Source organism: Xenorhabdus kozodoii (genome assembly GCF_002632875.1).
GTDB lineage: Bacteria > Pseudomonadota > Gammaproteobacteria > Enterobacterales > Enterobacteriaceae > Xenorhabdus > Xenorhabdus kozodoii.
On sequence record NZ_NJCX01000006.1, the window covers coordinates 12663 to 70333 of the forward strand.

Annotated in this window: 43 protein-coding genes, 1 tRNA gene, 1 pseudogene and 1 CRISPR repeat array (1 of these 46 only partly in view); of the genes and pseudogenes, 26 read left to right on the forward strand and 19 right to left on the reverse strand. The window is 43.3% G+C overall.

Translation table 11 applies throughout. The features are described 5' to 3' along the window. Nucleotides 1-94 precede the first annotated feature (94 nt). Nucleotides 95-1405 carry a TonB-dependent receptor gene (locus Xkoz_RS05035; protein WP_244183399.1) on the reverse strand — a complete coding sequence of 437 codons (1311 nt, stop codon included), beginning with the start codon at nt 1403-1405 and terminating at the stop codon, nt 95-97. A gap of 779 nt (nt 1406-2184) precedes the next feature. Between Xkoz_RS05035 and Xkoz_RS22560 the strand changes: the two are divergent. Beyond that, a pseudogene (locus Xkoz_RS22560) lies at nt 2185-2571 on the forward strand (helix-turn-helix transcriptional regulator); the annotation flags it as partial. Between the two features lie 119 nt (nt 2572-2690). Further along, nucleotides 2691-3268: a CRISPR direct-repeat array (repeat unit 29 nt; unit sequence CGGTTTATCCCCGTAAGCACGGGGAACAC). Nucleotides 3269-3634: 366 nt separating this feature from the next. On the opposite strand, the gene dsbB reads toward Xkoz_RS22560, so the two are convergent. Next, entirely contained in the window at nt 3635-4153 is a 519-nt protein-coding gene (gene dsbB / locus Xkoz_RS05050) for a disulfide bond formation protein DsbB (RefSeq protein WP_099141133.1), read from the reverse strand. 173 nt (nt 4154-4326) lie between these two features. Then, nucleotides 4327-5871 (reverse strand): sodium/proton antiporter NhaB, encoded by a 1545-nt coding sequence (gene nhaB, locus Xkoz_RS05055; protein ID WP_099141134.1) that lies wholly within the window; start codon nt 5869-5871, stop codon nt 4327-4329. 269 nt (nt 5872-6140) lie between these two features. Here nhaB and fadR point away from each other — a divergent pair, with 269 nt between their 5' ends. The 3 genes from fadR to dadX all read left to right on the forward strand — a co-directional run bounded on the left by fadR (nt 6141) and on the right by dadX (nt 9839). Next, nucleotides 6141-6860, forward strand: coding sequence for a fatty acid metabolism transcriptional regulator FadR (fadR, locus tag Xkoz_RS05060; protein ID WP_099141135.1), 720 nt, complete (start codon nt 6141-6143; stop codon nt 6858-6860). Between the two features lie 582 nt (nt 6861-7442). After that, on the forward strand, nt 7443-8744 hold the full coding sequence (locus tag Xkoz_RS05065) for a D-amino acid dehydrogenase (RefSeq protein ID WP_099141136.1): 1302 nt from the start codon (nt 7443-7445) through the stop codon (nt 8742-8744). Between the two features lie 27 nt (nt 8745-8771). Further along, the gene (dadX, locus tag Xkoz_RS05070) at nt 8772-9839 is read left to right on the forward strand and encodes a catabolic alanine racemase DadX (protein ID WP_099141137.1); all 1068 of its coding nucleotides are present in this window, start codon (nt 8772-8774) and stop codon (nt 9837-9839) included. A 70-nt stretch (nt 9840-9909) separates the two neighbouring features. On the opposite strand, the gene Xkoz_RS05075 is transcribed toward dadX, so the two are convergent. Both Xkoz_RS05075 and gapA read right to left on the reverse strand, forming a co-directional pair. Continuing rightward, complete coding sequence (locus Xkoz_RS05075) at nt 9910-10788, reverse strand: D-hexose-6-phosphate mutarotase (RefSeq protein ID WP_099141138.1); 879 nt, start codon at nt 10786-10788, stop codon at nt 9910-9912. A gap of 128 nt (nt 10789-10916) precedes the next feature. Further along, nucleotides 10917-11912, reverse strand: coding sequence for a glyceraldehyde-3-phosphate dehydrogenase (gapA, locus tag Xkoz_RS05080; RefSeq protein WP_099141139.1), 996 nt, complete (start codon nt 11910-11912; stop codon nt 10917-10919). 342 nt (nt 11913-12254) lie between these two features. Here gapA and msrB point away from each other — a divergent pair, with 342 nt between their 5' ends. Then, entirely contained in the window at nt 12255-12668 is a 414-nt protein-coding gene (msrB, locus tag Xkoz_RS05085) for a peptide-methionine (R)-S-oxide reductase MsrB (RefSeq protein WP_099141140.1), read from the forward strand. Between the two features lie 154 nt (nt 12669-12822). After that, nucleotides 12823-13104: a YeaC family protein gene (locus Xkoz_RS05090; RefSeq protein ID WP_099141141.1), complete on the forward strand. Its 282-nt coding sequence runs from the start codon at nt 12823-12825 to the stop codon at nt 13102-13104. A gap of 139 nt (nt 13105-13243) precedes the next feature. Here Xkoz_RS05090 and pncA read toward each other — a convergent pair whose 3' ends face one another. The 3 genes from pncA to sppA form a co-directional block, all read right to left on the reverse strand. Next, a complete protein-coding gene (gene pncA, locus Xkoz_RS05095; RefSeq protein WP_099141266.1) occupies nt 13244-13879 on the reverse strand; it encodes a bifunctional nicotinamidase/pyrazinamidase in 636 nt (211 codons plus the stop codon). Between the two features lie 24 nt (nt 13880-13903). Then, nucleotides 13904-14923, reverse strand: coding sequence for an asparaginase (gene ansA, locus Xkoz_RS05100; protein WP_099141142.1), 1020 nt, complete (start codon nt 14921-14923; stop codon nt 13904-13906). Between the two features lie 109 nt (nt 14924-15032). Continuing rightward, nucleotides 15033-16910 carry a signal peptide peptidase SppA gene (gene sppA, locus Xkoz_RS05105; protein WP_099141143.1) on the reverse strand — a complete coding sequence of 626 codons (1878 nt, stop codon included), beginning with the start codon at nt 16908-16910 and terminating at the stop codon, nt 15033-15035. Nucleotides 16911-17077: 167 nt separating this feature from the next. Between sppA and Xkoz_RS05110 the strand changes: the two genes are divergently transcribed. The 3 genes from Xkoz_RS05110 to Xkoz_RS05120 are packed head-to-tail and all read left to right on the forward strand — an operon-like array spanning nt 17078 to nt 20655. Further along, nucleotides 17078-17629 (forward strand): NAD(P)H nitroreductase, encoded by a 552-nt coding sequence (locus Xkoz_RS05110; protein ID WP_099141144.1) that lies wholly within the window; start codon nt 17078-17080, stop codon nt 17627-17629. Between the two features lie 31 nt (nt 17630-17660). Beyond that, nucleotides 17661-18704 (forward strand): selenide, water dikinase SelD, encoded by a 1044-nt coding sequence (selD, locus tag Xkoz_RS05115; protein ID WP_099141145.1) that lies wholly within the window; start codon nt 17661-17663, stop codon nt 18702-18704. 4 nt (nt 18705-18708) lie between these two features. After that, entirely contained in the window at nt 18709-20655 is a 1947-nt protein-coding gene (locus Xkoz_RS05120; RefSeq protein ID WP_099141146.1) for a DNA topoisomerase III, read from the forward strand. A 55-nt stretch (nt 20656-20710) separates the two neighbouring features. Here the strand turns inward: Xkoz_RS05120 and xthA are convergent, their stop codons facing one another. Then, on the reverse strand, nt 20711-21517 hold the full coding sequence (xthA, locus tag Xkoz_RS05125; RefSeq protein ID WP_099141147.1) for an exodeoxyribonuclease III: 807 nt from the start codon (nt 21515-21517) through the stop codon (nt 20711-20713). 652 nt (nt 21518-22169) lie between these two features. Between xthA and Xkoz_RS05130 the strand changes: the two genes are divergently transcribed. After that, nucleotides 22170-23033: a helix-turn-helix domain-containing protein gene (locus tag Xkoz_RS05130; protein WP_099141148.1), complete on the forward strand. Its 864-nt coding sequence runs from the start codon at nt 22170-22172 to the stop codon at nt 23031-23033. Nucleotides 23034-23533: 500 nt separating this feature from the next. Here Xkoz_RS05130 and Xkoz_RS05140 read toward each other — a convergent pair. The 3 genes from Xkoz_RS05140 to Xkoz_RS05150 form a co-directional block, all read right to left on the reverse strand. Then, a tRNA-Tyr gene (locus Xkoz_RS05140) sits at nt 23534-23618 on the reverse strand. Nucleotides 23619-23855: 237 nt separating this feature from the next. Continuing rightward, on the reverse strand, nt 23856-24704 hold the full coding sequence (purU, locus tag Xkoz_RS05145) for a formyltetrahydrofolate deformylase (RefSeq protein WP_099141150.1): 849 nt from the start codon (nt 24702-24704) through the stop codon (nt 23856-23858). Nucleotides 24705-24768: 64 nt separating this feature from the next. Next, on the reverse strand, nt 24769-25230 hold the full coding sequence (locus Xkoz_RS05150) for a YchJ family protein (protein WP_208615207.1): 462 nt from the start codon (nt 25228-25230) through the stop codon (nt 24769-24771). A gap of 339 nt (nt 25231-25569) precedes the next feature. Here Xkoz_RS05150 and galU point away from each other — a divergent pair, with 339 nt between their 5' ends. The 3 genes from galU to Xkoz_RS05165 are packed head-to-tail and all read left to right on the forward strand — an operon-like array spanning nt 25570 to nt 28874. Next, complete coding sequence (gene galU, locus Xkoz_RS05155; protein ID WP_099141152.1) at nt 25570-26487, forward strand: UTP--glucose-1-phosphate uridylyltransferase GalU; 918 nt, start codon at nt 25570-25572, stop codon at nt 26485-26487. A gap of 24 nt (nt 26488-26511) precedes the next feature. Beyond that, nucleotides 26512-27855 (forward strand): UDP-glucose dehydrogenase family protein, encoded by a 1344-nt coding sequence (locus Xkoz_RS05160; RefSeq protein ID WP_099141153.1) that lies wholly within the window; start codon nt 26512-26514, stop codon nt 27853-27855. Between the two features lie 8 nt (nt 27856-27863). Beyond that, nucleotides 27864-28874 (forward strand): NAD-dependent epimerase, encoded by a 1011-nt coding sequence (locus Xkoz_RS05165; RefSeq protein ID WP_099141154.1) that lies wholly within the window; start codon nt 27864-27866, stop codon nt 28872-28874. A 234-nt stretch (nt 28875-29108) separates the two neighbouring features. Here Xkoz_RS05165 and Xkoz_RS05170 read toward each other — a convergent pair whose 3' ends face one another. Continuing rightward, a complete protein-coding gene (locus Xkoz_RS05170) occupies nt 29109-29510 on the reverse strand; it encodes an H-NS family histone-like protein (RefSeq protein ID WP_099141155.1) in 402 nt (133 codons plus the stop codon). 647 nt (nt 29511-30157) lie between these two features. Between Xkoz_RS05170 and Xkoz_RS05175 the strand changes: the two genes are divergently transcribed. Further along, nucleotides 30158-30754 (forward strand): thymidine kinase, encoded by a 597-nt coding sequence (locus tag Xkoz_RS05175; RefSeq protein ID WP_099141156.1) that lies wholly within the window; start codon nt 30158-30160, stop codon nt 30752-30754. 129 nt (nt 30755-30883) lie between these two features. On the opposite strand, the gene adhE is transcribed toward Xkoz_RS05175, so the two are convergent. Continuing rightward, on the reverse strand, nt 30884-33550 hold the full coding sequence (gene adhE / locus Xkoz_RS05180) for a bifunctional acetaldehyde-CoA/alcohol dehydrogenase (RefSeq protein ID WP_099141157.1): 2667 nt from the start codon (nt 33548-33550) through the stop codon (nt 30884-30886). A 1084-nt stretch (nt 33551-34634) separates the two neighbouring features. Between adhE and Xkoz_RS05190 the strand changes: the two genes are divergently transcribed. The 6 genes from Xkoz_RS05190 to oppF all read left to right on the forward strand — a co-directional run bounded on the left by Xkoz_RS05190 (nt 34635) and on the right by oppF (nt 41972). Continuing rightward, complete coding sequence (locus tag Xkoz_RS05190; protein WP_099141159.1) at nt 34635-36275, forward strand: ABC transporter substrate-binding protein; 1641 nt, start codon at nt 34635-34637, stop codon at nt 36273-36275. A gap of 122 nt (nt 36276-36397) precedes the next feature. Beyond that, nucleotides 36398-38041, forward strand: a complete 1644-nt coding sequence (oppA, locus tag Xkoz_RS05195) for an oligopeptide ABC transporter substrate-binding protein OppA (protein ID WP_099141160.1) — start codon at nt 36398-36400, stop codon at nt 38039-38041. Nucleotides 38042-38122: 81 nt separating this feature from the next. Next, nucleotides 38123-39043, forward strand: coding sequence for an oligopeptide ABC transporter permease OppB (oppB, locus tag Xkoz_RS05200; RefSeq protein WP_099141161.1), 921 nt, complete (start codon nt 38123-38125; stop codon nt 39041-39043). A 14-nt stretch (nt 39044-39057) separates the two neighbouring features. Continuing rightward, nucleotides 39058-39966: an oligopeptide ABC transporter permease OppC gene (gene oppC / locus Xkoz_RS05205; RefSeq protein WP_099141162.1), complete on the forward strand. Its 909-nt coding sequence runs from the start codon at nt 39058-39060 to the stop codon at nt 39964-39966. 9 nt (nt 39967-39975) lie between these two features. Next, nucleotides 39976-40974 (forward strand): ABC transporter ATP-binding protein, encoded by a 999-nt coding sequence (oppD, locus tag Xkoz_RS05210; RefSeq protein ID WP_099141163.1) that lies wholly within the window; start codon nt 39976-39978, stop codon nt 40972-40974. Next, on the forward strand, nt 40971-41972 hold the full coding sequence (gene oppF / locus Xkoz_RS05215) for a murein tripeptide/oligopeptide ABC transporter ATP binding protein OppF (protein WP_099141164.1): 1002 nt from the start codon (nt 40971-40973) through the stop codon (nt 41970-41972). The genes oppD and oppF overlap by 4 nt, the downstream gene beginning before the upstream one ends. Nucleotides 41973-42175: 203 nt before the next feature. Here oppF and Xkoz_RS05220 read toward each other — a convergent pair whose 3' ends face one another. Together Xkoz_RS05220 and cls are read right to left on the reverse strand one after the other, a co-directional pair. After that, nucleotides 42176-42505 carry an HI1450 family dsDNA-mimic protein gene (locus Xkoz_RS05220; RefSeq protein ID WP_167386563.1) on the reverse strand — a complete coding sequence of 110 codons (330 nt, stop codon included), beginning with the start codon at nt 42503-42505 and terminating at the stop codon, nt 42176-42178. Nucleotides 42506-42654: 149 nt separating this feature from the next. Next, nucleotides 42655-44115, reverse strand: coding sequence for a cardiolipin synthase (gene cls / locus Xkoz_RS05225; protein WP_099141166.1), 1461 nt, complete (start codon nt 44113-44115; stop codon nt 42655-42657). Nucleotides 44116-44478: 363 nt separating this feature from the next. Here cls and Xkoz_RS05230 point away from each other — a divergent pair, with 363 nt between their 5' ends. From Xkoz_RS05230 to tonB, 4 genes are all read left to right on the forward strand, one after another. Beyond that, nucleotides 44479-44658 (forward strand): YciY family protein, encoded by a 180-nt coding sequence (locus Xkoz_RS05230; RefSeq protein ID WP_099141167.1) that lies wholly within the window; start codon nt 44479-44481, stop codon nt 44656-44658. Nucleotides 44659-45536: 878 nt separating this feature from the next. Next, entirely contained in the window at nt 45537-46619 is a 1083-nt protein-coding gene (locus Xkoz_RS05235) for a hypothetical protein (protein ID WP_099141168.1), read from the forward strand. A 167-nt stretch (nt 46620-46786) separates the two neighbouring features. Further along, nucleotides 46787-51847, forward strand: a complete 5061-nt coding sequence (locus tag Xkoz_RS05240; RefSeq protein WP_099141169.1) for an RHS repeat domain-containing protein — start codon at nt 46787-46789, stop codon at nt 51845-51847. 223 nt (nt 51848-52070) lie between these two features. Next, nucleotides 52071-52751, forward strand: coding sequence for a TonB system transport protein TonB (gene tonB / locus Xkoz_RS05245; RefSeq protein WP_244183400.1), 681 nt, complete (start codon nt 52071-52073; stop codon nt 52749-52751). Between the two features lie 169 nt (nt 52752-52920). Here tonB and yciA read toward each other — a convergent pair whose 3' ends face one another. Together yciA and Xkoz_RS05255 are read right to left on the reverse strand one after the other, a co-directional pair. Then, nucleotides 52921-53358 (reverse strand): acyl-CoA thioester hydrolase YciA, encoded by a 438-nt coding sequence (yciA, locus tag Xkoz_RS05250; protein ID WP_099141267.1) that lies wholly within the window; start codon nt 53356-53358, stop codon nt 52921-52923. Nucleotides 53359-53435: 77 nt separating this feature from the next. After that, nucleotides 53436-53972, reverse strand: coding sequence for a septation protein A (locus Xkoz_RS05255; RefSeq protein ID WP_099141171.1), 537 nt, complete (start codon nt 53970-53972; stop codon nt 53436-53438). 225 nt (nt 53973-54197) lie between these two features. Here Xkoz_RS05255 and Xkoz_RS05260 point away from each other — a divergent pair, with 225 nt between their 5' ends. Next, on the forward strand, nt 54198-55904 hold the full coding sequence (locus tag Xkoz_RS05260) for a SulP family inorganic anion transporter (protein WP_099141172.1): 1707 nt from the start codon (nt 54198-54200) through the stop codon (nt 55902-55904). Nucleotides 55905-55971: 67 nt separating this feature from the next. On the opposite strand, the gene Xkoz_RS05265 is transcribed toward Xkoz_RS05260, so the two are convergent. Continuing rightward, complete coding sequence (locus Xkoz_RS05265) at nt 55972-56730, reverse strand: YciC family protein (protein ID WP_099141173.1); 759 nt, start codon at nt 56728-56730, stop codon at nt 55972-55974. A gap of 488 nt (nt 56731-57218) precedes the next feature. Between Xkoz_RS05265 and ompW the strand changes: the two genes are divergently transcribed. Then, nucleotides 57219-57671: the 5' portion of an outer membrane protein OmpW gene (gene ompW / locus Xkoz_RS05270; protein WP_099141174.1), read on the forward strand. It continues 189 nt past the right edge of the window; only the first 453 of its 642 coding nucleotides appear in the window; the start codon lies at nt 57219-57221; its stop codon lies off the right edge, out of view.

A 57671-nucleotide genomic window follows, 5' to 3' on the forward strand; every position in this document is an offset into this window, starting at 1 on the left:
CTGAACACATTAATGTTGCTATCCGAGTATACCCCCGAGGAACTGACCCTCTTAGCCGCAAGAGCATTGGGTCAGCTCGGAGATGTGTAGATACCTATGCTTTGGTGGCAGAGAGATAAAAGCGGCTATCAGGTGTCAATTGCCAGCCCAGGGCTGCCTTAGGGATAAATTCGTTGCTGGAAACTTGGTTATCAAAAGCACCAATCTGCATGATGTCAGATCCTAAATAGTCGATCTGAGATTTTTCATGAGATAAACGACCACCAAGGGTAAGATCCCATTGAGACGTAATGGGCAATTTAACTTCGCCAAATAGGGCGAGCGATTTTCCTTTGATTTTGTTACGTGCACCATTATAGCTAGTATGATGCGTGTTAGTTTCATCTGAGAACCAACCACCAAGAACACTGGTCATCCTATTTAAATAGTTGGAATTTAAACGCAACTCTTGGGTTGTGGCATGATGTTTCTCTTTCCATTTACCCCCGATAAAGTCACGAAAAATGTCGCGATCTTGATAAGCAGTAACACTGGTCAGTACGTTGTTACCAAAATCATATTCAGCCTTGAGTGCATAGCTGTCTACGCGCCGTGTTAAATCTGGGATAGAACCATTATATTCTTTCCGACGGAACTGTTCGTCGGTTAAGTAAATCTCTTTGTGTGAGTTGAGATCTTCATGAGCAAAGCTCAGTTCAGCACTGAAAGGGGAATCTTCCGGCGCAAATGCCAGTTTTCCTTTACCGAGCCAGGTCTTGCTGGAGTCAATATTTTTAGCGCCACGATTTGGATCATCAAGTTGTCCTGGTTCTTTTACCCAGCGTAGGCTCATGCTGCCATAGAGAATATCTTCAACCAGAGGCATTGAACCGCTGAAAGAACCTCCCTGTTTAAACTTAGAATAGTTACCAGAAAGGTTAAGCCAAGGGCCTTCTTTAGGAGAACGAGTGATGATATTGATAACACCAGCTTGGGCATTCCCACCATATAAGGTGCTCTGGGGACCACGTAATAATTCTACACGTTCGACATTGATCAGTTCTTGTGTCAGAAACTGGTGATCCTGAGGAACGCCATCAACATAAATACGAATGGAAGGGGAATAGTAATCAGGTGAACTGATACCCCGAATTGTGGTTGCCGAGTAGGCGCGGTTACCGCGGGTGCGGATTTGTAAGCCAGGGAAAGCACGTTCAAGATCCTGCACTTGGGTGATACCCGCTTGCTCAAGTTCCTCGCCAGTTTTTACCAAAATGCTGCCGTTAACTTTATTTAATGCTTCTGCCCGTTTGTTAGCTGTCACAATCAAAACATCCTCTGTGGCTTCGGGTGAATGCTCCGCCCAGACCACAACAGGTGAAAGCAGGCAACATAAGACAGACGCTTTAGCATATTTTTTTTTCATAAATACTCTTTATGCCTTTCCAAGTTATATTTTAAAAAGGTCAAATGTGGTAAATCCGAAAACATATCTAGTGAAATTAACGGGAATAGCAAAGGAGAGCTAACGGGATAGGGACAAAAGTAGCGCGATACGTACTATTGATAATGATTCTCATTAATGGTAAATTGCGTGATATTCACATTGGTATATAAATATATAAAATAAAAGAATAATGCCTTTAACGCGCACAACATGCTGTTTTTATTTTGGAAAGCGTTTTTTTGAAATGGTTGGCGTCTGGTGCTGATTTTACAGGGGATTTCATGAAGACGATCTATAGCGAGACATTGGGGATTTTCGCGACGGACCATTGCAATAATAGGCGTTCATCCGTAGAGGAAAATAATACAAGGCCTTCATTGCTGACAGAGGAGTTATCCGATGGGATTCACATCAACCGTATCTATCTTGAATTAAGTAAGGATTTTACAGAATATTGTGAAGGGCCACCAACAGTGTCAATCGCCTTTATTCTCAGCGGGAAGGGAAAAATGGCTATTGAGAATGGCAAGGTTTTAGATATTAATCCGGGAACGATGATATTTTTTTATTCGCCTACGAAGACGCGTGGTATGAATTTCTTTGGTTGCGGAACCTGGCGAATTCTTGATATCCGTTTCTCTCTGAACGAAATTGAAGCTCAGGAGTTGCCATCTTTTGCCAAATTAACGGCGGGTTTTGAAAAAAATGCGAGTTATAGCGATGCCTTAATGATGTCTAGCCCTATCTATCCCCCCTTTATGCAGATAGTTAATCAAATAGAAGAATGTCAATTAACTGGCAGTGTCAGAAAGGTTTATTTAAAAGCCAAGGCATTAGAAATTCTTGCTTGTGTGACTGCCCAAATTTACGATTGCCAATTTAATGTGATTAGCGGTTTGCAGCGGCGTGCTGTCTATAATGCGATAAAAATAATTAATAGCGATTATCATTATCCTTGGACGATAAAATCGTTATCAAGAGCCGTGGGTTTGAATGAGCGTAAATTAAAAGAGGGATTCCGTGCGGTTGTTTTCCGTACTTTCCACCAGTATCTGGAAAACGTCCGTATGACCACAGCAGAAGATTTGTTGAAGAAAGGAATGAGTGTCATTGAGGTCGCAGCCGCAGTGGGTTATTCCAGCCCAAGTCATTTTTCTAAACGTTTTCGGCAACATTACTTAATCAACCCTAAAACATGGCAAGCAAAATATGCTGTGAATCACACGTTACGGAAAGACAATATCACAACGGAAAAGGAATTACAGGAAATATCCCCGTAAGCACGGGGAACACTGGCGCAGCCGTATCGGGACGGGGAAAGGCACCGGTTTATCCCCGTAAGCACGGGGAACACGGGTCTAAACAGTAGGTAGTGTGCTGTTCCGACGGTTTATCCCCGTAAGCACGGGGAACACCAGCAGTATGGACGTTAAGCACAAAACCGATGCGGTTTATCCCCGTAAGCACGGGGAACACTTCGAGACTCTCCAATGTAGGGCGCAATGTATCGGTTTATCCCCGTAAGCACGGGGAACACCTGTGTTAAAATAAACACAAAACGTTTTAATTCGGTTTATCCCCGTAAGCACGGGGAACACCACATCGATAGACAGTTGCACAGAACTGTTTTCGGTTTATCCCCGTAAGCACGGGGAACACGGATTGCTCAACGCGCTGGATCATCATGGTATCGGTTTATCCCCGTAAGCACGGGGAACACGCTCAGACACCTGATTCACGACGTTGAAGTGGCGGTTTATCCCCGTAAGCACGGGGAACACCTCAATCGTACCGGTCAGAATGCGGTTTCTGGCGGTTTATCCCCGTAAGCACGGGGAACACTCTAACGTTATCCGTTTGTTTTATAACAAATTTTTCAAGCGTAAAAATTCTACCATTTTTTCAGCCTATAATTCAGTAAAATTTTTGCTTTTATTTTTCCCGATTCTTCCTCTGCAATACAGATCGCATTTCATCCATATTTTTAATTTTCATCTATCAAATTGTGAAATCTCCATCATGGTAATCTCAATCATTACTTGCTGGCGTTTGATGATCGTCAGACAACATAAAAGGCAGGAATAGGAATCGAACAAATAGAATTGAGAAAATTGCTCTGATAAGGCTGAATTAGAAAGGTATTAAAGGAGCCTTTATGACCCCTTTAGGGCAAACGTTAATACTCTCTGTAAAAAGGGTCTTTCTTACTCAGGCTCTATGCTGGGTTTTAACAACCTGACTCACCAGCACCAATATGCCCACCAGTAAATAGACCGCAAAAATACCAATCAACCATTGTGGCATATCCAGCGTTAAAAACGCCCACTGTTTCATCGAACAATCACCAAACGCCTGAAACACCGAAGGTAGCCAATCGTTCAACGGTAACCAAGAGGGGAACTGGACAAAAAACTCACATGTATTAAACGGGGAAGGGTATAACTGCATCATGGTGTGATCCCATGCCAGTTGTAAACCTTGCCATGCGCTGTAAATCCACAGCAAGATCGCCAACCAGCGCAAAGGCGTTTTAGGCGCAATTGCCCCTAGCAGCGCAGCCCCTAAAATACCAAACAGTGCAGCACGCTCGTAAATGCACATGACACAGGGCTGTAACTGCATGACATGTTGGAAATAGAGCGCGGTTACTTCCAGAATAAGAGCGGTCAACGCCATCAATAACCATGCGCCTCGCCCTTGGGAACGCTGTTTTAAGAATTGAAACATTTTCTTTTCTTCCCATCTTTTCAAGATAAACAATTGGCTTATTGTGCCGTTTCATTAACGATAAAAAAATAAAATTAAAATCAACTGAGCCATTTTTTCCGAGAAGTGATTAATAAAAGCCGGATAGTATGTAAAACCACACTATCCGGTAGGTCGATCATCTCAGTTAATAATTATAGTGGGGTGATTAAACCGAGTTTGACGAAATATTCAGTGGCTGGTACTAACCAGAATTCCACACATAACAGCCCCACCAGTGTCATCACAACCGTATAAGGCAGAGCCATCATGACCATACGACCATAAGAGAGACGGATCAACGGGGACAGGGCGGAAGTCAGTAGGAATAGGAATGCGGCCTGCCCATTAGGAGTTGCTACAGACGGCAGATTCGTCCCTGTGTTGATAGCAACAGCCAAATATTCATATTGTTGCTGTGAAATCAAACCGCTCTTTAGGGCAATCAACGCTTCATTAATATAAACCGTACCGACGAAGACGTTGTCAGAAACTGTGGAGAGTAAGCCGTTGAATAAATAGAACAAGGAAAGCTGTGAAGCAGGTGAAGATTGCAAAACAAATTGAATAAATGGGGTGAATAATTGCTGATCAACAATTACGGCAACCACAGAGAAGAACACGGTTAGCAATGCAGTAAACGGTAAGGCTTCCTCAAATGCTTTACCCAGCGCGTGTTCTTCAGTGACGCCGCAGAATGCCGTCGCCAAAATAATGACTGATAGGCCAATCAAACCCACTTCGGCCAAATGAAAAGCCAGTGCCACAATCAGCCAAATTCCGATCAATGCCTGAACAAAAAGCTGAGCTTTTTCTTGGCGAGTGCGTTTTTCGCTGGCCTTTTGGTTATAATTTTCCAGGACAGAACGCACACGCTCAGGCAACTCAGCGCCATAACCAAACAGTTTAAAATGCTCGACCAGCAAACAGATCAGTAAGCCACAAATAAACACCGGAATGGTGACTGGCGACATTCGAAGAAAAAATGTGGCAAAGTCCCAGCCGACGTGTTTGGCAATAATCAGGTTTTGCGGTTCACCAACCATAGTCATCACGCCACCCAAAGCGGTACCAACTCCCGCATGCATCATCAGGCTGCGCAGAAATGCACGGAACTGTTCCAGCGTCTGTCTTTTATCTTCACTGTCAATGAACTTATCATCATTCAGTTCAGCGCTGTCATTGTGGGAAAGAAATTGGTGATAGATAGCATAAAACCCGACTGAAACACTGATAACTACTGCAATTACGGTCAGGGCATCAAGGAAAGCGGATAAGAAAGCACTCGCCAGACAGAATGCCAGTGCCAGCATTTTTTTGGAACGGATATTTAACAGCAGTTTTGTGAAAACAAACAGCAATAATTGTTTCATAAAGTAAATGCCTGCAACCATGAAAATCAACAGTAAAATGACTTCCAAATTGTTGGCAATTTCATGGCCTATTTGCTTTGGTGAAGTCATTCCAATGATGACGGCTTCAATGGCGAGTATCCCCCCAGGTTGCAGAGGGTAGCATTTTAATGCCATTGCCAGTGTGAAGATAAACTCAATAACGAGCATCCAACCAGCAACAAAGGGGCTAACAAAGAAATAGACCAGTGGATTAACGATCAGAAAAACAATGATAGCGAGTTTGTACCAATCCGGCGAGTTGCCGAGAAAGTTTTTCATCACTGCACGTCGGATACTGATTTCCATTATTATTAACATTCCTCTTTGTAAATAGGTGAAAAAAATCTAAGTCGCTATAAATCCAAACAACATATCGAAACATGTTGGTATAGTACGCTCAACCTGATAGCAATTTAAGGGCATTAGCTCATAATTAATCCACGAATAATTGCATTTTTATGAGCCCTTTCACCCTTTCACGGTTTATCGAGCAGGCAACTATGTCGCACAGGCACATTCTGGTATGATCAAGAGCTATTATTAGCCAAGAAAACTGCTTTGGAATAATTAAAATTATGGTAATTAAGGCTCAAAGTCCTGCGAGTTTCGCGGAAGAGTATATCATTGAAAGTATTTGGAATAATCGCTTTCCTCCCGGCACGATACTGCCAGCAGAACGTGAATTATCTGAATTGATCGGTGTCACCCGCACAACCTTGCGTGAAGTGTTGCAGCGCCTTGCCCGTGATGGTTGGTTGACTATCCAACATGGGAAACCCACCAAGGTTAATAATTTTTGGGAAACATCCGGCCTGAATATTCTGGAAACTTTGGCGCGCCTTGATCATGATCGCGTTCCCCAGTTGATTGATAACCTATTGGCGGTGCGCACGAATATCGCAGCCATCTTTATCCGTACCGCATTCAGGAACAATCCTGAAAAATCATTGGAAATTCTGGCGGAAAAAGAAAGAGTGGCAGATACCGCTGAGGCTTTCAGCTCTGTGGATTATGACATTTTCCGTGGCCTGGCTTTTGCGTCAGGAAACCCAATTTATGGTTTGATTATTAATGGGCTAAGAGGGTTGTATACCCGCGTTGGTCGTTATTATTTTTCCAGCCCTGAAGCGCGTAAGCTAGCATTGAATTTCTACCAGCAATTAAGTTCACTATGCCGGGAAAAATCCTATGACAATATCATGGATTGTGTGCGTAATTATGGTAAAGAGAGTGGTATTATCTGGCATGGTATGCAAAGTATTATGATCAATGAATTGACGGAAAGATCGAATTAACGCAAGCACTTCTTAAGCGGGCTAAACACTTCGTTTTTTGACTACCTCTCACGATTAGTTGTATTTATTTACCCCAGTTATGTAGTTGTATCATGGTTTGGTCATATGATGCGTAATCATATGATGCCGAATTATCTATATTTCTGGGGCAATTCCCTAATCATCGCTTCATACATGTGGGCTATTTTTAACCCTTCCAACTGTGTAATCCAATTTTTTAAATTATTATTCTACTTAATTAAGAGTGAAATTATACAAAATTCTATAAATTTTAATTTATTTGGGTTTTTATAAAAACTGATTTTGTGAATGCAATGTTTCTTTTTAGCCATAAAAATGACTCTGTCAGGTAGAGGTTAAGGGGGGTAAACAGAATTTTTATCTATTTTAATTAATTAAATTTTAATGATTTTTTAAGGTTAAATCCATTTTTTGACGAGATGTGTTTTTCGCAAGTTGTAATATAAATGTGACTTAAATCCTAAAAGTTAATTAATTGTGTCGCAGTCTATTATTCTGTATTGGATTTTTGTGATTAGCATATTATGCTTGAAAATGTCACTTACCAGTAGGGGGGATAGAATGAAGATCCTTATTTTAGGCAGCGGTGTTATTGGCGTAACCAGTGCATGGTATCTCGCACAGGAAGGCCATGAAGTTATTGTCGTTGATCGCCAACATAGTGCAGCGGAAGAAACGAGCGCGGCTAATGCCGGCCAAATCTCACCAGGGTATGCAACGCCTTGGGGGGCACCCGGTATCCCACTGAAAGCCATAAAGTGGATGTTTCAACGTCATGCCCCTTTTGCTATTCGCCCTGATGGCTCTTTGTTTCAATTACGCTGGATGTGGCAAATGCTGCGCAATTGTGATGCAAACCATTACGCGATGAATAAAAGCCGGATGGTACGGTTAGCCGAATATAGCCGGGATTGTATTAAACAGTTAAGAGCTGATACGGGGATCCAATATGAAGGGCGTCAGGGGGGAACCCTGCAATTGTTCAGAACCACCCAGCAATTTGATAATGCCGCCAATGATATCAAAGTATTAGAGCAAGAAGGTGTTCCCTATCAATTATTGACTGCGGAACAATTGGCTACGGTGGAGCCGGCACTGGCCAATGCTTCCCATAAACTAACAGGAGGATTGCAATTACCCAATGATGAAACGGGGGATTGTCAGATTTTTACCAAAACGCTGGCTAAAATGGCGGAAGACGCTGGCGTGAAGTTTATCTTCAATAAGCAAGTCAAACAAATTTTGATGGACGGGAATAAAGTGACAGGTATTCAATGTGATGATGGCATCATGACAGCGGATCACTATGTGGTCGCGATGGGCGCTTATTCCACGGAATTATTGAAAGATCGGGTTAAAATTCCGGTTTATCCGTTAAAAGGTTATTCGTTGACGATGCCCATCATGGACGAATCAAAAGCGCCTGTCTCAACTGTGCTGGATGAAACGTATAAGATTGCTATTACACGTTTTAATCATCGTATTCGCGTTGGTGGGATGGCGGAAGTGGTTGGCTTTAATTTGAAGGTTCTCCAGGATCGCTGCGAAACGTTAAAAATGGTTGTGCGGGATCTCTACCACGACGGTGGTAATATTGCGAAGGCTTCATTTTGGACGGGCTTGCGCCCTATGACGCCGGATGGGACTCCTATTGTGGGGCCAACCCAATATGCGAATCTTTATTTAAATACCGGTCATGGAACACTCGGTTGGACGATGGCCTGTGGTTCAGGGAAGTTATTGGCTGATTTAATCTCTGGCAAAAAGCCTGATATTGCGGCAGATGATCTCTCTGTATTCAGATACGTTGATGGCTTCAATATTAAGGTGTCTCCAGTGAAGCCACATTTGCACACTGCATAAATTAATAAACTATAAAAAGGGGTCGTAATGCCACGTCCTATTTTGGCGACGATCCATCTCGATGCATTGCGCCATAATTTGTCGGTTATTCGCCAACAAGTGGGTAACAGTAAAATTTGGTCGGTAGTAAAAGCGAATGCGTATGGGCATGGATTGGACAGAATATGGCAATCACTCATGCAGACGGATGGATTTGCACTGCTTGACATGAATGAAGCTATTTATTTAAGGGAGCAGGGATGGCAAGGGCCAATCTTGCTATTGGAAGGCTTTTTCGAACCTGCGGATTTGCACATTATCAATAAGTACCGTTTGACAACCGCAGTACATAGTTATTGGCAACTCGATGAGATAGCAAAAAACCAATTAGATAACCCCATTGATATTTATTTGAAACTCAATAGCGGTATGAATCGATTAGGGTTCACACCAAAAGCATATCCGCAGATAGTTTCAAGAGTAAGAGGCATTAAAAATATTCGGTCAGTGACCTTAATGACCCATTTTGCCAATTCGGACAATGAAGTGGGTATTGACGAACAGTTTGCGGTGATTGAACGTCTGCAAATGAATTCACTTCCTCATTGTCTGGCGAATTCTGGCGCGGTGTTGTGGCATCCGAAAACACATGGCGATTGGGTGCGGCCGGGGATTATTCTTTATGGCGCATCACCGAGTGGAAGGTGGCGTGATATTGCTGATATTGGGTTGCAACCCGCCATGATGTTGCAAAGTGAAATCATTGCAATACATGAGCTTCCCAAAGGCGAAAAAATTGGCTATGGCAGCCGCTATACGACCGAGAAACCTATGCGTGTCGGTACAGTTGCCTGTGGTTATGCGGATGGATATCCACGACATGCGCCAACGGGAACACCTGTTATGGTTGATGGTGTTTGTACCCAGTTATTGGGGGCTATATCAATGGATATGATGACGGTTGATTTGACTCCGTGCCCCCAGGCAAACATAGGCAGTATTGTCGAATTGTGGGGAAAAAATCTACCCGTAGATGAAGTCGCAAAATCAGCAGGAACCATTGGTTATGAGCTTTTATGTGCTTTAGCGAAGCGTGTTCCTGTTACTGTCGTTTAATCCATGATTTAAAATTCAGGCATTGCTATCCTTGGTTTTGGAATAAATGCCTGTTTTATGGGTTTCTTGATTATTCTCTTGAGAATTTACGACAGCGGATAACAACAGAGAGCCTGTCAGGGTTGCCATTTTTAGGCCGCAATGGGTTATTGATCCGTGCAGTCTCGATACAAGCCATATTCTTATAACCCTCTTTACCCATATCTTGCATGCTACTGGAAAGCGCTGCGCCAGGATTCCAACAGACGACATCGCTATGGTGATAGTGGTGTATTTCAATTGTTCGTTTCCATAGCGGATCTCTGAGCAGGCTAAAATCGTCTGGCTCTGTATAAATGCGATCGGTTCTTCCACGGAAGATTAAATCTTCATCAAGATACAGCTCCCTATCGGCGAGGGAATCAATAAAATGTGCACCAAGGCCACTCACCTGAATTTGGTTGATGTCACTGACATTGAAGTAAGAGTGAAGGGCGCATGTAGCCTGATATTCACCGTGGGACTCTAACTCTATTTCGCAAGTTTCCCCTAATTTAAAGCGGGCAATCAGCGTGAATTCATGTGGCCATAACTTATGGGTAAATGGGCTATTTTGCAATGTGAAGGTCAAAATAACACCATTTTCATTCTCATCATGCGCTTTGAGTTCCCAAGGTAATATCCGTGCAAATCCGTGGCTGGGAGCCGCAGATGGACCAAACCAAGGCCAACAGATGGGAATACCACCACGAATGGCAGTGCCTGCACGGAAAAGGGAGTTATCGCTGACCCATAATACGGGCTTTTCGTTATTGGGCTGCCAGGTAATCAAGTGTGCACCTTGAATACTGATCACCCCGCGAGCTTTAGGATGGGAAACAACAATTAACGGAAAATCATCAATGTTTCGCTGGCTGATATAAGGGGAGAGTTGTTCTACAACCGGTAATGAGAAAATTTTATCAAGCATCTGTCACAACCTTATGCAAACTTAAATTGGTAGTTGAACCAAGGGACAAGAATAGCTCAATATCTTAGTTTCATAAATATAAAAGCCACCTGTAAACAGATGGCTTTTGCACGTGGATAAAAATTCAATTACTTGGAAATGTGTGCGATCAGATCCAAAACTTTGTTGGAATAACCGGTTTCGTTGTCATACCAAGAAACCAGTTTTACAAAGTTATCGTTCAGCGCGATACCGGCTTTTGCATCAAATACCGAAGTCAGTTTTTCGCCGTTGAAATCAGTGGAAACCACGTCATCTTCAGTGTAACCCAGAATGCCTTTCAGTTCGCCTTCTGCGGCTTCTTTGATGGCGTTACAGATTTCTGCGTAAGTTGCTGGTTTAGCCAGACGTGCCGTCAGGTCAACAACCGATACGTTAGGAGTAGGAACACGGAAAGACATACCCGTCAGTTTGCCGTTCAGTTCTGGGATAACTTTGCCTACGGCTTTTGCTGCACCAGTGGAAGATGGGATGATGTTCTGTGCCGCACCACGGCCACCGCGCCAGTCTTTTGCTGACGGGCCGTCAACCGTTTTCTGGGTTGCAGTGGTTGCGTGAACTGTCGTCATCAGACCTTCAACGATGCCGAATTTGTCATTGATAACTTTAGCCAGTGGAGCCAGGCAGTTGGTGGTGCAGGATGCGTTGGAGACGATATCCTGGCCTGCATAGGCACTGTGGTTGACACCCATAACAAACATTGGCGTGTTGTCTTTAGATGGGCCAGTCAGAACAACTTTTTTCGCGCCGGCAGCGATGTGCTTACGTGCGGTTTCGTCAGTCAGGAAGATACCGGTTGCTTCTGCAACAACATCAACACCCACTTCGTTCCATTTCAGGTTAGCTGGGTCTCTTTCAGATGTTACACGGATGGTTTTGCCGTTAACAACCAACTGGCCGTCTTTTACTTCAACAGTACCGTTGAAGCGGCCGTGGGTTGAGTCATATTTCAGCATGTAAGCCATGTATTCTGCATCCAACAGATCATTGATTGCAACGATTTCAATGTCTGAACGCTCTTGGGCAGCACGGAAAACAATACGGCCGATACGACCAAAACCGTTAATACCTACTTTGATAGTCATAGTATTCCACCAGCTATTTTTTAGTGAATTAAAAGTTGTTTCTAAAGTTACCAAAATCTTGCCAGCCGTCAAGCGGAATCGTGTCAACAATTGAAAAAGATCAATTAAATAATCACTATTTAGATGCTTGTTGTACAGCCAGTACAAGTTCCATGCACACCATTATCGGGGCATAAAGAGATATTTAAAGTTACCATCGGTTAGATATGTGAGATTAATCACAATTAGTAAAGCAAATTGCTATGTTGAATGGGTTAGAATGCATTTTGATATTTTGTTGTTAATTTTTTGTTGCTTCCGATGATTTTTTATTGAAAATATTGGCCTTCAAAGGTGGTCATTATGGCTAAAAGTCAAAATATTTCCCTTTTTATAGAACAGCTTAGTGAAATTCAGCACTATGTTACACAAGAAGCAGGCACTGAGCCGCCATTTTCAGGAAAACTACTGCACAACAAAAACGAGGGTATTTATTATTGCCTGTGTTGCCGTCAGCCTTTATTTGTTTCTGATACGAAATTTGACTCAGGGTGTGGATGGCCGAGTTTTTACCAACCTGTTAGTGATAGTTCAATTACGTACATTGATGATTATTCGCATAATATGCATCGAATAGAGGTGCGTTGTAGCCAATGTCAGGCACATTTGGGACATGTTTTTCCCGATGGGCCTAAACCGACAGGAGAACGTTTTTGTATTAATTCAGCGGCACTGCATTTTATTGATAAAGAAACAGGCGAAGAAACAACGGGTTAATGTTATATCTGGAATTTGGAAATATTCGCTTAATAAGCTGAATGAAAAAACGATTCAGCCTATTTGGGGTAGAGCATTTGAGCTTATAGTTGTACAAGTAAAATATGTCGTGCATATACTGAAATAATGCATATAGCTATTTAAGGAAATTTTGATGAAGTTGGATGATTTACTCTCCACCATGACACCTGAAATTTATCAACGATTAGCTCAGGCTGTTGAACTCGGAAAATGGCAGGATGGTGTACCACTCACGCCAGAGCAGAAAGAATACAGTCTACAGGCGGTGATGCTTTGGCAAGCAAAATATAATCATGATCCTGAGCATATGACGATTGGCACAGATGGTCAAATTACCATAAAAAGCAAACAGGAGTTAAAGGTGATCTTTCAGTCCGAAATGGTGACAAAATTAAAACCCCAGTCGGAAGATTGAAATGGCCTGAATTGAAAACCTCGTTCTATTCCTGTAAGGACGAGGTCATTTCTAGTTACCTTAATAATAAATATTAACCAGGTGTATTGATTAAATTTATTAAATATTTTGAGTCGCTGGATGGGGGATTTTGCCCATGTCATAACATGGCGCTGATCTCACTTGGTGAGATTAACTTAGCCCCTTTTCTGGCCATTTCTTCAAGTGCTTGTTGGCTATCCTCTTCCTGGATATTGACGCCACGGCAGCCATCAATAATGACATAGGTTTCATAACCTAGCGCCAAAGCATCAAGTACAGTGAATTTCACACAATAATCGGTGGCGATGCCCATGACGAAGAGGCGTTGGATATTCTGCTCTGTTAACCAATCATCCAGACGGGTTTTACTTTTATGGTCATTATCAAAGAATGCGCTGTAGCTATCTATTTGGGGATTTTCACCTTTTTGGAAGATCGCTTGAATCGCAGATTGGTTTAACAAAGGATGCAACGCTGCACCAAACTCGCCTTGGACACAATGGTTCGGCCACCATACTTGAGGAATGCCATTGAGTTCCCCCAATTCACCGACTTTTTGCCCTGAGTTTTTCGCAAAACTCAGGTGGTTAGCTGGGTGCCAATCCTGAGTTGCGATGATAGTGATATTGTTTTCCTGGCATCGTGCGATAACGTTATTGGCTACTTTAATCACTGCATCACTCTCTTTGACTGCCAAAGCCCCCCCGGTACAAAAATCATTTTGCAGATCAATCAGTAATAGTGCTGTTTTCATCATATTTCTCGATTTACCTGTTGATTATTCATTGGCATAACTCAATTCCCCTCGCAGATTTTGTTGCATCAGGTAGCGGATCTCTTCAGGTGTATAAGATTGGCTCAATAAATAGTGCAATTTCGTTAAAGTTGCCTCAAAAGTCATGTCATAGCCACTGATAACACCGGATGCCGCCAGAGAATGCCCCGTTGCATAGCCTTCCATATTGACCCGGCCAGAAATACATTGTGTCAAGTTAACCACAATAATGCCCCGCTCGGTGGCACTCTTTAACGTTTGCAGCAAATCCGCACGTTGAGGCGCATTGCCAACACCATATGAGCGCAAAATCAATGCCTTGACCGGTTGCATCAGAATATTTTCTACCACCTGACTGGACAATCCCGGATAGATGGTTATAACACCAATCGGTTGTGATGTGATTGGATTAACAACAAACTCATCATGACTAACGGGGATGGGATTTGTTTTAAAGGTACGGATACTTATTCCAGCTTCGATGAGCGGTGAACAGTTAGGTGATGAGAAAGCATCAAAGCCATCAGCATGGGCTTTAATTGTCCTGTTTCCACGAAACAACTTATTGTTAAAAAACAGGCTAACTTCGTTAATAGGGTAATTCGCTGCAAGATACAGTGCATTTAGGAGATTGGTTTGTCCATCGGAACGCAGTGCTTCTAGGGGTATTTGTGACCCTGTCACGATAATAGGTTTATTAAGGTTTTCGAACATAAAGGAGAGTGCTGACGCGGTGAAGGCCATGGTATCCGTACCATGCAGGATCACAAAGCCATCATAGTCATGGTAATTTTGATAGATATCGTTTGCGATAATGCCCCAGTCGTCAGGACTCATATCAGAAGAATCAATCAGGGGGTGGTGTTCACGGATTGTGAATGTTGGCATTTCTGGACGGTGAAATTCTGGCATTTTGGCGAGTTGTTGCTGTAAATGACCGGAAACGGGAATGTATCCATTGGGAGAATGTTGCATCCCAATAGTACCGCCAGTGTAAACAACATAGATCGATTTCTTCTGCATGGTAACGCCTCAATAAAAACATTTAACCGGATTATAGGGAGTATCAAGAATAAAAAAAGCCTGATGGTGAGATCAGGCTTTAAATTTGGCAGAAACTGCGTGAGTTGTTTTAACGGATATCGACACAATTCAGGCAGAATGTATAGATATTCTGTGGATCATTCATCCTGTTGTAAAATACCGCTTGTTTTTTCACATCCTGAGCGACTTCGGCCAGTGGTGCTGGCAACATTGACTGCAAGGTATTGGGCAATAGTGCTTGCGCAGATGAAGACATTCCCATCATGAATTTTTCAGAGAATGAAAGCTCAGGTTGCATCCAGTCCAGTGAGGCATTTTTAACCTTTGCCAATTCAGCGGCTTTTTTAACGGCATCATCAAAATCACCCAGTTGGTCGACCAGGCCATGTTTTTTGGCATCAATGCCGCTCCAAACACGTCCTTGGGCGATGTCATTGATTTCATCCAGAGATTTATTGCGGGCATTGGCAACCAGCTTGATAAATCTACTGTAGCCGTTCTCAATAGCTAGCTGTATTGCATCGGAAAACGGCTGGTTGATACCTTTGGTTGCAGAAATATCGGCAAACGGGGTTGTTGAAACACCATCAGTATTCACGCCAACGTAATTGAGGCTCTTTTCAAAGGTTTGCATGACACCAAAAATACCAATGGAGCCGGTTAATGTACTCGGATCAGCGATAATGTAGTTCGCAGGGGTAGAGATCCAGTAACCGCCTGAGGCAGCTACCCCGCCCATTGAAACAACGATAGGTTTCGCATTTCCTGTCTTGTCATCTCGGATAGCAACCAACTCGTTACGAATAATTTCAGATGCCCCAACACTGCCACCAGGGCTGTTTATTCGTAGTACGATCGCTTTTATATTGGGGTTATGGTGCGCTGTACGCAGTTGTTCAACAAGGGTGTCACTGCCAACAATACCGGGTAATTGCTTGCCTTCTAAAATTGCCCCGTCAGCAATAATGACAGCAATGTTACCTTTATTACCTGTATCTTGTACGGGTTTCAGGCCAATGTAGTCGTAAATGCTAATATAATTGAAATGTTTTTGTTCTTTATTCCAACCGAATTTTTCCCGCATTTCCTTCTCAACGGCACCGCGTGGCGCAATAGTGTCCACCAGTTTGTTTTGGTACGCATACAGTGAAGAGTCGCCACCCACTTTACGGAGTTTCTCGATAAAATTTGTTGCGCCGGGGAAGACTTGATCGACAGGGATATGCCGGTTAACTGCAATGGCATTTAAGTAATTATCCCAAAGTTCGTTGAGCCAGAGGCTGTCAGCTTCACGGGCTTCTTTTGACATATTGTCACGCAATAAGGGTTCAACGGCGGATTTATAGGTTCCCACACGGAAAATATGGGTAGATACTTTCAATGTATCCAATAATGACTTGTAATATAAATGGTTGGTGGAGAAACCACGGATATCAACAGCCCCTAATGGGGATAGGTAGATTTTATTGGCATAGCTGGCTAAATAATATTGTGATTGGCTGTAATAATCACCAATTGCAAAAACAGGTTTACCGGTTGCTTTAAATTCGTTGATAGCCTTACCAATATATCTCATGGAAGTCTGGTCTGCGCCGATGAAATCATTCAGCTTTAATACCATACCTGTAATTTGGGGATCGTCTTTTGCGCGACGAATGCTGTCAACAACGTCAAACACAGAAGTTTCTTTATCATTGTTACTGGAAGACCCAAGAAGATTTTTTGCGAATTGTTCAAGAGGATTGCGGGCAGTGACGCGATCCAAAACAATACCAGACAGGTCGACATATAATGCTCCGTGATAGTTATCATCAAGTTTGGATTGTTGGTGATAAACGATGACGCCAAAAGCGACAACCACAATTAACAGAATAAAAATAAGATTGAAAATAAATTGGCGCACAAAATTGAGGAGCTTCCAACTCCATTTAAATAATGCCGCCGTGAATTGCCATAAAGTGCGCATATTGTCTCCGGTTATGGTATCAAATGGGGTTATCCTAATCAGCTTGGTTAGAAATGTCAGCCGGAAATCATGTTAATGATTGAAAAAACAGTTTATGTGCTTTCATTCATTAACGAATAAACAGAGAATGTTGGCTTGTGACAGATTATCTTATTTAGGAGAAAATAATGAATGCTTTGGAACTTTTGTTAAATCGTCGTTCAGTTTCGCGTTTAACAACCCCCGCACCAGAAGGAAATGAATTACAACATATTTTAGCAGCCGGGATGAGGGCGCCTGACCATGGGGCTTTGCGTCCTTGGCATTTTGTTGTGATGCAGGGGGAAGGCATGGATAAATTCAGTCATCTCCTTGAAAAAGCGGCCATTGAAGGCGGCTTAGGAAAAGAAGTTGAAGAGAAGGCAAAAAATGCCCCTTACCGGGCACCGATGATCATTACTGTTATCGCCAAAGTGGTTGACCATGTAAAAGTTCCGGCATGGGAACAAGTCGTTGCTGCGGGGTGTGCTGTTCATGCCATGCAGATGGCCGCCGTCGCCCAAGGTTTCGGCGGGATATGGCGTTCAGGTTCATGGACAGAAGATCCCGTTGTCAGGGCGGGTTTGGGATGTGGGGAAAATGACAAAATTGTTGGATTCCTCTATTTAGGAACGCCAGAACTTAGGGCGCCAGCAAAAGTCGCAACACCAGATTTGACAAATTTTGTCAGTTATTTCTAATTTGTCAGTGACTTTTTAACTGGAGTGACTCATGTCAACAGAAATCCGTCTGACCCAATATAGCCATGGTGCCGGATGTGGCTGCAAAATTTCGCCTAAAGTGCTGGAAACGATTTTGCACAGTGAACAGGCAAAATTCCTCGATCCTAATCTTTTAGTCGGCAATGAAACCCGTGATGATGCTGCTGTGTATGATATTGGTAATGGCACAGGCATCGTGAGTACTACGGATTTTTTTATGCCTATTGTTGATGATCCTTTTGATTTTGGCCGTATTGCGGCCACCAATGCCATCAGCGATATCTATGCGATGGGTGGAAAGCCGATCATGGCAATTGCGATCTTAGGCTGGCCAATTAATAAACTGGCGCCTGAAATTGCGCAAAAAGTCATTGAGGGAGGCCGGGCTGTTTGCAAAGAAGCGGGTATTTCCCTGGCGGGAGGACATTCTATTGATGCACCTGAACCCATATTTGGTTTGGCGGTGACAGGTATCATCAATATTGAACGTGTGAAGCGTAATAACCAGGCAAAAGCGGGAAGCCTCCTGTTCCTGACTAAACCTTTGGGCGTTGGCGTGTTGACTACGGCCGAGAAGAAAGGTTTGCTTCAACCTGAACACCAAGGCATGGCGAAAGAAATGATGTGCCAGTTGAATAAAGCGGGGACAGATTTTGCGGCAATTGATGGCGTTACAGCGATGACGGATGTCACAGGCTTTGGCTTGTTAGGGCATTTGAGTGAGATTTGTGAAGGCTCAGGCGTTCAAGCCAACGTCAAATTTTCACAAATTCCGCGATTGCCAAATGTTGATGTTTATATCGAAAAAGGTTGCGTACCTGGTGGCACAGGACGCAACTTTGACAGTTATGGGCACTTAATTGGGAAGATGACTCCCCATCAACGTCATCTCCTGTGTGACCCACAAACTTCGGGTGGTTTATTGCTGGCGATTTTACCGGATGCCGTGGAAGAGGCGAAAGCCATTGCACGAAGCCACAATATTAATTTTATTGCTGTTGGTGAACTGACTGAACCAAGTTCAGACAGGGCACTCATTGAAGTTTTTGAATAATTCCATGCGTCTTTTTATTGCAGAAAAACCCAGTCTCGCGAGAGCTATCGCAGAGGTTTTACCGAAACCACATCGACGTGGGGATGGGTTCATTGAATGCGGTAGTAACCAGTTTGTAACCTGGTGTGTTGGTCATCTTTTGGAACAGGCTGAACCCGATGCTTACGATAGTCGTTATGGGCGTTGGGTATTGGCTGATTTACCAATCATTCCTGAAAAATGGCAGTTAAAACCACGGGCAGACGTGGCCAAACAGCTTAATACCATTAAATCTCTGTTGGAGAGGGCCGAGGAAATCGTCCATGCCGGTGACCCTGATCGTGAAGGTCAATTGCTGGTGGATGAAGTGCTGGATTTTTTAAATCTGGATAGCGGAAAAAAGCACAATGTTCAGCGATGCCTCATTAATGACCTTAACCCTCAGGCAGTGGCAAAAGCGATTGAACGGCTAAGAAGCAATCGGGAGTTTATCCCTCTGTGTGTTTCTGCACTTGCCAGAGCCAGGGCGGATTGGCTTTATGGCATCAATATGACCCGCGCTTACACTTTGTTGGGCAAAAATGCCGGGTATCAGGGGGTATTATCGGTTGGGCGTGTCCAAACGCCAGTTTTAGGTTTGGTTGTGCGCCGCGATGAAGAGATCGAAAATTTCGTACCGAAAGACTTCTTTGAAGTTAAAGCGCACATTGTTACACCTAATGAAGAACGATTTACCGCGTTATGGCAACCCAGTGAATCTTGCATTGATTTTCAGGATGAAGAAGGGAGAATCATTCACCGGCCATTAGCTGAACATGTTGTTGCGCGTATTACCGGACAGCCTGCCAATGTCTCTGCCTATCAGGATAAGCGTGAACCAGAAACGGCGCCATTACCGTTTTCCCTTTCATCCTTGCAGATTGAAGCGGCCAGACGTTTTGGCTTGAGTGCTCAGGATATCCTTGATATTTGCCAGCGGCTTTATGAAACCCATAAGTTAATTACCTACCCACGCTCTGACTGCCGTTACTTGCCGGAAGAACACTTTGCGGGGCGTCATGCGGTCTTGAATGCCATTTCGGTTCATGCCACCCATTTGCTTCCGCAGGATGCTTTGGATATAGAGCAAAAAAACCGTTGTTGGGATGATAAGAAGGTTGACGCTCACCATGCCATTGTTCCCACTGCACGTAGTAGCCAAGTCAAATTAACAGAAAATGAAAGCCATATTTATGGCTTGATTGCCCGCCAATACCTGATGCAGTTTTTCCCTGATGCAATATTCCGAAAGTGCACGATTGAACTTGATATTGCAGGAGGGAAATTTATTGCTAAGGCGCGTTTTCTGGCAGAAGCCGGTTGGAGAACCCTGCTTGGCAATAAGGAACGGGATGAAGAAAATGAAGGTACACCATTGCCCGTGGTTGCTAAAGGCGATGAGTTATTATGTGAGAAAGGCGAAGTGGTGGAAAGGCAGACACAGCCTCCACGGCCTTTCACTGATGCTACGTTATTGTCTGCCATGACGGGTATCGCTCGATTTGTGCAGGATAAAGCGTTGAAAAAGGTGCTTCGTGCAACCGATGGCTTAGGTACGGAAGCGACCAGAGCGGGGATCATTGAATTGCTGTTCAAGCGGGACTTCCTGTACAAAAAAGGACGTTATATCCATGCCACGCCGGCAGGCAGGGCGTTGATCCATGTATTGCCGGATATGGCCGTATTACCCGATATGACCGCACATTGGGAATCCCGGCTGACGCAAATCAGCGAAAAGCAATTCCGCTATCAGGATTTTATGTTACCTCTTCAGGAAACGTTACAGCAATTGATCTGGCAGGCAAAACAGCATCGTAATTTGAAGGCTTTTAGGGATTTACCTCCCGTTCCTGTTAATACTAAAAAGGGGAAAGGAAAGCAGATAAAATCCGGTAAGGGGAGGGCAAAGAAAGATCAAGCTAAGCAGGGATAACCTGAAATGCTGACACAGCACCATAATGGGTGGTGCTGTGTTTCATGATCGCGGCTTATATTTTAAATTCTGTCCAAACAGGGGCATGATCAGACGGTTTTTCCATGCTGCGGATAGCATAATCGATACCCGAAGAAACGCATTTTTCAGCTAATGGATGGCTGGCAAGCAGCAAATCAATGCGCAGCCCCCGATTATCATCAAAACCCTTTGAACGATAGTCGAACCATGAAAATTGGTCATTAACTTCAGGGTATTGTGCCCGGAATGTATCAATGAAACCCCAATTTTTCAGGCGCGCCATCCACTCTCGTTCTTCTGGCAAAAAAGAGCATTTCCCCGTCTTTAACCAGCGTTTCTGGTTGTTTTCTCCGATACCAATATCGAGATCGGTTGGGCTGATATTCATGTCTCCCATAATCAGAATGTGAGACTCTGGAGAATGGTTGGTTTCCAGATAAGAGAGTAGATCTTGATAAAACTTTTCTTTTGCAGGAAATTTAGTTGGATGATCACGGCTCTCCCCTTGGGGAAAATAGCCATTGATGACAGTCAGTAAACCCAAAGGTGTTTCGATATCGGCCATGATAATGCGGCGTTGTGCATCATCGTCATCAGTAGGAAAACCTTTACGGATATCTATTGGTTGTTGACGGGTTAACAGGGCGACACCGTAGTGTGCTTTTTGACCATGATAAAAGACGTGATAACCCAGCTTGTTGACTTCTTCCAGCGGGAACATTTCATCATGGACTTTTATTTCTTGTAATCCGATAACATCGGGTTGGTGTTGTTCAACAATGGCAGCGAGTTGATGTTGGCGTGCTCTTAACCCATTTATATTGAATGATATAAATTTCATGTTGTTATAATCACCTATAGAATCTGCTTATTCTTAATATTAACAGATACAAATAAGGATGTAACCATTTATTAAATAATAAATTTCATCTAACCACCATGATAACTCGCTATTTTACTCTTATATGTAATACTATATTGAATATAATACTCTCGTTAGCCAAAATTTAGAGTGTCGAATCGATTTTTAAATAATAAAAAGACACCAAATCAATAATTAGTAAATTAATGAATATATAATAATTTACTAATTATAATATGTTATATTCAACATTTGATATTATAATTTCCCGTGAGGGTTTTTACCCTTGAAATTTATTTTATGTTATGCGTTACAAAAAATAATTAATGAAAAAGTAGAAGAGTTAATCAATCTCTGATAGAAATTTGAATGTGTAGGCCAGATTTATATTTAATAATGGCTTACAATCACGGTGGAATATTCATCATGACATAGATGACTAATATAGTTCATCTAAACCGCATTATTGCATCAGGGACTGGCATTTTATATAAATGTCATTTGAAAAATACTTATTTTTATTGTACAAAATTGTACCTTCATAATATCAAGCTTGATTTAGCGGTTACCTGATGAGAAGGCCATTTCAAGGAAATTATTTTAGCCACAAGTTACATAGGAACGGTGAATTATGTTTTTTTCTCGTAAATTAGAAGCATTCATGGCGGTGGTGGAAATGGGTTCTTTAAGCAAGGCGGCAAGAGTGATGAACCGTACTACTCCCCCAGTCGCTAAATCAATTAAAGACTTTGAAGCGACGTTAGGAAAGCGCTTATTCAAAAGGGAGAAGTTTGGGATGATTCTGACCAAAGACGGAGTGGAGTTATATAATGACCTGAAAGAACTCTATTTGAAAGAGAAAGAAATTACAAAGAAACACATCAGCGGGAGTATTTGTAATGTTGTGAATATATACCATGATTGGGGTAAGAAAAGGCATCTGATTTCGCTTTACAAAGCAGCGGACAGAAATAATGCTCAAGTTAATATATTACGCTTCAGTTATGATAACATCGATGAAATAGTTGACTATGAGGGCAATACAATCATTTTGAGTTCGGAAAAAGTACTTAGTGATCGATTCAGTCTGGTACGGAAAATTGATGGCCAAAATTTGGGGATCTGTTGCCGTAAAGAGTTATTGGATGAAATGAATGGTGACTTTACTCAATTGCTGAAAAAGAGAACGTGGTTATGTGATCCCGTGCTTTATAAAGGCAATTTGATAAAGAGTTTGGAAGAGGAAATGATCAAAAACGGAGAAAAAGTTAATATTCGACAGATGGATAGTATAGAATGTTGTCTCAATTTTATTCAATCACCTGATTATATTTTTATTACAGATTCTCACTCCGGTGCATTGGAAGAGGGAGAAAGCCTAGGCTTCATTCCAATATCACGGCCTGATGCAATTAATCAGTGTTATGTCTACAAATCAAAATCTCATTCAAGCGTGTTAAATCGTTTTATCGACTCCGTCAGTGACATGGAATAACTGGCTTTATGGGCGGGGCGAACCACCAGATTTTCCTGCTCCGCTATGGGTATTTGCCCAAATGCATTAATTTTGAAAACATCGACTCAATTGTTAATCTAAAGTGCTTTGTTGCTCCGTTTTACTTCAAGCCGGCTTTTAATAGATGTTCTTAACAGATTAGCGATGAGTTCAACGATTGATGTAAGCAATAGAATAACTATTTGCTGATTTTTATAATGCATTAGCGCTTGCAATAGATTTTTGATAGTGGTGAGGAAGAATGATACGTCATTTCGCTCCTCACCTTTGGCTTGTGTGGGTACGAAACCACTCATTATTCCACTGAACAGGATACTATGTCCTGCCCACAACCATTCTGTTATATTCCAATTTAGGTTGTTAGCTGAATGGGCTAACACTTCCCAAATCGATACATTGTACTTGATTATAGTGTGTTTTTTATTAACGACTAATATATTTAGTTTTGAATTTGGAAGTCATGGAAGGTGAAACTTTGATGGTGGTGGGGGAAGGATTCGAACCTTCGAAGTCTGTGACGGCAGATTTACAGTCTGCTCCCTTTGGCCGCTCGGGAACCCCACCAAATTTGTTGAATTGTGCGCTGTCGTTAGCAGCGGACGGCATAATATCAAATAAGCCGCCGCTGTAAAGTAGATAATCGAAAATAGAGTATCGAATGCTGTCTTTTTGATCTTGATGGTCGAATTGCAACCTATCTGGTAATGTCACCAATGGAAAGTATTTGCATCACAGGTTGAGTTTTCATCAATCAGCAATAGCGACAACACTTTATTTTTTATCAAAAAGTAATATTCTTTATTAAAGAATAACGGTACGGTTTCCATATACAAAGACGCGTTGAGAAAATACCCAGTATAATGCTTGGCTTAGCACATTTTTCTCAACATCCCGTCCTGCCCGCATCATCTCTTCTGCTGTGTAGGTGTGATCCACATTGATGACATCTTGAGTGATAATTGGCCCTTCATCCAAATTGTCATTTACGTAATGGGCCGTCGCGCCAATAATTTTCACACCACGCTCATAAGCCTGGTGATAAGGACGAGCACCGATGAATGCGGGCAAGAATGAGTGGTGGATGTTGATTATTTGATTCGGGTAATGCTGAACAAATGCGGGCGTTAAAACTCGCATATATTTCGCAAGTACAACATAGTCCGGCTTATATTGATCAATCTGGGCCATCAATGCTTCGTCATGTTGTTCGCGGGTTAAACCCTCATGACTGATGTAATGGAATGGAATATCAAACTGTTCAACCAATTTTTGCAGGATAGTATGGTTGCCGATGACGGCAGCAATTTCGACGTCCAGCCCCCCATAGACGCTTTTGACTAAGATATCGCCAATGCAATGTGCTTCTTTGGTCACCATGATAACGATACGACGTCGACCTGCCGTATTGAGTTCACGGTTTGAGCCTACAGGCAGGGCGTCATCCAAATCGGCCAGAAGAGTTTCATCATTAAAAATACCTTCCAGCTCGGTACGCATAAAAAATCGTCCGGTACGATGATCAACAAACTCATTATTTTGAACGATGTTTAATTGATGTTTGTAACAAATGTTTGTGATTTTTGCGATTAATCCCTTGGAATCAGGACAAATTGTACGCAAGATTTTTTTTTGTACATTTGCGTGTTGCATGGATTACGAGAACCTCAAATATTCTTCACTGTGTGAATTGTTATGTTTGATAATTTAGATGCTGTTAGCCACAGCACTTCTTATATTTTTTGCCTGAACCACACGGACAAAGGCTATTTCGACCTATTTCAGGACGAATTCCATCTATATAAAACCAACGTTGGTCAACGCACAAAAAACGTGAACGTTCATGAACCAATTGCTTATCTTGCTTTCCTTGTTCAATAAAGCAAGCTGAAAATTCAACATAGGCTTCATTATTATGTTTCCCCTGATGAGTTTCGAGAACATTTAATCCCAGCCATTGTACACCAGCAAAACTTTGTTCTATTTCTGCCTGCCAATTTTCAGCCTGACAATCTGGGTGCCAGGTAGCGATAAGATAGTCGGAATTTTGTGTAACGTAAGCGCTGTATCTGGAACGCATCAAGGATTCAGCAGTTGGGGCTGGGTGATGGTTTTTAAGATAGGGGCCACAGCAAAGGTCGAAAGATGAGCCACTGCCGCAGGGACACATTTTTGTCAAAATAGCTCCAGTTATTTAAAGAAAGTGGTTGCTGTTAATATCACCGAATGATGATACCCGAATATCGGCAAAGGCCGCAATGTTTGGTAAGGCGTTGGCAAATCACCTGTCTTGCCGCTTATTGCTAACTATGGGGTAAATTAGCGTCTGTTGAGTAGGCTTAAATATGACTAAAAGCCAGCACACTGTATATCTGGTCGAATTAACTGGTATACTCGTGCGCATTATTTTTTGCGAGTGCAATTTTCTTCATACATACGATTTTTTCTGAGAGTTAATGCCACTGTTTACGCTGTAAAGGAATTTTCCAGTGAAAACACGGCAGTAGGAGACGATTTAATGTCAGTCATAAATAAAAAGATCAAAAAAGCAGTTATACCTGTCGCTGGTTTGGGAACTCGGATGTTGCCAGCCACTAAAGCTATTCCAAAAGAAATGCTCCCTCTGGTGGATAAACCGCTTATTCAGTATGTGGTCAATGAATGTATCAAAGCAGGCATTAATGAAATCATTTTGGTCACCCATTCATCCAAGAACTCAATAGAAAACCATTTTGATACCAGCTTTGAGTTGGAAGCGATCCTTGAAAAAAGAGTCAAGCGCCAATTATTGGACGAGGTACAGTCCATCTGTCCAAAACATGTGACGATCATGCAAACCCGTCAGGGAATTGCAAAAGGATTGGGGCATGCCGTGTTATGTGCTAAACCCCTTATTGGTGATGAGCCGTTTGCTGTTATTTTGCCTGATGTTATTTTGGATGAGTACAGCACTGACTTAACAAAATATAATTTGAGTGAAATGTTATCACGCTTTAACCGCAGTGGTGCAAGCCAAATTCTGGTTGAACCTGTTCCTGCAGAAAGTGTTTCGGATTATGGCATAGTTGATTGTCTGGGGGAAAATTTACAGCCAGGGGATAGTAAACCTATTGCCCGTGTTGTTGAAAAACCCAAACCAGAAGAAGCACCCTCGAATCTTTCTATTGTTGGCCGTTATGTATTATCCGAAAAAATCTGGCCATTATTAGCAAAAACTGCGCCAGGGGCAGGAGATGAAATACAACTGACCGATGCCATTGCTATGTTGATGGAAAAAGAACCTGTTGAGGCTTATCACTTACAGGGCCGTAGTCATGATTGTGGTAATAAATTGGGCTATATGCAAGCCTTTGTTGAATATGGCATGAAACACCAGGAATTGGGCAAATCATTCACGGATTGGATCATGACCTTGCAAAATCAGATTGAAAAATAATCTACTCGTACTTTAAGGTGTGATATGAAAGTTACTGTATTTGGTATTGGCTACGTAGGCTTAGTGCAAGCAACCGTGTTTGCTGAAGTGGGGCATGATGTGCTTTGTGTCGATGTTGATGCAAAGAAAGTTGAGAACCTGAAAAATGGCCAAATTCCTATTTTTGAGCCGGGCTTGACACCCTTGGTAAAGAAAAATCATGCTGAAGGACGGTTAAATTTTACAACGGATGCCAAAGCCGGCATTGCTCATGGCAAATTACAGTTTATTGCAGTAGGCACACCTCCCGATGAAGATGGCTCTGCTGATCTTAAATATGTCACTGCCGTAGCCAGAACCATTGCAGAAAATATGGATGGTTACAAAGTTGTCGTTGACAAATCAACGGTTCCAGTAGGTACGGCGGATAAGGTCAGGGTTGTGATGCAAGCAACATTGGCAGAGCGCAATATAGCACTTCCATTTGATGTCGTTTCCAATCCTGAGTTTTTAAAGGAAGGGGCTGCGATTACTGACTGTATGCGGCCTGAACGTATTATTATTGGTTGTGATAATGATAATGTGGTTGAGGTCATGCGTGAGCTGTATGAGCCATTTAATCGTAATCATGATCGTATGATAGTTATGGATATTCGCAGTGCTGAATTGACTAAATACGCAGCTAACTGCATGTTGGCAACAAAAATCAGTTTCATGAATGAAATGGCTAACTTGGCTGAAATGTTGGGAGCTGACATTGAAAATGTGCGCCAAGGAATTGGTTCCGACTCGCGCATCGGATATCACTTTATTTACCCTGGATGTGGATATGGCGGTTCATGTTTCCCTAAAGATGTTCAGGCATTGATCCGGACTTCTGAACAAATAGGATATGTGCCAAAAATTCTTCAGGCAGTGGAGCGGGTTAACGAGACACAGAAAAGTAAATTGCCTACTTTTGTAAAACAGCATTTTGGTCATGACTTATCAGGCAGGACATTTGCTGTTTGGGGATTGTCATTTAAACCAAATACGGACGATATGCGTGAGGCATCAAGCCGTGTCTTGATGGAAACGTTATGGGAATGTGGTGCCAAAGTTCAGGCGTATGATCCTGAAGCTATGCAAGAAGCTCAGCGTCTTTATGGGCAGCGTGATGATCTCTCTTTAATGGGAACAAAAGAAGCGGCATTAAAAGATGCCGATGCTTTGATTATCTGCACAGAATGGCAAAACTTCAGAGCACCTGATTTTGATGCGATAAAGGATGCATTAAAAACGCCGGTGATTTTTGATGGACGCAATCTTTATGATCCTGAACGCCTGCAATCCCGTGGTTTTACTTATTATGGTATTGGCCGCGGCGCCTCAATCAAACCAGTCATTTGAGTTAATATATGAAATTTTTAGTTACAGGTTCTGCTGGTTTTATAGGTTTTCATGTTAGTCAGCGGTTATTGAATATGGGGTATGAGGTTATCGGCATTGATAACCTCAACGATTATTATGATGTTAATTTGAAACAGGCGAGACTAAATTTATTACTCCCTTATTCAAATTTCAGATTTGAAAAATTAGATCTGGCTGACAGGGTTGCAATCTCAGCGTTGTTCGCTAAACATCAATTTCAGCGCGTGATCCATTTAGGTGCTCAACCAGGGGTGCGTTATTCAATAGAAAACCCTATGGCATATATTGATGCCAATATTATTGGTCATATCAATATTCTTGAAGGTTGCCGCCATCATTGTGTAGAACATCTATTATATGCCTCTTCCAGTTCAGTTTATGGTTTAAATAAAAAGCAACCTTTTTCTACTGATGACTCGGTTGACCATCCAGTCTCTTTATATGCAGCAACGAAAAAAGCTGATGAATTAATGTCTCACAGTTATTCTCATCTTTACCAACTGCCCACGACAGGATTGAGATTTTTTACCGTATATGGTCCATGGGGGCGTCCTGATATGGCTTTATTTAAGTTCACTAAAGCGATGTTAGAAGGTAAGCAAATTGATGTTTATAATCATGGCAATATGGTGAGGGATTTCACATATATTGATGACATTGTCGAATCTATAATCAGATTGCAAGATATCATTCCTGTTTCCAATAAAGATTGGGCGGTTGAAAATGGACAGATATCTGCCAGCTCTGCACCATATCGAGTTTACAATATCGGTAATGGGCAACCGATAAAACTGGGGGATTTTATTGAAGCCATTGAAACTTCATTAGGGATTGAGGCAAAGAAAAACTTTATGGAAATTCAAGATGGCGATGTATTATCAACCTGTGCAGATTCAAACGCGCTTTACAATAAAATTGGCTTTTCTCCTAACACGTCAGTCAGGGAAGGCGTAAAGCGATTTACTGATTGGTATTTAGGCTTTTACCAGAAACTGTAACAATGGAAACAGAAAAAAGGAGCGAAGAGCTCCTTTTTTTATAAGTTTATGTTAATAAAAAACTAAGTTGGTGTTAAATTGTTTTTTGTCACATCAAGAATATGAAGGCAATTTAGCCGTTAATATCGCTTTCTGTGTTTCTACATCAGCTCGTAATTAACCTAGTTATATTAATCATAAAACAAAAATACCCTTGATAGGGTATTTTTGTCATCAGGTCTATAAAGCAACTGATTAGATCAGGAAATCTTCCAGGTTTTTGCCTTCTTCTTCAATTGCTTTTTTGATTACAGCGGGGGTACGGCCTTGGCCAGTCCAGGTTTTAGTTTCACCGTCATCAACGTATGAATATTTAGCTGGACGTGCAGCACGTTTAGATTTACCAGTAGATTTACCACTTAAAGCGTCTACTAAATCGCTTAATTCAATACCGTCTTTTTCCAGCATTTCACGATATTCTTGAAGTTTACGTGTACGCTCTTCTAATTGCACACGAACCTGGTTATCTTCTTCACGACGTTCTTCAACAACAGTCGTCAGTTTTTCCAGCATTTCTTCTAAAGTGCTAAGTTCACATTCTCTTGCTTGCGCGCGCAAGGTACGGATGTTATTTAAGGATTTTAAATTTTCGCTCATTGTCCTGGTCTCAAATTATAATGATGATAGCTGATGTAGGGATAATAATAGAATGCTATTTTATTTTCTGCAATAGTGAATTTACTTTCTCAGGCTAAAACATGTCATTTTAAAATGCAATTTTTTAGGTAATCGATATATTGTGTTTTAATCCTGCTATTGGGTTTACCATTTTTCAATAAGCATGAAGAGGGATTACTGTAAAGTTTAGTAAGGGGTAAATCATGGGATATAAAACTAATTTATAGTCAATCCGTAAGAAACGTTAACTGTTTTGTTGAAAATAAGTTGAAGAAGTAAGTATGGAATGAAAGTTTTTTATGGGTAATCCATTAGTTATGATCATAGTGAGGAAATTGAGCAAAAGTAAACCACTATGATTATTAATATTCAAAGAGTGGGGGGTGAAATTAACTATTTTCTTTTGATGTTAATTTTGTTCATTTGGCGTGCAGTAAGTCCTTGTGGTGCTGATTTTATATGCGCAAATGTGATGATTATCATGAAAATAATCTTTTCTTACTCATTCTAATTTGTTTCTGCTACCCCATTATTGACAATAACAAGGATAATCTTAACCAGAGTTTGTGGTAAACTGACGTCGTTATATCGCCTGATTAAATTTGATTAAGAGGATGAACAGGCCAATGGCCCAGCTTTATTTTTATTATTCTGCCATGAACGCAGGGAAATCGACTTCCTTATTGCAGTCTTCCTATAACTATAACGAAAGGGGAATGAGAACACTGATCTTTACAGCAGAAATCGATACCCGATTTGGTAAAGGAAAGGTCAGTTCCCGTATTGGTTTATCCACTGAGGCTTTGTTGTTTTCACTAAAAACAAATATTGCTGAGCTTATCAGAAGGGAAAATGAGGTAGAAAAAGTCCATTGTGTTTTGATTGATGAATGCCAATTCTTAACGAAAGAGCAGGTCGAGCAACTGTGTGAAATTGTAGATTATGACGATATCCCTGTCCTTTGTTATGGTTTAAGGACAGATTTTCAAGGTGAATTATTCAGCGGTAGTGAATATCTCCTGGCGTGGTCAGATAAGTTGGTGGAGCTGAAAACAATTTGTCATTGCGGGAGAAAAGCCAGCCGTGTGCTTCGTTTTGGCAGCGATGGCAATGTTGTTTACGATGGTGCTCAGGTTGATATTGGTGGTAATGAAAAATACGTCTCTGTGTGCCGTAGGCATTATACTGATGTTATTCATGAAGCTAAGGCCAAAAAGGTTTAATTCGCTGCCAGTTAATTATGATCGAAAAACCTAAAACGATATAGGTTAGATAGGCTAGAAAATAAAATATTGAAAAGGCGTTGGGTTGCCCTAACGCCTTTTAAGTGACATCCATCAGCCTATCATTTATTATTCTTTCTTATTATTTTTTCTATTTGATTTTATTGCCTCCTGCAGTTTTTTACCCTGTTCGGTGAATTCACGGCCATAAAAAGAATCTAGCAGCAGTTGTTTCAACTCAGAAATTAATGGATAGCGTGGGTTTGCACCGGTACATTGGTCATCAAATGCGTCTTCTGCTAACTTGTCGATTTTTGCCAGAAAGTCAGCTTCTTGCACACCTATTTCGCGAATTGAAGCTGGAATGTCTAGCTGGGATTTCATTTCTTCTAACCAAGCCAATAGTTTTTCAATTTTGGTGGCCGTACGATCACCTGATGCGGTTAATCCTAAATGGTCTGCAATTTCTGCATAGCGGCGTCGTGCCTGTGGACGGTCATATTGGCTGAAGGCCGTCTGTTTTGTGGGATTGTCATTGGCGTTGTAGCGGATCACATTACAGATTAATAGCGCATTAGCTAAACCGTGTGGGATATGAAACTCAGAGCCAAGTTTGTGAGCCATAGAGTGACACACTCCCAGGAATGCATTAGCAAAGGCAATACCGGCTATAGTTGCTGCATTATGAACACGTTCGCGGGCAACCGGGTTTTTTGCCCCTTCGTGGTAGCTGACAGGCAGATAATCTTTCAGTAGTTTTAATGCTTGCAGTGCTTGCCCATCAGAATACTCATTGGCTAGGACAGAAACATAGGCTTCCAATGCATGGGTTACCGCATCCAGGCCACCAAAGGCACATAGCGATTTTGGCATATCCATAACCAGGTTTGCGTCAACAATCGCCATATCAGGGGTCAATGCATAGTCTGCCAAAGGATATTTCTGCCCGGTTAGATCATCGGTAACAACCGCGAAAGGCGTGACTTCTGAACCTGTACCTGACGTGGTGGTAATGGCAACCAATTTAGCTTTTACGCCCATTTTCGGGAACTTATAAATACGTTTACGGATATCCATAAAGCGTAAAGCCAGTTCCTCAAAATGTGTTTCGGGATGCTCATACATTACCCACATAATTTTAGCTGCATCCATAGGAGAGCCACCGCCAAGGGCAATGATGACATCAGGTTTAAACAGATGCATCTGTTCAGCGCCTTTGCGGACAATGCTTAATGTCGGATCGGCTTCGACTTCAAAGAACACTTTTGTTTCAATGCCATGCGATTTCAAGACATCAATAACCTGATCGGCATAGCCGTTATTGAATAAGAAACGGTCTGTCACAATAAAGGCGCGTTTAGAACCATCAGTAGCGACTTCTTCCAATGCAATGGGCAGAGAACCACGGCGGAAATAGATTGATTTTGGAAGTTTATGCCATAACATATTTTCGGCTCTTTTGGCGACGGTTTTCGTATTGATCAGGTGTTTTGGCCCAACATTTTCAGAAATAGAGTTGCCTCCCCAAGAACCACAACCCAGTGTCAGGGAAGGAGCCAGCTTAAAGTTGTACAAGTCTCCGATACCACCTTGAGATGCCGGTGTGTTGATTAAAATACGTGCGGTTTTCATTTTGTTGCCGAAGTATTTAATACGCTCAGCCTGATTATCTTGTTCGGTGTAAAGACATGACGTATGCCCAATACCCCCCATTTCAACCAGTTTCTCGGCTTTTTCGACGGCATCTTCAAAGTTTTTGCCTCGGTACATGGCAAGCAGTGGTGATAGTTTTTCATGGGCAAAAGGTTCTGTTTCATCTGCCAGAGTGACTTCACCGATAAGAATTTTAGTGTTTTCAGGAACATTAATACCGGCCATTTCAGCAATTTTTGTTGCCGGCTGACCCACAATTTCTGCATTTAAATTACCGTTTTTCAAGATAATATCTTGAACGGCTTTGAGCTCTTTTCCCTGGAGAAGGTGTCCACCGTGAGTTGAAAAACGCTCACGTACTTGCTCATAAACAGCATCAACAACGATGACAGATTGCTCTGAGGCACAGATCACACCATTATCAAACGTTTTAGACATCAGGATAGATGCAACGGCACGTTTGATATCTGCTGATTCATCAATCACGACCGGAGTATTGCCAGCACCAACACCAATTGCGGGTTTGCCAGAACTGTAGGCGGCTTTTACCATGCCTGGGCCACCGGTTGCCAAGATCAGGTTAATATCAGGGTGATGCATTAAGGCATTTGATAGTTCAACGGAAGGTTCATCTATCCAGCCAATGATATTCTTTGGTGCGCCGGCTGCAACTGCTGCCTTTAAGACGATTTCGGCCGCTTTGTTGGTCGCTTTTTTGGCGCGCGGATGAGGGGAAAAAATAATACCATTACGGGTTTTCAGGCTGATAAGTGCTTTGAAAATGGCAGTAGATGTCGGGTTCGTTGTTGGAACAATACCGCAAATCAAGCCAATAGGCTCAGCAATAGTCATCGTCCCGAATGTATTGTCTTCGGATAAGATACCGCAGGTTTTATCATCTTTATAGGCGTTATAAATATATTCTGAGGCAAAGTGGTTTTTGATTACTTTATCTTCCACGATCCCCATGCCAGATTCAGATACGGCCAATTTTGCCAGTGGAATACGGGCATCAGCAGCAGCAAGGGCGGCAGCTCGGAAAATTCGGTCAACTTGCCCCTGAGAAAAATTAGCAAATTCATGCTGGGCTTTTTTTACGCGGGCAACTAATTCATTGAGTTCTGCGAGGTGAGTTACAGCCATAAAAATTACTCCTGATAAATGTTAAATTCTTTAGGGCAATCAGCCGAGAAATTATTAAATTGTTAAATAATATTTTGAGATTAATCGTTTTGGATTTAATCGTGAATATTGTTAATCACCTTAAAAAATTGCTTAACAAAATGATTAATGTAGGAATAGTTCTTTTCCTTGAAATTCTACGTTGGATACAGCTTACCATTTACAGGCGGCCATATTGTGATTTAGATCATGAAAACATTAAGCTGACTCAATTCAGCTTTTGTTTTCGAGACGATGGGTATGAGTTGTTATTTAAGGGGGTTTAATTGGGGTTTTAACTTTGAAAGTACAATTTATTAACGTTGTGTTTGTTATATTATTTATAGATAGCTTGCTATTGATTGGCTGGGAGTGGGCTTAGATGATGACTTCAATTATAGGATATTAAAATCACTGAGCTTATTGTTATTAGGGGAAAGAATTTTTCCTCTGGGTGACAGTGATATAGCGAAGATACTTTAGTTATTTAAATGATTAATGCAATAAGGTGAAACTTCATACTCAAACGGAGAGCAAACCAACCAAAAATTAACTAATAAATGATCAGTTAAAAGGCAATGGGTTGATAACATGTATTTCCGTCTAATTTTCTTGGAACTATTGTTCATATTTTATTCCTTTTTAGTCTTCGATCTTCTAAAAATAATACTGTAATTTTCCACACCATTTTGTTTTTCATCATTTTACCTAACCAGTGATTTCATCATTGTTTTGTGATGAAGGTGGACTTTTACTCTGTGGTGATTGCATTTTGTTAAAATAATGTTTATTTTCTCTTTTGATAATATTCCATAAATATTGCCTGGAGATAATTGAATAAAAACCATTATTATCACTATCTTACATTAGTTTCGTAAATGTATTGTATGCAGGGGCAACAAATAATCTTAATGCTTTAATAAATTTATTATAAAAATCAAATAACAATTATTATGCCAACAGAGTTTTTTATTAGATTAATGACCCTTTGTTAACGTGATAAGTAAATTATTTGAGTTAGTAGATTAAAAACGATTCATTTACTGTTTATAACATGGAGTGAAAAATGAGGAAAAAACTATCAAAGTTAGGTCAGTTGATTTCGAGTGTCGTTTTATTCTCTTTTCCTGTGGCACAAGGCATTGCTGCAATCGTTCCCGCAGGCGTTACGCTAGCTGAAAAGCAAGAAATAACCGTTAATAATGGTGTTGAAGTCACTTCATTAGACCCTCATAAAGTTGAAGGTGCGCCAGAAACTATCATTATTCGTAATCTGCTGGAAGGGCTGGTAACGACTGGGCCAAATGGTGAAACCGTACCTGGCGTAGCAGAAAGATGGGAAAACGAAGGGTATAAAGTATGGACGTTCTATTTACGTAACGACGCCAAATGGAGTGATGGTAAGCCTGTGACTGCACAGGATTTTGTTTACAGTTGGCGTCGCCTCGCTGATCCAAAAACCGGATCGCCTTATACCAGTTACTTGCAATATGCTTATATTCAGAATGTTGACGATATCCTGAAAGGAATAAAATCACCGGAACAACTGGGTGTTAAGGCGTTAGATGATCACCGTTTCCAGGTAACCCTGAGCCAACCCGTTCCTTATCTGGTCGACATGTTGAGCCATATAGCGATGAAACCCGTCAGGCAAGATGTGATTGAAAAATGGGGAAATAAATGGACATTGCCAGAACATTATGTTGGCAATGGCGCTTATACATTGAAAGATTGGGTAGTCAATGAGCGAATTGTTTTAATGCGTAATCCCCAGTATTGGAACGATAAGGAAACCATCATTGAAAAAGGCACTTTCCTGCCTATTGTCTCAGAAGTCAGTAGCATCAATCGCTACCGTAGCGGGGAAATCGATATTACTGACAATGCCATCCCGCCTGAGTTATACAAAAAAATAAAGCGGGATATTCCTGAACAATTGCAAATTTCCCCTTATCTGTGCACGTTTTACTACGAAATTAATAACCAGAAGCCACTCTTTAAAGATAACCGGGTGCGTGAAGCCATAAAATTGAGTCTTGATCGCGATATCATCACTGAAAAAATTATGGCCCAGGGGCAAATTTCGGCATATGGATTCACGCCGACTTATATTGGCGAGGGCTTGACCATTAATCCTGAATGGGCAAGTTGGACACAGGAGCAACGTAATCAACGCGCGAGGGAATTGCTGAAAGAAGCCGGTTTTAATGCCAATAATCCCCTTAAGTTTACCTTGTTGTACAACACATCAGACCAAAACAAACAACAAGCCATTGCTGCGGCGTCCATGTGGCAGAAAAATATTGGCGCAAAAGTCACCTTACAAAATCAGGAGTGGAAAACGTCCCTCCAGAACCGTCATCAGGGTAACTATGATGTCGCGAGAGCAACATGGTGTGGCGATTATAACGAACCTTCTTCTTTCCTGAATATATTGCTGTCAACCAGCAGTAACAATACCGGTTTTTATCAAAGTGAGGTATTTGATAACTTCCTTAAGCAGGCTTTGACTGCCAAAGATGACGCTACGCGTAAGGCATTTTACCAGCAAGCCGAAGCCCAGCTTGATAGAGATTCCGGGCTGATACCGGTTTATTACCGCGTCAGTGTGCGCCTCATTCGGCCGACGGTGGGGGGAATGACGGGAAAAGATCCCCTGGATTATGTCGATCTCAAGAATTTGTATATTAAAAAGATGAATAACTAATCATCGTCACAAGATATTGTTTTGCCGTAAACAAAATAGTTCCTTTTGGATGCGGATAATAACCATCCCCATGCGTGGATATGACTTTAACAGGTCAAATGATATCAATTGGAGAAAACAAGATGATAAACACAACAAAGAGAAAACTGGCTATTGGCATTACAGTAGCGCTAGGCATGATGATAGGAGGACAGGCCTTTGCAGTGCAAGTGCCTGCGGGTGTGCAACTTGCAGACGCTGCGAATCAGGTTTTAGTCCGCAACAATAGCTCTGAACCACAATCGTTGGATCCGCATAAAATCGAAGGTGTACCGGAATCTAATCTTTCCCGTGATCTGTTTGAAACTCTGGTGATCAATGACCCTGACGGTAAAATTATACCGGGAGTGGCAGAAAGCTGGGAAAATAAGGATTTTACCGTTTGGACATTCCATCTGCGTAAGGACGCAAAATGGTCCAATGGTGACCCTGTCACTGCACAGGATTTTGTTTACAGTTGGCGCCGTATATCCGATCCAAATACCGCATCCCCTTATGCAAGTTACCTTGAATATGCTCACCTTCTCAATGTTGACGATATCATTAAAGGTAAAAAGAAGCCGGAAACACTGGGAGTTAAGGCATTAGACGACCATACCTTGCAATTAACGCTTAGTGAAGCCGTTCCTTATTTAGTCAAATTATTTGTTCACCCAACAACATCTCCCGTCCATCGTGCAACAATAGAAAAATATGGTGAGAAATGGACGCAACCCCAGAATTTTGTCGGTAATGGTGCTTACAAACTGAAAAGTTGGGTCATTAACGAGCGCATTGTTCTTGAACGCAGTCCAACGTATTGGGATAACAAAAACACGGTTATTAACCAGGTGACTTTCTTGCCTATTTCATCTGAGGTCACGGATGTTAATCGCTATCGCGCTGGCGAAATCGAGATGACTTATACCAACTTGCCGGTCGAACTATTCCAAAAACTAAAAAAAGACATTCCCGAACAATTGCACATAGATCCGTATTTATGTACTTATTATTATGAAATTAATAACCAGAAACCCCCCTTTAATGATCCTCGTGTGCGTACCGCACTAAAATTGGGCCTGGATCGCGATATTATCACTAATAAGATCAAAAATCAGGGTGACACCCCTAGTTATGGTTATACCCCACCCTATATTGCTGATTTTAAAGATGAAAAACCAGACTGGTATGCCAAGCTCAACCAGCAACAGCGTAATGAAGAAGCGAAAAAACTTTTGGCAGAAGCGGGCTTCACCAAAGATAACCCTTTGAAAATTAATCTATTATATAACACCTCTGATCTGCATAAAAAATTGGCCATTGCCGCTGCATCCATCTGGAAAAAGAATATTGGTATTGAGGTTGTTCTCGAAAACCAAGAATGGAAAACGTATCTTGATTCCCGCCATCAAGGGAATTATGACGTAGCCCGTGCTGGGTGGTGTGCAGACTATAACGAAGCGTCCAGTTTCCTGAACACGATGTTATCCAATAGCAGCAATAACACGTCTCATTATAAGAACAAAGCATTTGATACCTTGATGACACAATCCCTGCAAGTCAAAACTGATGAAGAGCGTGCAGAGGTTTATGCCAAGGCTAACGCCTTATTGGATAAAGATTCAGCGATAGTTCCTCTCTTTTACTATGCGAGTACCCGTTTAGTGAAACCTTATGTAGGCGGTTATACCGGTAAAGATCCATTAAATAACCTCCACACCAAAGATCTATACATAATAAAACATTAGGAGTTAGTCGGTGATCCAATAGGGTCACCGGCTTATTAAATAATTAAAAGCCACGGTTTGGCCAAACAGTAGGAACGGGCAATGCTAAAATTTATTTTACGTCGCTGCTTAGAGGCGATCCCGACACTTTTCATACTTATTACTATTTCGTTTTTTATGATGCGGCTTGCGCCGGGTAGCCCATTTACAGGGGAAAGGAAGCTACCGCCAGAAGTTATGGCAAATATTGAAGCGAAATATCATCTGAATGATCCTATTTATAAGCAATATTTCAATTACTTGATTCAACTCTCCAAAGGGGATTTTGGCCCTTCATTCAAATATAAAGATTACAGTGTCAATGATCTGGTTGCAGAAGCGTTGCCTGTTTCTGCTAAATTGGGATTTGCTGCCTTTATCATGGCGGTGATATTGGGTATCAGTGCCGGAGTGATTGCGGCTTTGAATCAAAATACAAAATGGGATTACACGGTCATGGGGTTTGCCATGACAGGCGTCGTGATCCCCAGTTTTGTCGTCGCCCCCTTATTAGTTTTAATCTTTGCCATTATACTCAAATGGCTGCCAGGAGGAGGCTGGAATGGCGGGGCGCCTAAATATATGTTGTTGCCCATGGTTGCACTTTCCCTCTCTTATATTGCCAGTATATCCCGTATTACCCGCGGTTCCATGATAGAAGTCCTGCATTCTAACTTTATTCGTACAGCACGGGCTAAGGGTTTGCCATTGCGAGCGATTATATTCCGTCATGCGTTAAAACCTGCTTTATTACCCGTTATCTCTTATATGGGGCCTGCATTTGTCGGCATTATTACAGGTTCAATGGTTATCGAAACGATTTTCGGTTTACCGGGTTTGGGGCAATTGTTTGTCAATGGCGCATTAAACCGTGATTACTCGTTGGTACTGAGTTTGACGATTTTGGTGGGGAGTTTGACCATCATGTTTAATGCTATCGTCGACGTACTGTATGCCGTCATTGATCCAAAAATTCGTTACTAAAATTGGAGCACGCAATGTTACTGAATAAAAAAAATAGCGAAGCTCTGGAAAATTTTTCTGAGCAACTGGAAATTGAAGGCCGCAGTTTGTGGCAAGATGCATTTCGTCGTTTTATACATAACAAAGCGGCGGTTACGAGCTTATGTATTCTATTCCTGGTCACATTATTTGTTATCTTGGCTCCGCTGTTGTCCCAATTTGCTTACGACGATACAGATTGGAATATGATGACGATGCCGCCGGATTTTGAATCCAAACACTATTTTGGCACCGATTCATCAGGGCGTGACCTGTTGGTACGTGTTGCCATTGGTGGACGTATTTCATTGATGGTCGGGATTGCCGCAGCCTTGATTGCCGTGTTATTTGGCACCTTGTATGGTGCAACGTCAGGCTATCTTGGGGGCAAAATTGACATGGTCATGATGCGCTTACTGGAAATCCTCAACTCCTTCCCATTCATGTTTTTCGTTATTCTTCTGGTGACTTTCTTCGGTCAAAACATCCTGTTAATTTTCGTTGCAATAGGCATGGTGTCGTGGCTGGACATGGCACGTATCGTCCGTGGTCAGACACTGAGTTTAAAACGCAAGGAATTCATTGAAGCCGCGTTGGTTGGTGGTGTTTCTACCCGTTATATCGTTTTGCGTCATATCGTGCCAAACGTATTGGGTGTTGTGGTGGTTTACGCCTCATTACTGGTACCTAGCATGATCTTGTTTGAATCCTTTTTGAGCTTCCTTGGCTTGGGAACCCAGGAGCCACTTAGCAGTTGGGGAGCGTTGTTAAGTGATGGCGCTAATTCAATGGAAGTGGCTCCGTGGTTGCTGTTATTTCCGGCAGGCTTTCTGGTAATGACCCTGTTTTGTTTTAACTTTATTGGTGACGGCTTGCGAGATGCCCTCGACCCGAAAGACCGTTAAGGAGAGCCTATGAATAGCGTAGAAACTTCGAAAAATGCTGGATCACTTTTATCGGTAAGAGATCTGAATGTCGTATTCAGCACTCCTGACGGCAACGTGACGGCCGTAAACAAATTGAATTTTGACTTACAGGCCGGAGAAACGCTGGGGATCGTGGGAGAATCAGGCTCTGGTAAATCGCAGACAGCATTTGCATTAATGGGACTATTAGCCAGTAATGGTTCTATCAGTGGTTCTGCCAACTTTAACGGGCGAGAAATCCTCAATCTGAAAGAAAAAGAGCTGAACCGGATGCGGGCAGAAGAGATCTCGATGATATTTCAAGATCCCATGACATCCCTTAACCCCTATATGCGAGTGGGTGATCAATTAATTGAAGTATTGATGTTGCATAAACGGATGAGTAAAAGCGAGGCTTTTGAGGAATCTATCCGCATGCTGGATGCAGTGAAGATGCCAGAAGCACGTAAACGCATGAAGATGTACCCACATGAGTTTTCTGGGGGCATGCGCCAACGCGTTATGATTGCCATGGCCTTGTTGTGTCAGCCTAAGTTATTAATTGCTGATGAACCGACAACAGCATTGGACGTGACCGTGCAGGCACAGATCATGACGTTGCTTAACGAACTGAAAAACGAGTTTAACACTGCCATCATCATGATCACTCATGACCTGGGGGTCGTTGCCGGCATTTGTGACAAAGTCTTAGTGATGTATGCGGGGAGGACGATGGAATATGGCACGGCGCGTGACGTGTTTTACCATCCTACACACCCATACTCCATTGGGTTATTGAACGCCGTTCCTCGCCTGGATGATGAGGAGGAAACGTTGGTAACCATTCAAGGTAATCCTCCTAACTTATTACGTTTGCCAAAGGGGTGCCCATTCCAGCCGCGTTGCCAATTTGCCACTGAGCATTGTATTCGTGAAGAGCCACAGTTGGAAAAATTTGGTATTGGGCGCTTGCGGGCCTGCTTTAAACGCCAGGAGGAATTAGCATGAACACAATCACTGAAAAACGTGTCTTATTAGAAGTTGATGACCTCAAAGTTTATTTTGATATTAAAGATGGCAAACAGTGGTTCTGGCAGCCGGCAAAAACCTTAAAAGCAGTAGATGGCGTTACCTTAAGGCTATATGAAGGCGAAACTTTGGGTGTGGTAGGCGAATCTGGCTGTGGGAAATCTACCCTTGCCAGAGCCGTTATCGGTTTAGTAAAAGCGTCTGGCGGCGCAGTCACCTGGCTTGGCCAAAACCTGCTGGATATGAATGACAAACAATGGCGGGATGTTCGCAATGATATCCAGATGATTTTTCAAGATCCTTTAGCATCACTGAATCCGCGGATGACCATTGGTGACATTATTGCAGAGCCATTAAGAACTTATCATCCCAAAATGAGAAATGGGGAAGTAAAAGAAAAAGTGCAAAAGATGATGATGCGGGTAGGTTTGTTGCCTAACCTGATAAACCGTTACCCCCATGAATTTTCTGGAGGGCAATGCCAGCGTATTGGCATTGCTCGCGCTTTAATTCTTGAGCCTAAGTTAATTATTTGCGACGAACCTGTTTCAGCGTTGGATGTTTCCATTCAGGCACAAGTTGTTAACTTGTTGCAGGAATTACAGCGGGAAATGGGGCTTTCCCTGATATTTATTGCACATGACCTATCGATAGTAAAACACATATCAGACCGCGTATTGGTGATGTATTTGGGGAACGCTGTAGAGCTAGGCACCTACGACGAGGTTTATCATAACCCGTTGCATCCATATACACGGGCGCTTATGTCGGCGGTGCCGATCCCTGATCCAGACAAAGAGCGCAACAAGCAGATTGAATTGCTGGAGGGAGAGCTACCTTCACCAATCGATCCCCCGTCTGGATGTGTATTCCGCACGCGCTGTCCAATGGCGGATGCCGAATGTGCCAAGACTCGGCCATTGCTTGAAGGAAGTTTTAAGCATGCGGTATCTTGCCTCAAAGTTGATCCACTCTAAATCATCATAGTAGTGAGACACTCAAATTTAGTATAACCCTTACTCCTCGCGCCGCGAGGAGTAAGGAAATGTCCTACCGTTTTGAAATCTTATTGAGTCAGTTATACGATGCGTTAACGTGACACTGTCACTAATCTAAATTCAATGCCCTCAATATGAGGGCATTATCGATTAGGGGGATATTATTCAGGCGGGTTGTGTGATTATTTTTTCCACAAAATCTGGCAGATAGGGTGGGATTTTTCTCGGCAGATCAAGACACGGGCAAAAATATCATCAATTTCGGCTTCATCTGATTCTGCCAAGCCAATAATGACTTCTGAAAAAAAGTCTGGATTCAGATCAAAATCAACATGTTTAAGCCAAACGCCTGAAGGTTCCAATAATTCAACGCCACCGCGTTCTTCAAATTGCAAATTGAACAATAAGCTATCAGCCGGATCGAGATTAGAAAGTGCTTGCTCCAAAAAGATATCGTAGGCGGTTTCAAGCGCTTCATCTTCAGTCATTCGGTTATTTAAATCTAATTGCATAGAATGTGTCGATTGATTTTCCATGATGTCATGTCCGAAATTAATCACAGGTTGAAATTAAAACATGTTCTGTATTGAATGAATACTTTTATCATGATGAAAATATTCATGTTGAAAAAGTGGCTGATCAATTTAGTTTCTGCCATGAATTATAAAAGTGGGCTAAAGAAGTAACAGATACGTTCAAGGACACGATGCCACATAGGGCGTTTTTCCCATTGATTGTTTGCCAGCAATGTCGAACGCATAATGTAGTCTTGTTGAACCAGTGTTAAATCACGGCCAAAGTGTTCATCGTCAATTACAACCGTAATTTCAAAATTCAGCCACAAGCTCCGCATATCTAAATTGACAGAGCCGACCATACTGAGCTGCCCATCGACTAAAACACTCTTGGAGTGTAACAATCCATCTTCAAATTGATAAATTTTCACGCCGGCTTCCAGTAATTCTGAAAAAAATGCACGGCTAGCCCAGCGAACAAGAAATGAGTTGTTTTGGATTGGTACAATGATACTGACATCCACACCGCGCATAGCCGCAGTGCAAATCGCGTGCATTAAATCATCACTGGGAACAAAATAGGGCGTGGTAAGAATAAGCTGATTGCGGGCAGCAAAAATAGCCGTCATTAAGGATTGTTGGATCAACTCATCCGGGAACCCTGGCCCGGAGGCGATTACTTGGGCTGTATGTCCTCTGGTTTGTTCGAAAGGCATGATGACACTATCCGGTGGAGGAGGAAGATGGCGCTGCCCTGTTTCCATTTCCCAGTCAAAAGCATAAATGATCCCCAATGTTGTCGTCACTGGGCCTTCCATTCTCACCATGATGTCGACCCATTGACCGACGCCTGCATCTTGTTTAAAAAAACGTGGGTCAACCATATTCATACTGCCGGTGTAGGAAATAAAGTTATCAATTAGAATAATTTTTCTATGCTGGCGTAAATCCATGCGCCGCAAGAATAAACGGAAGATATTAACTTTTAACGATTCGACAAATTTAATTCCCGCTTTTCGCATAATATCAGGATAAGGGCTGCGGAAAAATTGCCAGCTTCCTGCCGAATCTACCATGATCCGACAGTTAACGCCGCGTTTGGCCGCGCGCATCAGGGCATCAGTGACCTGATCAACCAGCCCTCCAGACTGCCATATATAAAACACCATCTCGATATTGTATTTGGCGTTTTCAATATCATGAACAATTGCTTTTAGCGAGTTATCATAGGATGTCATTAATTGCATTTTATTGCCTCTGACACCTTTGATCTTTTGTCGACGCTCGCATAGCTGAAACAGCGGGGTAGCCACTTCACTGTTTTCATCGGCAAAAATTTGCGGGGAATTCCTGAGTTCTGCTAACCACTTGGATACAGATGAACGCATTTGTCTGGCTTGCTCAACCCTGCGTTTGCCAAGGTGTAATTCGCCGAATGACAAATAAGCAACAATCCCAACTAAAGGAAAAATGTAAATAATGAGTAACCACGTCATTGCTGATGTTACAGGGCGCCGTTTTATCAAAACTCGGATGGTGATACCGGCAATAACTAACCAGTAGAAGAAAATCGCCAACCAGCTCAGTACAGAGTAGAAAGTTGTCATACGTGGCAATCAATCCTGTTTATTTGAGTATTTTATGCGGTCATTACCGCAAGTTTCCAGAAATTTGGGGGAACTATCAACTTAATATTATTAATTGAACAGAAAGCAATTTTAGCAAAAAAGGGCTAACTATGATAAATCTCATTACTATTTAGTTAATTACTTTGACTCGTGGGCTGTATGCAATATTTGCAATTTGATACGAATTAATCATGAATGATTTATCATAGTTATTAAATGGATGATTTCTTAAAATGCAACTACTATGCCAGAGCCACGAAGTCGATTGGCAATTGGTTGACATTACTGATAGTGACGATTAAGAATAATGTTATTCACTCAATGAAAGATCAGGAATATCTTATGAAACGTAGTAGAAAAGAAGTCGGGCGCTGGAGAATGCTTCGCCAAAGTATCTGTCGTCGCCGTCGCTGGTTGGAAGGGCAGTCACGCCGTAACTTACACATCTATGCACTGCGTAAGGCTGATGCCTATAAGCGTCGTAGATCGATTCTATTCATCCAAAATATCGAGTGGATTTAGTCGTATTGGCGCTGATTCGTTAGCGAAACGGCTTTGAATCTTGCAATATTCGGTGCTGGATGACCGAAGAAAAACGCTTCTGTCTCTGGCTGACTCACTTTTCAGAGGAAGGATTTACGGTCAATGATATGATCGATATCGCTGCCACTGGCAAATAGATCTGTTGTTCAACATGCTGAAATCGCACTCGAATTGGTAAGGTTTCAGCACGAAGAACACCTTGTTAGCGACAGAACGAATTTGATCCCGTTTATTGGTGATGTTGTTCGGCAAAGGCTATATATGATAAATAAAGTACATGCATTTTTCTTATGAATTGGTGGGTGATTTACATCAGGCCTAATTTATATTAAATATAATTTCTTATGTTGTTATCATTCGCTTAGAGAGAAGGTTTTATTTTCTGCTTACTTATGAATGACGTAAATAAAACAACTCAGTGGTTGCTTTTATTTTTATTTAAATAAAATTATGGATTTTTTTCTATGAAAACATAAGAGTAAAATATATTTATAATATAACTCACTGGAAGGTAAATTATGCGGGCATCAGTCAGGTAGTAAGAGGAATATTCCCATCTGCCGCTAGAAAATCTAACAGTTTTGGCTATATTTATATTGTAAAGGTAATGGTGTTTACGTATTCATCTCTCCATTCATAATGGATGGGGAGGATGGGAGAATATAATTATAGTTAAGTGTTTTTTCAAAACTCATAAATTCCATTAATATAGTTTGTTAAAATTTAATACCATGGACTTTATTTATCAGCCAAACGATAGCGTGCAACTATATATTTTTATTTTGTGTTTATAAGCTCTTATTCTAATCACGATGATTAGCCAGAAAATGATGTGATATCACTTATAGGAAAAACATATGAACAAGATTAAAGAAAATAAACAACCCTTACCCTGGCATGGGGTAAGCAAGTTGGAAATAAAGCTGCGTCAGATAAGTCATGGGGCTAATATCTTTGCTAACGGAAGACATAGGGTAGTTGTCGATGTCTATATTCAAGGAACTGATGCTAAGGGTGATAAAATATTAGTTCCAAGAGATGTTCTGTTTCTGCATACGGTGCTTATTGATTATAATACAGGAGAGCCACTTACCTGGCAGGCAGGCATAAATGATGATTTTACATGGTCTTATACCGATGAACCTAATGAATTTACTATAAAGCAGGAGCTTTCATCTACTAATAATAATGTAGAAGAATATGATAGTTACAATTTAAGCATGGTGAGCTTTTATATATACTGTTCACCCGAAACAGCAAATGGGTTCAAACAAGTCGCTGCATTAGTCACGGCACCTGATGGCAATGAGTACTCGTCAGCCTATGGAAAAGACTATGATTCATTTATCCAACTTAACTCAATAAGTGAAATAAATTATAAATACGAGGAGTTAGGGATCGAAAAGGATAGTAGGCCCATCGCTGAACATATTGCAGTTACCCATAATGGTAGTGATATTGGTTGGGAACAATATAATACCTATGTCACACTGAAACCAAATTATCTTTATGATAAGGATGGAAAACGATATATTTTAAAATACGATTGTTTTTTTAGACAAACCAATGAGCCTGCTCCTGTCGATACAGTTCACCAGCTTCTTCATGATGCTTATTCCTCTATATATCTTACTTTTTATTATGCACATTTCCTTTGGTCTATGGGGGAAAAAAAGACGGTTTCTGTAGGCCAAACCAATTGGTTTGGCCTACATATTGATCAAGATATACATATTGAAATTAGGCAAAAATCTAACGCCATTTGTTTTACTGTCATATCGACTTCGCATTATCATCATCCGATAGTTCAGGAAGATTTATTGGATTTATATATTATTCTTTATGACCAATATGGAAATACAGGTGCATTTTCGATAGAGTCAAACTATAAGAACGATTTCGAAAAATACGAAATTCATCTTAAAAATTATAACCCATAAAGATATTAAAGAATGAATCTGAAATAGCGACGGCTTAAAAAACGAGGATGTTAACGTTTTTTATATCACATTGTTATCAATCACCGCCGTGAATTTCCCCTGAATATCCGCCTGTTATGACATGGGAAAAAATATTTTTTTCCATAAAATAAAAGAGAGGCGCCAAAATGCAAAATGATTTTTTCTCGCACGCCCACAATTTCCAGAGTGCCGCCCTGGGCAGTGTTGACCCGCGGACGGGCCTGTTTACGTACACCCTGCTGGTGGCCCAGTTAGCCGGCAGCCATCACCTTGGACCCGCCCAGACACTGGCGCTGGCGTACTCCCCGCTCAATACCGCCAACCGGGGTTTTGGCCGGGGCTTTTCCCTGGGGCTGACCCAGTATGACAGCCAGCAACGGCTGTTAAGCCTTTCAACCGGCGAACGCTATAAGGTGGACGAGTATGCGGATCGCGTCTACCTGAAACAGTACAAGCAGGATGGGGTGCGGTTTGAAAAGGATGTCGCCCAAAATGTCTACCGGGTGATCCACAAATCGGGGACGGTGGAGGTGCTGACCGGGCCGGACAATGCCTACCGCCTCAAGGTGCCGACCCAGATATTGACCCCCCTCGGCCATTTCCTGACGCTGGACTGGGCGGCCGAATTCGGCGGCGCCCTGCACCTGACGACCCTCACGGATGACACGGGGAAAGTATTGCTAACGGTGCACTATGAGCGCGGCAGTTATACCCGCTTCATAGTCTGGCCTGACACAACAGAAACCTATGCAATCCGGTTGTTATTTGAAAACGATGCGGTGACCCGGGTGGAAAAAGATCCCGACACCGACCACACGCTGGCCTGGTCGCTGGGGTATGACATCGACAACCGGTTTTTAACCCAGATCACCGCCCCGACGGGGCTGAGTGAGCAGGTGATTTATGACTCGAACGGCCACCGGTTTCCCGCCGGCGCCCCGTTGTCTGCCCTGCCGTATGTCACCCGCCACACGCAGTCGCCCGGCCACGGCCCGGACATTGTGCGCACCTACCAATACACCGTGGCGAACTTTCTCGGTTACGGGGAGAAGGGGCACTGGCAGCCGGACGAAGACTTTCTCTATGGGGTGCTGAGCGATTACCAGTATGGCTCGACCGAGCACTGGGACAATGGCACCACACAGCGCCATATCACCCGCCGCTACAACAAATACCACCTGCTGGTGAGTGAGACGACGGAACAAAATGGCTGCACGCGGGCACATGTGACTGACTATTATGCCCAGGTGGGCCGTGCGTTTGACGACCAACCACCGCAGTTCCAGTTGCCGAAAACGGCCAGCATGAGCTTCAATGACACCGTTGTGGAGGTGATTCAGACCGAGTTTGATGCGGCGGGTAACCCCACCCGGCAGGTTGCGCCGGATGGCACCCGTACCGACTGGGTGTATTACCCGGCGGCGGGGGAAGCCGGTGGCTGCCCGGCCTCACCCCACGGTTTCGTGCGTTTTGTCAAATCTAAAACCGTGACCCCAGGCCAGCCGACCCCGGCCGACGGCTACACGGATGCGCCGATCCACCAGGTGGTCTATCGCTACGAGGCGCTGCCGACCCTCCCCGGCGCGCCGGCACCCCATGCCGTGGTCTGCACCTATCAGGGCCGCTATAGCGCCGGCCGGTTACTGCATGAAAGCCGTCCCCATTATACGAATGACACCCATTCCCCCGATCATGGGCGCATTTATCGCGTGGAGGAGACCGTCTATGCCCTGGACGGGGCGGGGACATGGCAAAGCCACCAGACGTTCCGCTATACCCTGGCGGGGGAGGCGCTGGTCAAACACACCGAATGGACGGGGCATGACCAGTTGAGCCTCACCAGCCAGCGCCGCCAGTCGCAGGTGAGCGGCAAGCTCTGGCATGAAACGGACGCCCAGCACTGCACCGCCCGCTATGACTATGACGCTTTCGGGCGGATCGCCGCCCAGACCCATAATGCCGACACCGACTACAGCCAAAGTGAGCACTATGACTATGCCATTGAAGGGGCGGGGGCGATCACGACCACCAAAACCGACGTGTGGGGTAACCAGGCGCGTTTGCGCCTGAATGGGCTGGGGCACCCCTGCCAGAAAGAGATATGCAGGCAGGGCGAACCGGAATGGCAATTATTGTCAGATACCGGGCGGGACGGTTGGGGGCGGATTGTGAGCCAGACCCAGTATGACTGGCTGCCGGTGGAGCATGACCCGGACCCGGCCACTCGCCAGTTGACGCGGGTGGCCACCCGCCAGCGGCTTGAATACGATGACTGGGGAAAACTGCACCGGATTATCCGCGGGACGGGGGAAACCCTCCTGTACGATTACGATCCGGTCAACCGGACGGAGCAGATCACCCGCCAGGCCGGGGGGGTGAATTTTAGCCGCTGCACCGTGGCCTATGATCTGCGCCACCAGCCGGTCACGGTCACCCGCTATGATAGCCAGAGCCGGCAATACAGCCAGCAGCACAGCGATTACGACGGTGGGGGGCGGCTGCGGGCTACCGTCGACGTATTGGGGCAGAAGACCGAATACGGTTACGATGTGCTGGGGCGTTTGTCGACGATAACCCACGCTGACGGGACGGTGATCCGCAAAACCTATGCCCCGTTTACGACCAGCAGCCTGGTGACCCAGATTGCGGTGGACGGCCAGGTCGTGGGGAGCCGCTGTTTTGACAGCCTGCACCGCCTGGTGTCTGTCAGCAGTGGCGGGCGGACGTATCACCTGGCCTATCAGGGGACGGCGCCCTATCCCAGCCAGATCACCGATCCACGGGGGCAGACGGTGCAGTATGACCATGAGCCACGGCTGGGGAATGCCCTGCTCCGGGTGGTGGCGGGCGACCTCCGGCAGCATTTTGCCTACGATAGCAAAACCGGGAAGCTGGCCGAGGCCCGTGCCGACGGGCAGGCCACCCGTACCCTGGGGTATACCGCGGCCGGCCGTTTGCAGCAGGAAACCTGCCGTTTTGACGATGCCGGGGCGGGGGCAGCCCGGTCAGCACATTATACCTACTCCCCGGCCGGCCGGCTGACGGCCTACCAGGATGTGACAGGGAAAACCACCCGGATCAGTTTTGATGGCGATGGCCGCCCGGTGGCTGCCCGCGATCCCGACCTCGACATCGTCTTAACCTATGATGCGGCCAGCCGGGTCCAGTGCTGGCGGGTGGTGGACAAGCAGGGCAAGCGCCTGACCACGGCGCGGGATTTTGATGATTTTGGGCGCGAAACCCGGCGCGAAATCCAGACGGAAAATGACACGCTGGTGCTGGCGCTGACGTATACGGTCAACAACCAGATCGCCTCGCGCACCCTGCATTCCCGGCAGGCCGGACTGTTATGTGAGGAAACCTATGCCTATGACCCGGCCCGTCACTGGCTGACGGAATACACGTGCACGGGGGCGGAGCGGCCGCGTGACGCTTACGGGGTGAGCCTGTCCCGCCAGCATTTTACCTATGACCGTTTGGGGAATATCCTGGCCTGCCTGACCACCCTGGCTGACGGCAGCCAGGATACGGCCACCTTCAGTTACTCGTCGGCCGACCCCTGCCAGTTGCAGCGTATTACCCATAGCCACCCGGATTACCCGGCCACCCTCACCTTGTTGTATGACGCGGCGGGGCGGTTGGTACAGGATGAGGCCGGGCGTCAGCTCACCTATAACGCCCTGGGGCGGCTGGCTTCGGTGCATCTCGGTGACACGCACAGCGCCTACAGCTATGACGCGGCCAACCGGCTGGTGCTGCAACAACTGGGGAACGACTGTAACCGGGAATTGTATTACCAGGGGGCGAGCCGGGTGACGGAAATTCAGCGTGAAAGCGGCCAGGCGACGCGGTTGTTGCGGGCGCAGGGGGAAACCGTGGCGGCCCTCACCGGGGACGGGCGATATTTACTGGGTACGGACAACCAGGGCAGCGTGCGGGTGAGTCAGGCGGAGACGGGGGCGGAAACCCGCTACCGCTACGCCCCGTATGGGCAGCAGGCGGAAGCGGAAAGTAACCCGGATCTGCCGGCCTATCAGGGCGAACGCCTGGATGCGGTAGGGGGCGTCTACCACCTGGGGAACGGATACCGAACGTATAATCCGGTGCTGATGCGGTTTACTGCCCCCGACAGCCAGAGCCCCTTTGGGGCGGGGGGGCTGAACCCGTATGCCTACTGCCTTGGCGATCCGATCAACCGCAGCGACCCGACGGGGCATTTCAGCCTGGGGGGGCTGCTGGGGATTATCGGGGGCGCCATCGGGCTGGTGATTGGCCTGGCACTGGCCATTCCCACCGGCGGAGCCTCGCTGGCGGGGGATGCGGCCATTCTGGCGGGGCTGGTCGCTGATATCACGGGGATAATCAGTGGCGCGCTCGAAGACAGCAACCCCCGCGTCTCGGCCATTCTGGGCTGGGTTTCGATGGGAATGGGGGCGCTGACCCTGGGGGCGGGTGCTCTGGGCGGCCTCGCCCGGGGGGGACGGCAGCTAAGCCGGCCGGCGGTGCTGGAGGGATTCAGTGAAGGGTTTACCAGCGGCGAGCCAAGGCGGATGAACCTGGCCTCCCCGCCGCCAGAAGTCACTGCCCCGCCAGATACTGGAAGTGGATTCCGGGGAAGTAGTAGTGATTATGTCATCGCGTTTAGGCGTGCTATGGATGAAGGGAGGATTAGCCGGGTTGAAAATCCAGTTGGGGGTGGGACTTATACGGTAGGACTCGAAACTCAGGGAATATTGCCGGCAGGGGGAGAAGTGCAATACTTGAGAAGTGCTTTATTTAGGTCAAGAGGGGACGGCTCCACAATAGAAATTATTGATAACATCGTTCCACTCAGCGATGGAACTCAACAGCCAATAAATATCGGAAATGAAGATCTTGAAATGTTATATCTGCATTTTATTCATACTAGCATATTAAGTAATCAAGAGAATGATTCTATTATTACCTCTATCAATAATATTCGCTTTTATCTTAGTTCTCACATGTCTAGGGGGGTTGAATTGAGTGCTGAAACAATAAGTAGGATACAAAGTACATGGATTAATGCCGCATTTTCTAATTTTAATGCAAATGAATGGTTATACACGACACTACGATTCTTAAGTCCCGATTTAAATTTCCCACAGGATATCATGTTAAATGATAATGCATTTCAATTTTTCAATCAGAATATTATCCCAAATATCAGGAGGTTAAGGGGTGGTTAATGGTTTAATGTTTTTTATCTCTTTACTGCGTAGGCCGATCTATGATCGGCCTTTATTGATAAAAACTTTCTGTATATGCAATCTGGTCAACCAAAGCAGCACCATGAAAGAGACAAGTCAAGCATAGATGTTTTTGAATCTTTATTGAATATGATAGTCATTTGCATTTAAACTAATACCTATCTGAAAACTGACTATCATGCTGTTAAGCAAGAATTCTCTTATGCGTTGGATACATTGGCCGATACTACTTTCTATTTGTTTACACATTTCTGTTGCTGCGGCGCTTTTCCATGCCATTAAACCAGAAAGACAGGCAGAGGCTATACCTATGTCTGTTGCCATGATCCAGTTGGCGGCGGAAGAGACACCTGTCTCTGAGCCTGCCGTACCGGAATCACCTCCTGAACCGGAACCACCAGAGCCAGAGCCTGAACCTATTGCGAAAATTGCTCTGCCTAAGCCTAAACCTGAAAAGAAAAAGATTGTCAAAAAAGAAACTAAGCCGAAAGAGAAAAAGACGGAAAAAACATCAGAACAACCGCTGAAACCTATTTCTGATCAGGAACCTCAGATGGCAAAAAATTTGGACGATCAAAAATCGGAGCACCATACCGCCAGTGACGAACTTGGGGCACAACGTGGACCAAAGGCATTGAGCAGGACAGAGCCCGTTTACCCGTTCAGGGCACGACAATTAGGAACAGAGGGGACGGTGAAGGTGAAATTTGATATTGATGAAAATGGTCGGGTTAAGAACATCGAGATTATTTCTGCAAAACCTAAAAATGTCTTTGAACGTGAGGTGAGAGAAGCCATGAGAAAATGGCGTTATGAAAAAATTCCCGCTACTGGGCATATGACAACTATCGAGTTTAAAACGACCGGTATTTCACAATACTAACCCGCTTAGACTTAATGGCTTTTTTGAGGGGATGCTTGCATCCCCTAGGTTGATTAACTTTGTCAGCAAAACTCGTTTTTATGGGTGTCCCAGTTTTACCGAGTGGGGTTAAGGGGGACAATCAAAAGATATCCCCTTTTCTTTATAAGCTAGTTATTTTCCTAATGAATCATGATGCTGAATCACTGCTTTCCAATTTAAAGTGTCTTTTATTTTCGGGCAAAGGACGGGAAGCATTATTTTCATCAACGGCAACGTAGGTGAAAACGGCGTCTGTTGCTCGGTAACGCTGACCGACTGGCTCAGATGCGACTTTTTTCACCCAAACTTCAATATGAATGGTGATAGATGAATTTCCCGTTTTGAGACAACGGGCGTAACAGCATACGACGTCACCTACCGCAACCGGTTTCAGAAAATTGATGCCATTTACGCTAACAGTGACTACGCGCCCCAGAGCAATCTCTTTTGCCAAGATTGCGCCGCCAATATCCATTTGAGACATTAGCCAGCCCCCGAAAATATCCCCATTGGCATTGGTATCAGCAGGCATGGCCAGTGTACGGAGAACCAATTCTCCGTTTGGTAAGCATTGTTGTTGTGTCATTAGAAAACTTGCTTTATTGGGTGAATACAACAATACCTGCCGCTGCATCGGCAGGTATCCATATGAAGGTCATTATATTATTTTTGTTCGCGAGGCAGATGACGGTAGATATATACCACACTCAATACAGTAAAGACTAGTGTCAATGCCGTTAACCCGAACACTTTAAAGTTTACCCAAACATTTTGGGGTAGCCAGAAAGCGACATAAATATTTGCTAATGAGCAGGCAACAAAGAAGATTGCCCAGGCCATGTTCAGTTTGTTCCAGACAAAATTAGGTAACTCTAGCTCTTTGCCTAACATCCGTTGAATTAATGGCTTTTTTAACACCCATTGGCTGATTAACAGAACCAGAGCAAAAATGGCATAAATGACAGTCACTTTCCATTTAATAAATAAATCACTGTGGAAAGCTAATGTCAGGGTGCCGAAAACCGCAACCATAACAAATGTAATTAAGGAGGATTTTTCAACTTTGCGATAAATAAAGTAGGTAATGATAACCGCTAACCCTGTTGCTGCAATCAAGGCGCCAGATGCATAGAAAATGTCATACATTTTGTAGACGACGAAAAAAACGATTAGCGGCAAAAAGTCTAAGAGTTGTTTCATAAATTAAACCCATTGTGAAGCCAATGATGGCATGTTTTTGAATTTGTGCCAGAGTGTATCAGATCTCAATGAAATGGTTTATTTATCAGGTAAAAAACATTTTTCATCTGTTTGCGTCATTTTATCACAATGAGCGCGAAGTTAGTGCGGATGAGGGAAGCTTGTGAGTTTCTGTTTAACAACGCATTATAATAGGCGCCGTTTTCACAAAAGGACATAAAGGCCATGCTGTGGGAAAGATTACATCGTTGGATGCCAGGTTTGGGAAATATCTGTCATTATCGTAGTGAATATCTTAGTCATGATGTGCGGGCGGGTCTCTCTGTTGCCGCAGTCGCACTGCCCGTTGCGATTGCTTATGCTGAATTAATGGGGATTAGCGCCATTATTGGCTTATATGCCTGTATTTTGCCCATGTTCGCTTATGCGCTGTTTGGGACTTCTCGACAGTTAATTGTTGGACCGGATGCAGCAACCTGTGCCGTTATTGCCGCCGCTGTTACCCCGCTAGCATTAGGAAATGAACATGTTCGTTGGCAGCTTGCCATCATTATGACGTTAATGACGGGGTTTTGGTGCATTTTAGCCAGCCATTTCCGGCTGGGTTCCTTCGCCGATTTTTTATCTCGTCCTATTTTGAAAGGCTTTATTAACGGCGTTGCCATCACCATTATGGCTGACCAGCTTGCTAAAGTTTTTGGGCTGTCCGGGTTACCTGCGGAACTGATTGAACGATTGATTGCACTTCCCCATAAGTTACTGGGATCTCATTGGCCGACGGTAGGGATGTCAGCAATGACATTGCTGGTATTGCTCAGTATACATTTTCTTCGTCCAAGTTGGCCTGCGCCACTGGTGGCCATGATCGTATCGACTTATATCAGTTGGCAATTTGAACTCAGCCAATATGGTATCCAGATTGTTGGTAGTATGGGGAACGGCTTGCCAGTGGTTCCCATGCCTGAATTTGAACTTGGTAGCATACGTGATTTAGTTGTTCCTTCTATTAACCTGGCGATGATTAGCTTTGTCAGCTTTATGATGACTGCCCGTAGTTTTGCCAGTAAAAACGGCTATCAAGTTGATGCAGATTTGGAACTCAGGGCGTTAGGTATCGCCAATATTGCTTCGTCATTATCACAAGGTTTTGCTGTCAGTGCTGCCGGTAGCCGTACCGCGGTCAATGATGCGCTGGGTGGTAAAACACAAATGGTGTCTGTCATAGCCGCTTGTGCCATCTTGCTGGTATTGCTGTTTATGGCAGAATTTCTGGTGTATATCCCGCTATCATCATTGGGTATTGTCTTAATTTTTTCCACATGGTCTTTATTGAGCTTAAAGAATCTTTGGGCTTATCGAAAGCGTAATCGTCAGGCTTTTACGCTGTCAATTTTTACGTTAATCGCCGTCCTGTTGGTGGGGGTGATCGATGGTATCGGTTTTGCCGTTTTGCTGGGATTATTGCAATTTTTGCGGACAGTTTTTCGGCCTTCGGATCAATTGCTAGGCGTAAATGATCAAGGTATGGTTCGCTCCATCCACCAACATAATGATATCAAACCCGTGGATGGCATTATGATGTACCGCTTTAACTCTCCTCTTACCTATTTTAATGTCGGATATTTTAAAAAGCGGGTCTTACAGCATGTGAATAGCGCTACGGATAGTCCCATATGGTTAGTGGTTGATGCGACGGTCAGTTTTACCTACGACGATGTTAGTGTGTTTGCCGTGTTAGATGAATTAATTACAGAGTTAAAAGAGAAAGGTGTGACATTGATTTTGGCAGGGCGCAGAACAGAGTTGAACCGCTGGATTAAGCAAAACAAACTGAGTCGCAGTGATGAAGATTTGATCGTCGTGCCGGATCTCTATTTTGCCATTCGTTTGATTCAAAGTAAGCAGCAAGTTGAGGAAAAACAAGAAAAGTAATTGCGGTTCTTCTTTCGGCAGTTCACCTCACCCCATTGCAATGAGGTGAACTGTGTTAGGTGCTTATTTATCGCATAACGTTTGTGGTGTTATTTTGTGGGGTGACTAACATATACAAACGAAATAGGTAAACCAGTAGCAAGGATGATAAGAAATTATCCAGCGCTGACAGCAGGATATTGGGCATTTTTGCCAGTACAAGTACCAGGATTAACTTGACGGCCAGCCATAACAGTATAGCTGGGATCAACAAGCGCATATTGCCAAATGCCACCTTCCAACTATTTTGCATAGCGGTAAAAACATTTTTACCTTTTTCAAGTAAGAAAATAGGAGCCAGTGAGAATGCAATAGAAAAAAGTATCCCAGGCAGGATCATTAAGGCGTAACCAATTTGAACCAATAGGGTACAGATAAACATTAACAAAAACATTTTAGGCAGTCGTGTTATTGATAATGTGCTGGCATGAAAGGCATTCGTTTGCTGGCCGGTAGAGATAGCATGAATGAGTACCAATATACTGGCCGTTAATAGGGTATTACCAAATATGTTGGTAAATAAAACGCCGAACATGGTGCGCATTAACGTGAACTGCTCATCTGGTGTTAACTGCGTCACAAAACGTTGGATCCCTGTATTGCCAGACTCCCTGACTATATTTTGCAACTCGGCCAATAAATTGAGCTGTTCATCATTCGGCATAAGTAAATGCCCCAGCAGTGCTGTCACCAACGCGGCCAAGACAGAGAGGATGACAATATTCAACAGTTGATTTTTTAAAAAGTTGATGCTGTCACGATACAGGGTATTTGCCGTGATGGGCATGAAAGTGGCTCCTATCAAATAAAACAACAACGATACACAATTGTACCTTGTTCTAAGGTTTATTGGATACCTAAGATTCACTCTTGTACCTGCTTGCTCTGCCCTTGAAGCCGCCAGGCGTAAGGATGCTTTTTTATTAGGAACTTTCATTGTGGATTTTATAGAAATGATCAATTCGCTAACTTTTCATTAATAAATTAATGGGAATGGGGATGTTAAATAAAGGTTTTTAGTATGAGATTTTTATTATCATTTATTGTTAATAATTCAAAAATTGATATCAATATATAAATCAAGGATGGCAGTAAAATGAATACTTAGCGAATTTTGATTTGGATCAATTTAAAATATCCAGCAAATGAAATAATAAAACGGTAAATACCTTATTTTGCCAAAAATCTTTAAAAGATGTGATCTGTCTTAGATCACAACAGTAAACAAACGGGTATATTTCTGACTGTTTTAAAACCACATAAATGGGATGGATAATGAAGAAGATTTCTGCGCTTGTATTGGCCGCTGCTACGTTAGCCCCGTCATTGACTTTTGCCCATGAGGCAGGTGATTTTCTGTTTCGTGCGGGTACAGCAACGGTAAGGCCGCACGCCGGTTCTGATAATGTATTGGGATTGGGATCTTTTGATGTCAATAATAATACTCAGTTGGGTTTAACTTTTGGTTACATGATCACCGATAATATTGGTGTTGAATTATTGGCAGCGACGCCCTTCCAGCATAAGGTCAGTTTACCAGGAACGGGTGAACTTGCTGAAGTGAAACATTTACCACCAACGCTAATGGCACAATATTATTTTGGCGCCACAGAAAATAATTTACGTCCTTATGTTGGGATTGGTATTAATTACACGACTTTCTTTGACGAAAAATTTAATAATAATGCAACGGTAAAAGCGGTTAATTTAAATAGCCTGGATCTGAAA

Excerpts from the sequence above, each read along its gene's own strand:
- Xkoz_RS05035 (WP_244183399.1), bottom strand. The coding sequence starts at position 1,405 with ATGAAAAAAAAATATGCTAAAGCGTCTGTCTTATGTTGCCTGCTTTCA.
- dsbB (WP_099141133.1), bottom strand. The coding sequence starts at position 4,153 with ATGTTTCAATTCTTAAAACAGCGTTCCCAAGGGCGAGGCGCATGGTTA.
- nhaB (WP_099141134.1), bottom strand. The coding sequence starts at position 5,871 with ATGGAAATCAGTATCCGACGTGCAGTGATGAAAAACTTTCTCGGCAAC.
- fadR (WP_099141135.1), top strand. The coding sequence starts at position 6,141 with ATGGTAATTAAGGCTCAAAGTCCTGCGAGTTTCGCGGAAGAGTATATC.
- Xkoz_RS05065 (WP_099141136.1), top strand. The coding sequence starts at position 7,443 with ATGAAGATCCTTATTTTAGGCAGCGGTGTTATTGGCGTAACCAGTGCA.
- dadX (WP_099141137.1), top strand. The coding sequence starts at position 8,772 with ATGCCACGTCCTATTTTGGCGACGATCCATCTCGATGCATTGCGCCAT.
- Xkoz_RS05075 (WP_099141138.1), bottom strand. The coding sequence starts at position 10,788 with ATGCTTGATAAAATTTTCTCATTACCGGTTGTAGAACAACTCTCCCCT.
- gapA (WP_099141139.1), bottom strand. The coding sequence starts at position 11,912 with ATGACTATCAAAGTAGGTATTAACGGTTTTGGTCGTATCGGCCGTATT.
- msrB (WP_099141140.1), top strand. The coding sequence starts at position 12,255 with ATGGCTAAAAGTCAAAATATTTCCCTTTTTATAGAACAGCTTAGTGAA.
- Xkoz_RS05090 (WP_099141141.1), top strand. The coding sequence starts at position 12,823 with ATGAAGTTGGATGATTTACTCTCCACCATGACACCTGAAATTTATCAA.
- pncA (WP_099141266.1), bottom strand. The coding sequence starts at position 13,879 with ATGAAAACAGCACTATTACTGATTGATCTGCAAAATGATTTTTGTACC.
- ansA (WP_099141142.1), bottom strand. The coding sequence starts at position 14,923 with ATGCAGAAGAAATCGATCTATGTTGTTTACACTGGCGGTACTATTGGG.
- sppA (WP_099141143.1), bottom strand. The coding sequence starts at position 16,910 with ATGCGCACTTTATGGCAATTCACGGCGGCATTATTTAAATGGAGTTGG.
- Xkoz_RS05110 (WP_099141144.1), top strand. The coding sequence starts at position 17,078 with ATGAATGCTTTGGAACTTTTGTTAAATCGTCGTTCAGTTTCGCGTTTA.
- selD (WP_099141145.1), top strand. The coding sequence starts at position 17,661 with ATGTCAACAGAAATCCGTCTGACCCAATATAGCCATGGTGCCGGATGT.
- Xkoz_RS05120 (WP_099141146.1), top strand. The coding sequence starts at position 18,709 with ATGCGTCTTTTTATTGCAGAAAAACCCAGTCTCGCGAGAGCTATCGCA.
- xthA (WP_099141147.1), bottom strand. The coding sequence starts at position 21,517 with ATGAAATTTATATCATTCAATATAAATGGGTTAAGAGCACGCCAACAT.
- Xkoz_RS05130 (WP_099141148.1), top strand. The coding sequence starts at position 22,170 with ATGTTTTTTTCTCGTAAATTAGAAGCATTCATGGCGGTGGTGGAAATG.
- purU (WP_099141150.1), bottom strand. The coding sequence starts at position 24,704 with ATGCAACACGCAAATGTACAAAAAAAAATCTTGCGTACAATTTGTCCT.
- galU (WP_099141152.1), top strand. The coding sequence starts at position 25,570 with ATGTCAGTCATAAATAAAAAGATCAAAAAAGCAGTTATACCTGTCGCT.
- Xkoz_RS05160 (WP_099141153.1), top strand. The coding sequence starts at position 26,512 with ATGAAAGTTACTGTATTTGGTATTGGCTACGTAGGCTTAGTGCAAGCA.
- Xkoz_RS05165 (WP_099141154.1), top strand. The coding sequence starts at position 27,864 with ATGAAATTTTTAGTTACAGGTTCTGCTGGTTTTATAGGTTTTCATGTT.
- Xkoz_RS05170 (WP_099141155.1), bottom strand. The coding sequence starts at position 29,510 with ATGAGCGAAAATTTAAAATCCTTAAATAACATCCGTACCTTGCGCGCG.
- Xkoz_RS05175 (WP_099141156.1), top strand. The coding sequence starts at position 30,158 with ATGGCCCAGCTTTATTTTTATTATTCTGCCATGAACGCAGGGAAATCG.
- adhE (WP_099141157.1), bottom strand. The coding sequence starts at position 33,550 with ATGGCTGTAACTCACCTCGCAGAACTCAATGAATTAGTTGCCCGCGTA.
- Xkoz_RS05190 (WP_099141159.1), top strand. The coding sequence starts at position 34,635 with ATGAGGAAAAAACTATCAAAGTTAGGTCAGTTGATTTCGAGTGTCGTT.
- oppA (WP_099141160.1), top strand. The coding sequence starts at position 36,398 with ATGATAAACACAACAAAGAGAAAACTGGCTATTGGCATTACAGTAGCG.
- oppB (WP_099141161.1), top strand. The coding sequence starts at position 38,123 with ATGCTAAAATTTATTTTACGTCGCTGCTTAGAGGCGATCCCGACACTT.
- oppC (WP_099141162.1), top strand. The coding sequence starts at position 39,058 with ATGTTACTGAATAAAAAAAATAGCGAAGCTCTGGAAAATTTTTCTGAG.
- oppD (WP_099141163.1), top strand. The coding sequence starts at position 39,976 with ATGAATAGCGTAGAAACTTCGAAAAATGCTGGATCACTTTTATCGGTA.
- oppF (WP_099141164.1), top strand. The coding sequence starts at position 40,971 with ATGAACACAATCACTGAAAAACGTGTCTTATTAGAAGTTGATGACCTC.
- Xkoz_RS05220 (WP_167386563.1), bottom strand. The coding sequence starts at position 42,505 with ATGCAATTAGATTTAAATAACCGAATGACTGAAGATGAAGCGCTTGAA.
- cls (WP_099141166.1), bottom strand. The coding sequence starts at position 44,115 with ATGACAACTTTCTACTCTGTACTGAGCTGGTTGGCGATTTTCTTCTAC.
- Xkoz_RS05230 (WP_099141167.1), top strand. The coding sequence starts at position 44,479 with ATGAAACGTAGTAGAAAAGAAGTCGGGCGCTGGAGAATGCTTCGCCAA.
- Xkoz_RS05235 (WP_099141168.1), top strand. The coding sequence starts at position 45,537 with ATGAACAAGATTAAAGAAAATAAACAACCCTTACCCTGGCATGGGGTA.
- Xkoz_RS05240 (WP_099141169.1), top strand. The coding sequence starts at position 46,787 with ATGCAAAATGATTTTTTCTCGCACGCCCACAATTTCCAGAGTGCCGCC.
- tonB (WP_244183400.1), top strand. The coding sequence starts at position 52,071 with ATGCGTTGGATACATTGGCCGATACTACTTTCTATTTGTTTACACATT.
- yciA (WP_099141267.1), bottom strand. The coding sequence starts at position 53,358 with ATGACACAACAACAATGCTTACCAAACGGAGAATTGGTTCTCCGTACA.
- Xkoz_RS05255 (WP_099141171.1), bottom strand. The coding sequence starts at position 53,972 with ATGAAACAACTCTTAGACTTTTTGCCGCTAATCGTTTTTTTCGTCGTC.
- Xkoz_RS05260 (WP_099141172.1), top strand. The coding sequence starts at position 54,198 with ATGCTGTGGGAAAGATTACATCGTTGGATGCCAGGTTTGGGAAATATC.
- Xkoz_RS05265 (WP_099141173.1), bottom strand. The coding sequence starts at position 56,730 with ATGCCCATCACGGCAAATACCCTGTATCGTGACAGCATCAACTTTTTA.